The organism is Micromonospora sp. DT68 (genome assembly GCF_049847245.1).
GTDB classification, from domain to species: Bacteria; Actinomycetota; Actinomycetes; order Mycobacteriales; family Micromonosporaceae; genus Micromonospora; species Micromonospora profundi.
On the sequence record NZ_JBNCNZ010000011.1, the window covers coordinates 55752 to 113422 of the forward strand.

Below are 57671 nucleotides of genomic sequence, written 5' to 3' on the forward strand. Positions count from 1 at the left end.
TGTGGCTACGGAACGCAAGCGCCCGGTGATCAGCGACGGCCTACCGAGCCAGCTTCCGGACATCGACCCTGAAGAGACAAGCGAATGGGTCGAGTCGCTTGATGGTGTCATCGACGATCGCGGCGCCAAACGCGCTCGCTACGTCATGCTGCGCCTGCTGGAGCGGGCTCGGGAGCGCCAGGTCGGGGTTCCACCCCTGACCACCACCGACTACATCAACACCATCCCGTCGGAGCGCGAACCGTGGTTCCCGGGTGACGAGCACGTCGAGCGTCGGATCCGGGCGTACGTCCGGTGGAACGCCGCGATGCTTGTGCACCGGGCACAGCGCCCGGAGATCGGCGTCGGCGGGCACATCTCGACGTTCGCCAGCTCGGCGTCGCTCTACGAGGTGGGCTTCAACCACTTCTTCCGGGGCAAGAACCACCCCGGCGGCGGCGACCAGATCTTCTACCAGGGTCACGCCTCCCCCGGCATGTACGCGCGGGCGTTCCTGGAGGGCCGGCTCAGCGAGCACCAGCTCGACGGGTTCCGCCAGGAGCTGTCCCACCCGGGCGGCGGCCTGCCGTCGTACCCGCACCCGCGGCTCATGCCGGACTTCTGGGAGTTCCCCACCGTTTCGATGGGTCTCGGCGGTCTGAACGCGATCTACCAGGCCCGGTTCAACAGGTACCTGCAGCACCGCGGCATCAAGGACACGTCCCAGCAGCACGTGTGGGCGTTCCTCGGCGACGGTGAGATGGACGAACCGGAGACGCTCGGCGCGATCGGTGTGGCCGCCCGCGAGGAGCTGGACAACCTCACCTTCGTGATCAACTGCAACCTACAGCGGCTGGACGGCCCGGTCCGGGGCAACGGCAAGGTCATGCAGGAGCTGGAGTCGTTCTTCCGGGGCGCCGGCTGGAACGTGATCAAGGTCGTCTGGGGTCGTGAGTGGGACCCGCTGCTCGCCGCCGACACCGACGGCGCGCTTGTCAACCTCATGAACACCACGACCGACGGTGACTACCAGACCTACAAGGCGGAGTCCGGCGCGTACGTGCGGGAGCACTTCTTCGGCCGCGACGCGCGGACCCGCAAGATGGTCGAGCCGCTGAGCGACGACGAGATCTGGAACCTCAAGCGGGGTGGGCACGACTACCGGAAGCTCTACGCGGCCTACAAGGCGGCCACCGAGCACACCGGCCAGCCGACTGTCATCCTGGCGAAGACGATCAAGGGCTGGACGCTCGGCTCGCACTTCGAGGGCCGCAACGCGACCCACCAGATGAAGAAGCTGACGCTTGAGGATCTGAAGACCTTCCGCGACCGGCTCTACCTGGACATCCCGGACTCGGCACTGGAGGAGAACCCCTACCTGCCGCCGTACTACCACCCGGGTGAGAAGTCCGAGGAGCTGGCGTACCTCAAGGAGCGGCGCGAGCAGCTCGGCGGCTACCTGCCGTCCCGGCGGACCAGCACCAAGCGGCTGGCCATTCCCGGGCCGGAGCGGTTCGCCGACGTCAAGCGCGGCTCGGGCAAGCAGAAGGTGGCCACCACGATGGCCTTCGTCCGCCTGCTCAAGGACATCATGAAGGACAAGGAGTTCGGCAAGCGCTGGGTGCCGATCATCCCGGACGAGGCGCGTACCTTCGGCCTCGACTCGATCTTCCCGACCGCGAAGATCTACTCGCCGCACGGTCAGCGCTACACCTCGGTCGACAGGGAGCTGTTCCTGTCGTACAAGGAGTCGACGACCGGGCAGATCCTGCACGAGGGCATCAACGAGGCCGGATCGGTCGCCTCGTTCACCGCCGCGGGCTCGGCGTACGCCACCCACGACGAGCCAATGATCCCGATGTACATCTTCTACTCGATGTTCGGGTTCCAGCGGACCGCCGACGGGCTGTGGGCGGCTGCCGACCAGATGACGCGGGGCTTCCTGCTGGGCGCGACCGCGGGGCGGACCACGCTCAACGGCGAGGGCCTCCAGCACGAGGACGGGCACTCGCTGCTGCTGGCCGCCACCAACCCGGCGGTCGTCGCGTACGACCCGGCGTTCTCCTTCGAGATCGCGCACATCATGGAGAACGGCCTGCACCGGATGTACGGGGACGCGCAGGAGAACGTCTTCTACTACCTGACGGTCTACAACGAGCCGATCCTTCAGCCGGCCGAGCCGGAGGGGGTGGACGTGGAGGGCCTGCTCAAGGGCATCTACCGCTACTCCCCCGCGCCGCAGGTCGACGGTCCGAAGGCAAACGTGCTCGCCTCCGGCACGGGCATGCAGTGGGCGCTCAAGGCCCAGCAGTTGCTCGCCCAGGACTGGGGGGTGGCTGCCGAGGTGTGGTCGGTGACCTCCTGGACGGAGCTGCGCCGCGACGCGGTGCAGGTCGAGGAGTACAACCTGCTCAACCCGGGTGCGGAGGCGAAGGTCCCGTACATCGCGCAGAAGCTTGCCGACGCCGAGGGGCCGAAGGTCGCGGTGAGCGACTGGATGCGGGCCGTACCGGACCTGATCTCCCGCTGGGTACCGGGCGACTACACGTCGCTCGGCACCGACGGGTTCGGCATGTCGGACACCCGGCACGCGCTGCGCCGGCACTTCCACGTCGACGCGGAGTCGATCGTGGTCGCCACGCTGCGGCAGCTCGCCCGCAGTGGCGCGGTGCCGGCCACGGTGCCGGCCGAGGCCGCCAAGAAGTACGCGATCGACGACGTCAACGCCGCCCCGGTCGGGGAGACCGGCGGGGACAGCTGATCAAGCGGTAACGAGAAGGGCCCGGCGCACCCGCGCCGGGCCCTTTTTGGTGCACCCGCGCCCTCGCCCCGTACTCCCCGATCGACCGGGCGGACGGCGGGTGAGGTGGGGCGACGGCGGTCCGGAGTCCCTGGCGGGGATCCCGGGCCACCGCCGGGGCGGGTGACGCCAGGAGGTGCGGCGTCAGCCGACTGCGGCCAGGTCGGTGAGCCGGGCCAGCGACTCCTCCAGGTCGGCGCCCACCCGGCGCAGGCCAAGGCGCAGCAGGGCCGCCTTGACCGGGCCGGCCGGCCAGCGGACCACTATGAGTCGCACGATGGTCCCGCCCTCCTCCTCGTCCGCGGTGAGCTGGACGTAGATCTCGGTGCGCGCCTCCGCACGAGCACCGGCACCCTTGGCCCGCTCTCGCCAGCCGATCAACGTCGGCTCCTGGTAGGCGATCACCTCGGCCTCATGCGCCGAACCGCGCCCTGCCTGGACCAGTTGCCGCCGGCCGAAGCCCTCTCCGGAGAGCACTTCGGCCGCGCGGACTCCCGCCAGCCAGGCCGGCAACTGCTCGGCCCGCTGTACGACGTCCCAGACCACTTCCATCGGCGCCGCCACGTGCGCACTACGTTCCACGAGGATCATTTCCGTCTTTCCTCCAGTGAGGACATCCCACGATATCGGCACTCTATGCGTTAAATCGGACTTACCTGGACGGGTTCGGAAAAAGACACGCCGATCAACCATTGCGGATTGCGCCAGGCCGGCCTATGGCGCATTCATCGACAGCGCCCTAAAGTCCCGAGCACGTTTCACGTTGACCGGGAGGGCGCGCATGTCGACAGCACCGATGCCCCAGTTCCCCACCGGCTTCCGCTGGGGTGCCTCGACCTCGGCGCACCAGATCGAAGGCGCCGCCACCGCCGACGGTCGCGGACCGTCCATCTGGGACACCTTCGCGCAGACCCCCGGCCGGATCGGCGACGGCAGCACCGGCGAGGTGGCCTGCGACCACTACCACCGGTACGCCGAGGACGTCGCGCTGCTGGCAGGGCTGGGCGTCTCCGCGTACCGGTTCTCGATCGCCTGGCCCCGGGTGCAGCCCACCGGCACCGGTGACTTCAACCCCGCCGGCCTGGACTTCTACGACCGACTCGTTGACGAGCTGCTGTCCGCCGGCATCGATCCGGTCGCCACCCTCTACCACTGGGACCTGCCCCAACCCCTTGAGGACGCCGGCGGTTGGCTGCACCGCGACACCGCCGCCCGGTTCGCCGACTACGCCGAGAAGACCGCCGCACGCCTCGGCGACCGCGTCCGACTGTGGATCACCCTCAACGAGCCGTTCATCCACATGAGCCTCGGCTACGGCATGGGTGAACACGCCCCCGGCCGGATGCTGCTCTTCGACGCGTTTCCCGTCGCCCACCACCAACTGCTCGGCCACGGGCTCGCCGTCGCCGCGCTGCGCAGCCGGAGCAGCAGCCCGGTGGCGATCGCCAACAACTACTCGCCGGTGCGGGTGCTCGGCGACACCGACGCCGACCGCGCCGCCGCAGCCGCGTACGAGGCGCTGCACAACCGCCTCTTCACCGACCCGCTGCTCGGCCGGGGCTACCCGGACCTGCCCGGCTTCGACCCCGACCTCATCCACCCGGGCGACCTCGACACCATCGCCGCCCCGATCGACGTACTGGGGGTCAACTACTACAACCCCACAGGTGTACGGGCTGCGCAGGAAGGTTCGCCCCTGCCGTTCGACCTCGTCCCGCTCGACGGCTACCCGCATACCGCCTTCGACTGGCCGGTGGCCCCCGACGGGCTGCACGAGTTGCTCGGCTGGCTGCGCGACACCTACGGCGACGGGCTGCCGCCCATCGAGATCACCGAGAGCGGCTGCGCGTACGACGACGTACCCGACGCGGACGGGCGGGTGGACGACCGGGAGCGGATCGCGTACCTCGACGGGCACCTGCGTGCCGTACGGGCCGCCCTCGACGACGGCGTGGACGTACGCGGGTACTTCGTCTGGTCGCTGCTTGACAACTGGGAGTGGGCCGAGGGGTTCACCAAGCGCTTCGGGCTTGTGCACGTCGACTACGCCACCCAGACGCGTACGCCGAAGTCGTCGTACACCTGGCTGCGGGACGTGATCGCGGCCAGCCGGGAGGGGTCGGCGCGGTGACCACCGTCGACCCGACACCGGCGGCGCTGCCGGCCGCGCTCGCCGAGCCGACCGCGCCGGTGCGGCGAGGCTGGATCGGGTTGATCTTCGCGGCGAACCTCGGGGTGTGGATGGCGTTCTTCACACCCATCCAGGTGCTGCTGCCGCAGCAGATCGAGCAGATCGCGCCCGGCGACAAGGAGAACATGCTGGCCGTGGTCACCGGCCTCGGTGCGCTGGCAGCGGTGCTCGCCAACCCCCTCGCGGGCGCGCTGTCGGACCGGACCTGCCTGCGGATCGCCGGGCGGGAGTTCGGCCGCCGGCACGTCTGGACCGCCGGCGGGGCGCTGCTCGGCGCGGCGGCCCTGGTGCTGCTGGCCCAGCAGCGGACCATCCTCGGGGTCGCGCTCGGCTGGGTCGCCGCGCAGGTCTGCTTCAACGCGATGCTGGCAAGCCTCACCGCAGCCATCCCGGACCGGGTACCGGTGACGCAGCGCGGCGGCGTGTCCGGCTGGGTGGGTATTCCGCAGGCGCTCGGACTGGTGCTCGGAGCGGTGCTGGTCACCGCACTGGTCACCGGAAACGCCGCCGGCTACCTGGCCATCGCCGTGGCCATCCTGCTGCTGTCGCTGCCGTTCGCGCTGCTCACACCCGACGAGCCACTGCCGCGTACGCACCGGCCAGCGCTGCGGATGCGGGCGCTGCTCGCCTCGATGTGGGTCAGCCCGCGCCAGCACCCGGACTTCGCCTGGGCGTGGATCACCCGGTTCCTGGTCCAGCTCGGCAACGCGCTGGGCACCCTCTACCTGCTGTACTTCCTCACCGACGGCGTGCGTTACCCCGACCCCGAGGGCGGGCTGCTGATGCTGATCCTGCTCTACACGCTCGGCATGATGCTGACCGCCGTGGTCGCCGGCCGGCTGTCGGACCGTTCCGGTCGGCGCAAGATCTACGTGATCGCCTCCGGGCTGATCATGGCGGTGGCGGCGCTGCTGCTCGCGGTCGCGCCGATCTGGCCGATGGCGATCGTCGCCGCCCTGCTGCTCGGCGCCGGATACGGCGTCTACCTCTCGGTGGACGCCGCGCTGATCACGCAGGTGCTGCCCCGGGCCACCGACCGGGCCAAAGACCTCGGCGTCATCAACATCGCCAACTCGGCGCCACAGGTGCTCGGGCCGGCGCTCTCCGCCCCGCTCGTGGTCTACCTGGGCGGCTACCCCACGCTCTACGCGGTCACCGCCGTTGTGACCCTGATCGGCAGCGCACTGGTCGTCAAGATCCGCTCGGTCCCCTGAGCTGTTAGGAAGGGCCCCCTGTACAACACCAGGCGATAAGAAGGGGCCCTTCCTTACTCGGTTGTCCGTCGCCGTAGGCTGGGGGACGTGACGGTACGTGTGCGCTTCGCCCCCTCCCCGACCGGTATGTTCCACGTCGGCGGTGCCCGCTCAGCCCTGCAGAACTGGATCTTCGCCAAGCAGCAGGGCGGCGTGTTCGTGCTCCGCATCGAGGACACCGACGCGGCGCGCAACAAGCCCGAGTGGACCGAGGGCATCCTCACCGCGCTGGAGTGGATCGGCATCTCCCGGGACAGCTACGAGGGGCCGTACTTCCAGTCGACGAACGCCGGTGAGCACCGCGCCGCCGCCGCCCGGCTCTACGAGTCCGGCCGCGCCTACTACTGCGACTGCACCCGCGAGGACGTGCAGGCCCGCACCGGCTCGCAGTACCAGGGCTACGACGGCTACCACCGTGACCTGGGCCTCGCCCCGGGTGAGGGTCGGGCGCTGCGCTTCCGTACGCCGGACGAGGGCGCGACTGTGGTGGTGGACCTGATCCGCGGCGAGCCCACCTTCGAGAACAAGCTCATCGAGGACTTCGTGATCGCCCGGGGCGACGGGTCTCCGGTCTTCCTGCTGGCCAACGTGGTCGACGACATGACCATGGGAATCACCCACGTGATCCGGGCCGAGGAGCACCTGCCCAACACGCCCAAGCAGCAGTTGCTCTGGGAGGCCCTCGGCGTCAAGCCGCCGGTCTGGGCGCACGTACCGGTGGTGGTCAACGAGAAGCGGCAGAAGCTGTCCAAGCGCCGCGACAAGGTGGCACTTGAGGCGTACCGCGAGGAGGGCTACCTCGCCAGCGCGATGCGCAACTATCTGATGCTGCTCGGCTGGGCGCCCTCGGGCGACCGGGAGATCGTGCCCTGGTCCGTGATCGAGGACGAGTTCCGGCTGGACGAGGTCAACCCCTCCCCGGCGTTCTTCGACGAGAAGAAGCTGCGCGCCTTCAACGGCGAGTACATTCGGGCGCTGCCGGTGGACGAGTTCATCGACGCCTGCCAGCCGTGGCTGACCGGCACGGGGACGATCGCGCCGCCGCCGTGGCAGCCCGAGGAGTACGAAGCCGCCGCGTTCGCCGCCGTCGCCCCGCTGGCCCAGACCCGGATCGCTGTGCTCAGCGAGATCGTGCCGAACGTCGACTTCCTCTTCCTGGCCTCGCCGCTCATCGACGAGGCGGCCTGGACCAAGACCATGAAGGACGGCTCCGCCGACCTGCTGGACGCCGCCGTCGCCGCGTTCGAGGCGCTGGAGTCCTGGGACGCCGAGTCGCTGAAGTCGACGTTGGAGGCCGTCGGCGCCGAGCGTGGCCTCAAGCTCGGCAAGACGCAGGCACCCGTCCGGGTCGCTGTCACCGGCCGTACCGTGGGCCTGCCGCTGTTCGAGTCACTTGAGGTGCTCGGTCGGGAGCGCGCCCTGACCCGGATGCGCGCCGCACGCCTCCGCCTCGTCTGACGGCCCTCCGGTCGGCGTCACCTGCGCCGGCCCGGGTTCGTCCCCTCGCCCCGCGCGTCCTTTGCTCTGCTTCACTCCACGCACCACTGAGCAGCATTTCTGTTGCGTCCGTTGAAGCAGAGCAAAGGACGTGAACTGGGGCCACCCGGCTGGCCGAGGCCGGGCAGCGCGAGCCCCAGAAGTTTCAGCGTCGCGCGGCGCGTCGGCGCCAGAGGAGTCCCGCCACGAGAGACCCCAGCACCACGACCGCCGCGATCGTCCACAGCCACCAGCTCCGCCCGTCCGGGTTGTTGCTCTCCTGCGCGGCAGGCACGGGCGTGCTCGAAGCGGCAGCCGCCCCCTCGGTCGCGACGGCGGTCGGCGACGCCGACGGCACCGCCGACGCGACGGTGGGACCGGCCGCCGAGGCATCCGGACTGGCAGCCGGGGACGGCGGCTGGGCGGCTGTGCCGGTGGTGAGGGTGAACCGCACCTCGCCCTTCACCGGATGACCGTCGTTGGAGGCCACCTGGTAGCCGACGGTGTAGAGCCCGGCGGCACCCGGCGTGAACGGCACTCGCACCTTGCTGCCGTCGAAGACGGGCTGCCCGCCAGCGACCACATTGTCCGGACCGGTTATTGTGATCTTCGTCGTAGCCGGAGCGGGTCGGGCCAGAAACCGCAACTCGATCCGGGCCGGCGCGGTCGCCACTCGGGCTCCGTCGCGCGGGTCGCTGCCTGTCAGCGAGTTGTGCGCGGCGGCCGGTGCCGGGGCCAGCAACGACACACCGAACGCCACGCCGAGCACCACTGGCACGATCCGCGCCACACGTGTAACCCTGCCCCCCATGAACCCCTCCCTAAGGGTACGATCCGCCCGCTGATCAACGGCTCATCATTTAGTCGAGCAGAGATCGCAAATAGTTCCAATTACTGTTCCACAAGCTGCAATTCATCGACGTTCTGCGGAGTCTGTGAGAGTGGGCCCGACCGCACGGCCGGTGGCATCACCGGCCGACCGATCCGGACGTCACAACGAAGCCATCCATCGAACGGGGCGAGGAGGCGGGATGGTCCGACAGATGAGGCGGGCACTCGCCGTGCTGGCGGGAACGCTGGCCGCGGCAGTGCTGACGCTCGGCACCACCGGCCCGGCCACCGCAGCGCCGAAGGCCGCGGGTTCGAAGGCCGCGCCCTTGCAGGCCACAGCTTCGAAGGCCCCAGCGCCGAAGTCGCCGCCCGCCGGGGTGGACGTCACCGGCGAAGGACTGGCCGAGCCGCTGCGGCTGCGCTCGGACACCCAGCCCGCACACGTGGTGGCGGTCATCGACCAGGTCAACTTCCTCGGTCGCACCGGCCAGCCGAACGGGCCGAAGGCTGCCAATCTCGGGCCGAAGTACACGGTCGTGGTGCTCGCCGGGGACACCCCGAAGCAGACGTACGACCTCTATCCCAAGGCTGTGGGCGGGCCGCGCGTCTACCGGCCGGCCAAGCAGCCGGACGGCCGCAAGACCAGCGCCGGTTGGTTCCTCGGCCGGCTCAGCATGTCCGAGACGCTGCGCACCGCCGGAGTGCCGCTGGAGCGGCAGTTCGACACGGTCAGCGGCGGCGTGGGTGGCGGTGAGCGGGTGCTCCCGGAGGAGGCCCTCGACCCCGCCAGGGACATCGACGAGGCACTTGGCGAGTTGCAGCGGCTGCTGCTGCTCAACGTCGCGGTGATGCTCACCATCACGATCGGCCTGGCCGGCATCGCCCTGCTGATCCGTCGCCGCACCCGCTGACCAGCCCCACGGCCGTGGACAGCACGGCCGTGGACAGCACGGCCGTGGACAGCACGGCCGTGGACAGCAGAGCCGTGGACAGCAGAGCCGTGGACAGCAGAGCCGTGGACAGCACGGCCACGTCGTCAGCAGGGCCGTGGACAGCAGAGCCGCTTCGTCAGCACCAGCGGCGCGGCGGGCGCTCCCGTCGGGTGGCGCGCTGACGTGGCCGGACGGGTCCGTGCCGGTGGGCCCCCGCCCACCCGGGTAGGCCGCTGCGGCAGCCCGCGTCGTCGTCGGGCTCGGCGGGCAGCGCCTGCTCACCGGCCCGCTGACGCGGCACCGGCACGTCGTCGGCCCACTCGGCAGGGCGGCAACCGGCCGGCTCCGCCGGGTGCGCCGGGTGCGCCGGCAACCCACCGACCGGCCGACGAGGTTTGCCTGCCCCCTGGTGGTCGTGGTGACCCGGCCGGCAGGGCTCGCCCTGGGCGCAGCCGTTCTCGGCCTCCCCGTGCGCCATCCCGGTCTCCTCACGCTCGCACTCACACGCGGGTGCTCCCCCCGAACGTGCCCTGTCACCGTACTGGCCGGGGCCGACGGGTCGTGCACGCGTACCCGGGGGTCAGTGCTTCGGACGGCGCGGGAAGAGGGTCTCCCACACCGGGAAGGCCACCAACCAGACCACGATCGCGACGGTGAGGCCACGGATCCAGCCGCCCAGTTCACTGGTTCTATCCGCGTCGTTCACCCAGAGGATCGCAGCGCCGAGCAGAGCGCACGCGACGGCCCAGCCGAGCAGTGCCTTGCCCCACTCCCGCCACTCGTAGCGGGTGCGGGCCCAGCCGTGGCGGGGCGGCCGGACCGGCGGCGGGCCACCGGCGAAGCGGTGGGCGAAACGCTGGTCCGCCCAGCGCACCACCGAGTGGCCGAAGGCCACCGAGAAGCCGAGATAGACGGCGGCGAGGCCGTGGCCGACGCTCGCGGTCGCACCTCGGCGCAGGTCGATCACCGACGCGACGAGGAGCACCAGGTCCACGAGCGGTACGCAGATCAGCAGCGCCGCTCCGAGCCGTGGCCGGCGCAGTGGGTAGCGGGCCACGAGTCCGGCGGCGAGCACCACCCAGAATGCGATCTCACAGCCGATGATCAAGGCGACCAGCATGTCGACTCCCCTTCGTCGCGACCCAGCGTCGCTGATCAACAGGGCGTTGACCTCGGCACGAGAGACGACATCGCGTCCTCCCTTCGACGGACTCGTCCGCCCGCGAGCGCTCGACGTACCCCTTTCGGCGCATGTCGGGGACGGCGAGGTCCTCCCCCGGTCGGAGCCGGCGGGCCGACGGTTGTGGTGGGATCGGGGCATGCGACGGTGGCTCGGCTCCGGCACCCCCGGCCGGGATCTGATGCTGGCCGGCGCGTCGCTGGCCGGCGGTCTGATCCTGTACGGCCTCGGTTGGCAACCACAGGTCCGTCCGCACCCGGACGTGCCGCAGGTGCTGTTCCTGCCGCCGCTGCTCGCGGTTTGCGTGGCAGTGGGCCTGCGCCGCGTCGCCCCGCGCGCGAGCCTGGCCGTCGGCACCGGGGCGCTGGTCGTGGACACCGCGCTCGGCTCCTCGCTGGGGACGATCCTGATCTACACCCAGGTGCTCTACGACGCCTGCGTGTACGGCCCGCCACGCCTGTGGCGGTGGTTGCTGCGGGTGACCGTCGGGCTGAGCCTGCTCGGCGCGGTGGTCGGCGTGGTCGGGTTCGGGCAGTGGCGCGGCGTCGCCGTCGGGGTGCCTGTGGTGCTCGCCGGGGTGCTGCCGGTGCTGACCGGGATCAGCGTGCGGCAGTACCGCGACCAGGCTGCCGCCGAGCGGGCGCGCGCCGAGCAGACCGCCCGGCTGGTCGAGTTGGACCGCCGGCAGGCGGTGAGCGCCGAGCGCGCCCGGATGGCCCGGGAGTTGCACGACGTCGTCGCCAACCACCTCAGCGCGGTGGCCATCCACGCCACCGCCGCGCTGTCCGTGCCAGGGTTGGCTCGCGGCCAGGTCGAGTCGGCGTTGCGGGTGATCCGGGAGAGCAGCGTGCAGGGACTGGCGGAGATGCGGCAGATGATCGACGTGCTCCGCGAGCCCGGGGCCGGCGACGGACAGCCCTCGGCGGGTGGCGATCCTGCCCTGCCGGATGCGGTCACCGCGCGCCTTGCCGAGGCGGACGGGTTGGTCGAGCGGATCCGGGCCGCCGGCCTCGCCGTGCGGATGCGCACCGACGGCACGCCCGGCCCGCTGCCCGTGGGGGTGGACCTCGCCGCGTACCGGATCGTGCAGGAGTCGCTCACCAACGCGCTCAAGCACGGCACGGGCGAGGCGGAGCTGACAATCGCGTACCGGCCGGCGGAGGTGGTGCTGACCGTGGAGAACCCGGTGCGCCCGGGCGGGACGGACCTGGAGGGCGCCGGGGCCGGGCTGATCGGAATGCGGGAGCGGGCCACGCTCCTGGCCGGCCAGTTCGCCGCCGGACCGCACGACGGCCACTGGCAGGTCCGGGCCGCGCTGCCCACCGGGGTGGGCGGATGACCGGGCCGGCGCGCGACCCGGGCGACGCGGCACCGCCGGTGCGGGTGGTGCTCGCCGACGACCAACCGGCGGTACGCGCGGGGCTGGCCCTGATCCTGGCCGGCTCGCCGGGCATCGAGGTGGTAGGCGAGGCGGGCGATGGCGACGAGGCGGTTCGCCTGTGCCGCGAGCTGCACCCCGACGTGGCGGTGCTGGACATCCGGATGCCCCGCCTGGACGGGATCGCCGCGACCCGGACGATCGTCGCCGACGGGCTCGCCGACGTGCTGGTCCTCACCACATTCGACCTCGACGAGTACGTCTTCGGCGCGCTCCGCGCCGGTGCGGCGGGTTTCCTGCTGAAGGACACCGACGCCGCCGGGCTGGTCGCGGCGGTGCACACCGTCGCGCGGGGCGACGGGTTCATCGCACCCGCGGTGACCCGCCGGTTGATCACCGCCTTCGCGGCCACCGCGCCGTCCGCGTCGGCCGACAGCCGGGCCGCGCTGGACACGCTCACCCCACGGGAGCGTGACGTGCTTGCCTGCCTCGGGCTCGGGCTGTCCAACCAGCAGATCGCCGACCGGCTGGCGCTTGCGGAGAGCACCGCCAAGACGCACGTGAGCCGGATCCTGGCGAAGCTGGACCTGCGCAGCCGGGTGCAGGCCGCGATCCTGGCCCAGGAGTTGGGCCCGCCCACTCCCCCGCAGCCCTGAACCGGGGGTGGTCCCAACGGGACACCGACGGGTGCCCCGGCTGCCGTACGCTGCGCGCCATCGATGCCGATGGCGGCTGCCCCGAAATGGAGACGACGTGCGACGGTGGTGGGGGACGACGGTCCTTGTGGCGCTGACCGTGGGGGCAGGCGGTTGCGACAGCCTTCTATCCGAGGAGAAGCTCTCAACCTTCGCTCCCGAGGCGGGGGTGTGCCACGCCACCGCGTCCAACGAGCGCAGCCTAAAGTCGTACACACCGATCCCCTGCTCTTCGAAGCACGAGGTGGAGACATTCCTGGTCGGCCGGTTCGACGGCGCGGACGCCGCCGCCAAGGCGCCGCCGGCAGCCGACACCGAGGCGATCTGGCGGGTGTACGAATCCTGCGACGCCGAGGCTGCCCGTTTCCTGGGCGGCGAGTGGCGCGAGTCGCGGCTGGCCATGCGGGCGCTGACCCCGTCGGCGGCGCGGTGGAAGGCCGGCGAGCGGTGGTACCGCTGCGACCTGCTGGAGATGCATGCGGTGGACCGGTGGTTCCCGAACCCCCGGGCGAACAGCCTGCGCAACGGACTGACCGGCGATTCGCCACTGCGGTACACCTGTTTCACCGAACCGGCCGAGTCCGGCGACACCGTCGACCTACCGCCCGCCTCCTGCTCCGGGCCACACGCCACCGAGTTCGCCGGGATCTGGTGGGCCGAACCGGAGGTCGAGGAGATCACCGACGAGGTCCTGGACGCGGGGTGCCTGTCGACCGTCTCCGAGTACGTCGGGGCACCAGCGGGAGACCTGGACGGCCGGCTCGACGTGTTCGCGTTGCTGCCGGAGGGCGAGCCCGAGTGGCTGGCGGGCACGCCCGGCGTCTGGTGCTTCCTCTACAGCCCTGATCGGCCGCTCAACACGTCGCTGAAGGGTGTCGGCCGTACCGGCCTCGCGGAGGCCCGTTGACCGGTGCCGGCGTGGATGGCCTGCTCACGACATGTCAGGCTAGGGCGGTGAGTGCGCCCGGCGGTGGAGAGCTGTCGGCCACGCTGCGCCGGATCGAGCGTTCGGCGGGAGCGTTGGCCACTGCCAGCGTGGCCCGGATGGACGAGACGCTGCCGTGGTTCCGCGCCCTGCCGGCCGACCAGCGCTCCTGGGTGATGCTGGTCGCGCAGGCCGGTGCCCGGTCGCTGGTGGAGTGGCTGCGCGACGGCGGCGGCACGGCGGACAGCACGCAGGAGGTCTCCGACGAGGTCTTCGCCACCGCGCCGCTGGCGCTGGCCCGGTCGATCACCCTTCAACAGACCGTGGCGCTGATCAAGGTGACCATCGACGTGGTCGAGGAACAGGTGTCGCAACTGGCCGTCGAGGGTGAGGAGCAGCAGCTGCGCGAGGCGGTGCTGCGCTTCTCCCGGGAGATCGCCTTCTCGGCCGCCCGGGTGTACGCGCGGGCCGCCGAGTCGCGGGGGGCGTGGGACGCGAGGTTGCAGGCGCTGCTTGTCGACGCCCTGCTGCGCGGTGACTCGCCGGACGTCCTGGCCAGCCGGGCGGCCGCGCTGGGCTGGGCGGACGCGCCGCCGGTCGCGGTTGCGGTCGGTCGTTCCCCGGGCGGGGAGGTCTCCGCCGTGCTGCACGTCGTCTACCGGTTGGCCCGGCGGATCGACGTCGAGGTGATCGGCGGGGTGCACGGCGACCGGCTGGTGATCGTGCTGGGCGGCGCGGCTGATCCGCTGAGCGCGGCGGGCAAGTTGCTCGACGCGTTCGGGGAGGGCCCGGTGGTGGTCGGTCCGGCCGTACCCAGTCTGGACGAGGCCACGGAATCGGCGCGGGCCGCGCTGTCCGGTTTCCGGGCCGCGCCGGCGTGGCCGACGGCCCCGCGGCCGGTGCCAGCCGACGACCTGTTGCCGGAGCGCGCCCTAGCCGGCGACGCGGAGGCACGTCGACGGCTGCGGCACGACGTGTACGCGACGCTTGTCCGCGCCGGTGGCGAGCTGCTGGAGACCCTTGACGCCTTCCTGGCCGCCGGTGGCACGTTGGAGAGCGCGGCGCGGGCGCTGTTCGTGCACCCGAACACGGTGCGCTACCGGCTGCGCCGCATCGCCGAGGTGACAGGCTTTTCGCCGCTGTCGCCCCGGGACTCGTTCGCGCTCCAGGTGGCGTTGACCGTCGGCCGGCTGGATCCGGTGGCGCCTGTCACATCGTCAGTCCCGACCCAGACATTGACCCCGGCAACCCGGAAATCCGCTCAAATCAGCGACGATACTGGCCGATCTTTGTAGGAACCCTCCAAAGGTCCTAGTGTGGTTTGGTCCGGGCCGGCACAGCGTTCCGTAGCGGCATCCGGAAGAGTCATAGGCGTGCTCGCCGTACTTAGTCCCGGCCAGGGTTCTCAGAAGCCCGGCTTCCTGACCCCCTGGCTCGACCTGACCGGCACCGAGGCACGGCTGCGGTCGTGGTCCGAGCTGGCAGGGGTCGACCTGGTGCACCTGGGCACCGAGGCTGACGCCGACGAGATCAAGGACACCGCCCGCACCCAGCCGCTGCTCGTCGCCGCGGCGCTGCTCGCCGCCGAGCACCTGCCGCTGCACGACGTGTCGGTCACCGCCGGGCACAGCGTCGGCGAACTGGGCGCCGCTGCGCTCGCCGGGGTGCTGTCGCCCGAGGCGGCGATCACGCTCGCCGGTGTGCGGGGCCGGGAAATGGCCGCCGCGTGTGCGCTGGAGCCGACCGGGATGGCCGCCGTGCTCGGTGGGGACCCGGACGAGGTGCTCGCCGCGATCGAGGGGCACGGTCTGTATCCGGCCAACCGCAACGGCGCCGGGCAGATCGTCGCCGCCGGCGCGCTGGACGGCCTGGACAAGCTCGCCGCCGAGCGACCGTCGAAGGCCCGCGTCATCCGACTTCAGGTGGCGGGCGCGTTCCACACCCCGTACATGGCTCCGGCCGAGACCGCGCTGGCCACGGAGGCCGCCGGGATCACCTCCGCCGACCCGGCGCGGATCCTGCTGTCGAACCTCGACGGCACCTCCGTCACCGACGGCCAGGAGCTGGTGCGACGCCTGGTCCGTCAGGTCACCGCCCCGGTCCGCTGGGACCTGTGCATGCGCACGCTGGCCGACCTGGGCGTGACCGGGGTGATCGAGCTGCCCCCGGCCGGCACCCTCTCCGGCCTTGTGAAGCGCGAGCTCAAGGGCGACGGCGCGCCCGAGATCGTCACCCTCAACACGCCGGACGACCTGCCGGCCGCGCGGGATCTCATCGCCCGTCACGGCACACCGGGCCAACCGCTCGCCCCCATCGGAGGACACTCATGACCGGCAGTCGCATCGTCTCGATGGGGCACTACCAGCCCTCCCGGGTGGTGACGAACGACGACATCGCCCAGCTCGTCGACACCAACGACGAGTGGATCCGGGACCGCGTCGGCATCGCCACCCGGCGCATCGCCGACAGCGAGACGGTTGCCGACATGGCCGCCGCCGCAGCCGGCAAGGCGCTTGCCAACTCCGGTTTGAGCGCCGCCGACATCGACCTCGTCGTTGTCGCCACCTGCTCGTCGATCGACCGCAGCCCCAACGTGGCCTGCCGGGTCGCCGCCAAGCTTGGCATCACCGCGCCGGGCGCGTTCGACGTCAACACCGCCTGCTCGGGCTTCGCCTACGCGCTCGGCATCGTCGACCACGCCGTCCGGGCCGGGGCGTCCCGCAACGCCCTCGTCATCGGTGCGGAGAAGCTCTCCGACTTCACCGACTGGACCGACCGCTCCACCTGCATCATCTTCGCTGACGGCGCCGGCGCCGCGGTGGTCACCGCCACCGCCGACGACGAGCCCGCCGGCATCGGCCCGGTGGTCTGGGGCTCGGTGCCGGAGAAGAGCGACGCGGTACGCATCGAGGGCTGGCGCCCGTACATCCAGCAGGAGGGGCAGTCGGTGTTCCGCTGGGCCACCACGGCGCTCGCGCCGCTGGCCCTGCAGGCATGCGAGCGCGCCGGGGTCGACCCGTCGGAGCTTGCCGCGTTCGTGCCGCACCAGGCCAACGGGCGGATCATCGACGGCATCGCCAAGCGGCTCAACATCCCGAATGCGATCATCGCCAAGGACATCGTGGAGTCGGGCAACACGTCGGCGGCGAGCGTACCGCTGGCTCTGTCCAAGCTTGTCGAGCGGCGCGAGGTGCCCTCGGGCGCCCCGGTGCTGCTGTTCGGCTTCGGCGGTGGCCTGACCTACGCCGGTCAGGTCGTCCGCTGCCCCTGATGAACCCCCTCGGGCGCGTACGCGTCGAGGAGCGGCGGTCGGCGACGCCGGCCGCCGGAGATCCCCCTATGAGAGGAACCAACCGCAATGACCCGTGACGAGATCACCACCGGCCTCGCCGAGATCCTCGAAGAGGTTGCCGGGGTGAACCCGGACGACGTGGCCGAGGGGAAGTCCTTCACCGACGACCTCGATGTCGACTCGCTCTCCATGGTCGAGGTAGTGGTGGCGGCCGAGGAGAAGTTCGGCGTCAAGATCCCGGACAACGAGGTGCAGAACCTCAAGACCGTCGGGGACGCCGTCAGCTACATCGAGGCGCAGTCCTGATCATGAGTCGTCCTGACGTCGTCGTCACCGGGCTCGGCGCGACGACCCCGCTCGGCGGGGACGTCGCGTCGACCTGGGACGCAATGCTCGCCGGCCGCTCCGGGGTGAGTGCCCTCACCCAGGAGTGGGCCGCGCAACTGCCCGTCCGGATCGCCGCGCAGCTGGCCGTGGAGCCGTCGGAGGTCCTCGACCGCGTTCGGCTGCGTCGGCTGGACCGCTCCGAGGCGATCGCCATCATCGCCGCGCAGCAGGCGTGGGCGGACGCCGGCCTGGCCGACTCCGGCCTCGACGGGGAGCGGCTCGCCGTCAGCATCGGCTCGGGCATCGGCGGCGCCACCACCCTGCTCGCCCAGGACGACATCCTGGAGGCGTCCGGGCCGCGGCGGGTCTCCCCGCACACCATCCCGATGCTGATGCCGAACGGTCCGGCCGCCTGGGTCGGGCTGGAGCTGGGCGCCAAGGCCGGCGTGCACACGGTGGCCAGCGCCTGCGCCACCGGCGCCGAGGCCATCGCGCTCGGTCTGGACATCATCCGCGCCGGCCGGGCCGACGTGGTGGTGGCCGGCGGCACCGAGGCGGTCATCCACGCGCTGCCGATCGCCGGGTTCAGCTCGATGCGGGCCATGTCGACACGTAACGACGAGCCGGAGCGGGCCTCCCGTCCGTGGGACAAGGGCCGTGACGGCTTCGTCCTCGGCGAGGGCGCGGGCGTCGTGGTGCTGGAACGCGCCGACCACGCCGCCGCCCGGGGCGCCCGGGTGTACGCGCGTCTCGCCGGAGCGGGTATCACCTCCGACGCGTACGACATGGTGCAGCCGCACGCCGAAGGCGAGGGCGCCATCCGGGCCATCGGCAAGGCGATCGCGGACGCGGACGTCGCCAAGCAGGACATCGTGCACGTCAACGCGCATGCCACGTCGACCCCGGTCGGCGACATGTTGGAGATCGGTGCGCTGCACAAGGCGCTCGGCGATCACCCGGTGCTGGCGGCGACCAAGTCGATGACCGGTCACCTGCTCGGTGCGGCCGGCGCGCTGGAGTCGATCGCCACGATCCTCGCCATCCGCGACAGTGTCGTCCCTCCGACGGTCAACCTGGAGGACCCGGACGACGGCCTCACCCTGGACGTGGCAGCCCAGAAGGCACGGCCCATGGAGATCCCGGCCGCGTTGAACAACGCGTTCGGCTTCGGCGGCCACAACGTGGCTCTGGTCTTCACGCGAGCCTGACACCACCGCCCGCGGCAGCGGGTGAGCAGTGGCCCTGTCCCGTCGCCTGGCGACGGGAGAGGGCCCGGTGTCGTTTCAGGCCCGGTTGCGGGGGTGCCGCTTGGCGGTGCGCTCGTTGCCCCGGCGGTAGTTGCCCGTCCAGCGGGCCATCACCAGCTGCGGGTCGTCGTCGACCTCGGCGAGGAACTCCGCCGCCCGGCCGCCGCGCAGTGTGCTCGCCACCTGCCCGTGATGGGTGATCACCACGGTGCCGTCGGCCCGCTGGTCGTACCGGAATCCCTCAGGTGCTGGCATGCGGCAGAGGCTTCCAGATCACCTGGCCTGCCGCGACACGATTTTCCGGGCCGCCGAACGGCGCCGCGGCGTCGTCGGGCGGCCCTGTTCAACGTCGCTGCGCCGGCCGGCGTCGGGGTCAGGTGCCGCAGGTCGTGGCGGGCAGGCCCGACACGGCGACCGGGGACCGGCCGCCCGGCCGGGCCTTGCCGGCCAGCACGGCCGCCAGCGCTGTCATCGACGCCCGGCTGGAGGAGTACGTCGCCAGCAGCGTGGGCGACGCCGCCCCGGCCAGCACGTACGGGGTGTCCATGGCGACGGTGACCGCAGCGTCGGCGCGTAGATCGTCGGCGCCGTCGCCGTAGCCGACGAGGTGCACCACGGTGCCGCCACTCGGCTTCACTGTCACGCCGGCAGCGGTGAGCGCGGCGGTAAGCGCCGCCCGGGTGCCGTCCCGGCCGCCCGAGGAGGTGACGGTGACCGGCCCGCGTACCGCCTTGCCGCACTCGCCTCGCAGCACTGTGACGGCACCGGCGGCCAGCGCCTCCGCCGCCGCCCGGTGCGCCGGGGAGTTGAGCGTGGACATCTGCGCGGCCGGGGCGTCCGCGAGCCGGAACTTCATCGTCAGCACCCGGGTCACCGCCTCGACCAGCCGGGTGCGGGGCAGCGACCCGCCGCGCAGCGCGGCGAGCAGTCCGTCGTACGCCTGGCCGACGTTCGGGGTCATGAGGATCAGGTCGTTGCCGGCGTTCAACGCCCGGACGGCGGCCTCGCCGGGCGCCCAGCGCTTCGCCGGCGGCATGTTCATCCCGTCGGTGATCACCACACCCTTGAAGCCGAGCTGGCCGCGCAGCACGTCGGTGAGCAGCTTGCGCGAGAAGGTCGCCGCGGTGCCCGGGTCGATGGCCCGCACGTCCAGGTGAGCCGACATCACTGCCATGGCCCCGGCGTCGATGCCCGCGGTGAACGGCGGCCACGCGCCGGTGCGCAGCGCCTCGGCGGACTGGGTGAGCACTGGCAGGTCCTGGTGCGAGTCGTCGGCGCTGTGACCGTGCCCCGGGAAGTGCTTCAGGGTGGCCGCGACGCCACTTGCCTGCAGGCCCCGGACGGCACCGCCGACCTGCGCGGCGGCGACCTTCGGGTCGGAGCCGTACGAGCGGGAGCCGATGACCTTGCTGCGGGTGGCCAGTACGTCGGCGACCGGGGCGAAGTCGACGTTGATGCCCATCGCGGCGAGTTCGGTGCCGGCGGCCCGCCAGGCGTTCTCGGTCAGTTTGGGGTCGCCCGCCGCACCGGCCGCGAGGGCGCTGGGCAGCAGCGTGACGCCGTCGGTGACGCGGGTGACGACGCCGTACTCCTGGTCGGTGCCGATCAGGAAGGGCGCCGGGCCTGCGGCCAGCCGCCCGGCGGCCTCGCGCAGCCCACCGGTCAGCTCGTGGACCTGCTTGGGGTTGTCGACGTTCGTGGTCTCCTGGTTGCCCTTTGTCGGGTCGTCGGCGCTGAAGCCGACCAGGATCAGCCCGCCGAGCCGGTACTTGGCGATCATCTGGGCGGGGGTGTCGACGCCGGCGAGTGCCTGGTTGCCGGCCGCCGAGCCGGGTGAGACCTTCGTCGCCGAGTCGCCGTAGGCGTACGGCATCAGCACCTGACCGACCAGGTCCTCGTCGGAGAGCGTGGCGACGAGCGCGGCGGCGCGGGCGGCCGGGTCGGCGGCGGCCGGCGTCGCGGCGGCGGTGCTCGGCGCGGCCGAGGTCGCCGCAGGGCTGGGGCTCGGGTCGGGGCGTTCCGGGGTACCCGAGCAGCCGGAGACGAGCAGGGCGGTCAGGGCGGCGACGGCGATGCCGGCGCGTCGCGGGCGAATCGGCACGCCGCCCATCCCACCAGGTCCCCCCTTATCGGGGCAACTTGACCTTACCGGTCGGCGTCGGCATGCCCGCGCCGCCGGCCTGCCCGACCCCGGTGAGCACCGGGGCGACGGGCCCGGTCAGCCGACCCGGGTGAGCAACGTCACCGGAGCCCCGTCACCTGCGTACCGGTAGGGCTCCAGGTCGTCGTCCCAGGCCGTGCCGAGCGCCTTGTCGAGGGCGTGCGACAGCGCCTCCGGGGCCCGGGCGGACGCCATGAGCGCCCGCAACCGGTCCTCGCCGAGCTGAATGTCCCCCGCCGCGCCGACGGTGGCCCGGAACAGGCCGCGGGCCGGCACGTACATGTAGCGCTCACCGTCGGCGCCGGAACTCGGCTCCTCGGTGACCTCGAAACGGATCATGGGCCACTGTCTGAGGGCAGCAGCCAGCTCGGCGCCCGTCCCGGGACGGCCGGTCCACCCGCACTCGGCCCGGCGTGCGCCGGGGTCGACGGGCTGAGCCGTCCACTGCAGGTTGACCGGCGCGGCTAGGACGCGCGCGATCGCCCACTCGACGTGCGAGCACACGGCGAGCGGGGTCGAGTGGACGTATACGACGCCACGCGTTGGCACGGTGACCTCCCGGAGAGCGAGGTGCGTCTTCCCCTACGACCTCGGCCACCCAGGTGGTTGCTGCAACACATGATGACTCCTGTGACGGATGGTGCGCCAGGGAATCGGAAAATTCGCTGGCCGGAATAGCCGGACGGGTGGTCTCGGTTGGCTCAGAGGACACCGCGACGAGCAGCTTGATGTCGTGGTCCTGTACAGTTCCATCGGCGGCTTATGCCGCGTTACACCTCGCGGGCCGACTCACGTGTCGTCCGCACACAGCCCCCGGACGTCCAGTCCTCCCGTACGTCTTGCAAGGAGTACCTCCGTGGCGAGCAACACCTCTAAGACCGCGCGCGCGTCCGTCCGGGCCGGCCAGGCTGGCCAGGGTGGCGCCCTCAGCGTGCTGGGCGAGTTCAAGTACCTCATCCCGCTCAACGGCGGCAAGCACGCCTACGTGCGTAACCTGACCAACGGCAAGACCGCGCACCTGCGCACCGACTCCGACGCCTTCGTCGAGGAGATCCGGGTGCTGGCCGCCGCCGGCCACGCCGCCAAGATCCGGGCGGAGATCAACAACCTGGCTGCCACCCACCCGGGTGACGGCTGGGAGGCCACCGAGAAGCGCCTTGTCGCGGCCGGTGTCTTCGAGGGCTGAGCCCCTCCCCCACCGCATCATCAGCGAAACCGCCCGTCGGGACTTCCCGGCGGGCGGTTTCGCGTCCGCGTCCGGGCGCTCGGGCCCCGGGTTTCAGGGCGGGTCGAGCAGGGCGACCTCACCGGTGGCCAGGTCGTAGAGACCGCCGACCACTGCCACCCGGCCAGCGGCGACCGGCCCGGCCAGCAGGTCGTCGTGGCGCAGCGCGCGCACCGTACGCCCGACGTGCCGGCGGATCGCCAGCGGTTGCACCGCCGGATCGTCGAGCCCCGCCTCGACGACCGCAGGGGCGATCTCGTCGACGAGGTGGGCAAGCGATCCGTCCGGCCGCTGACCGGTGCGCAGCACCTCCACCGCTGCCCCCACCGCCCCGCACCGCTCGTGGCCCAGCACCATGACCAGCGGTACGCCGAGCTGGCCCACGGCGAACTCGATGGAGCCGCGTACCGCGCGGTCGAGCACGTGCCCGCCGGTGCGGATCACGCACATCGCGCCGAAGGTCTGGTCGAAGATCGCCTCCAGCGGCACCCGCGAGTCGATGCAGCCGAGCACCACCGCGTACGGCTGCTGGTCGCCGGAGGCTGCCGCGGCGGCCGTCACGTCGTGTCCGTGCATGGGCTGACCGCTGATGAAGCGCCGGTTGCCGGCGAGCAGTTCCGCGAGCGCGACCCGTGGCGTACCCCCGGCCTGTCGCTCGTGAGCTGCCGGTCCGCCGGCTGGCGGGCCGGGCGTCGCCTGCGTCGACCCCATGCCGTCCAGCTTGGCCCGGTCGGTGGCGGACAGGTGGGCGCTCGGGAATGTTCCCTCGACGCGATTGGCGTGGTGTGCTGGCGGGTAGCCGGTGTTACCGCCGGGTATCCCCGGTGCCGGTGGTGGTGCCTGGGCGACCCTGGGAGGTGGCGATGCCGGAGCGGTTCGAGGTCGGTCTGCCCGACGGCGTGCGGCTGCACGTCGAGACCACGGGGCCGGCGGACGCCCCGGTAACAGCCGTCCTGCTGCATGGCTGGACGCTTGACGGGCGCGCCTGGCACCGGCAGCTCGACGCGCTCACCGGGCTGTCGGAGGGCGCGGTGCGGGTGGTCACCTTCGACGCGCGGGGCCACGGCCGGTCCAGTTGCATGGCGTTGCCCACGGCCACCCTGGCCCAGCTCGGCGACGATCTTGCGGCGGTCATCGACGCGGTCGCGCCGGCCGGCCGGGTGGTACTTGTCGGGCACTCGCTGGGCGGCATGACGATCATGGAGTACGCGCACCGCCACCCCGCGCACTTCACCGCCCGCACGGCAGGCCTGGTCTTCGTCTCGACCACCGCCGAGGGGCACACGCACACCGCCTACGGGCTCTCGCCGCGGATCACCCGGCTGATCCGGCTCGCCGAGACCACCGGGGCCGGTGTGCTGGCCCGGTGCGGCTCGTGGCGGCCGCCCCGCCCGCTGCTGCGCGCGCTGCAACCGAGCATCCGCTGGATGCTCTTCGGCGACCGCTGCGATCCGGCCGACATCCGGCTGGTGACCTCGGCGGTGGCCCGCGCCTCACTGCGCTCGATCGGCGGGTTCCGCGCCTCGATCGGCGCCCAGCACCGATTGGACACCCTCAGCGCGCTCGCCCACCTGCCGGCCGCCGCACTGGTCGGCGATCGGGACCGGCTGACACCGCCGCCGTGCGCCGAGTCGATCGCCGCGGCGCTGCCGGCCACCGAACTGACCGTCTGCCCGGGTGCCGGGCACATGCTGATGATGGAACGTCCCGACGAGGTGAACGCCGCGCTGACCGGCGTCCTGCGTCGGGTGCTCGCCGCACCGCCGGCCGACGCCGTGCCGCCGCGCCCCGGCGACGCGAGCGCCGTCAGGACGGGTGCCTGAGCACGTTCGCGCACCTCGGGCGCGGCGGATCCGGACGGGGGCCGTACCCTTCTGCGGTTGGCCCGCGCGGTTCGCGCCGCTTGCCGGCGACATCGAAGGAGCGTGCGTTGACCGACCAGACCGCCCTGGAGCAGGAGATCGCCGTCGAGCAGCGGCACCTCGACCGGGTGTACGCCCGACTGGCCGAGCTGCGCCAGTCCGCGGTCCGCGCCGAGCGCGACGGCTACCGGATGGCGCGGGTGGGCACGTTCGGCGCGCTCGTCGAACGTGACGCGATGGTCTTCCACGCCGCGCAGCGGCGGCACACCCTCGACGCCGAGCACGAGGGGCTGGTCTTCGGCCGGCTGGACCTGCGGGACCGTCAGGTGCTGCACGTCGGGCGGCTCGGCATCCGCGACGAGGACGCCACAACGCTCGTCGTCGACTGGCGGGCGCCGGCCGCCGCCGCGTTCTACCAGGCCACCCCGGCGCAGCCGCTGGGCGTGGTGCGTCGACGGACCATCCAGTCCCGGCGGGAACGGGTCACCCGCATCGAGGACGACCTGCTGGACCCCACCGCCACGCCGGAGGGGATGACAGTCGTCGGCGACGGCGCGCTGCTGGCCACCCTGTCCCAGGCCACCGGGCGGGGCATGCGGGACATCGTGGCGACGATCCAGCGGGAGCAGGACGAGGCGATCAGGTCGCCCGGTTCCGGGGTGACGATCGTCGCCGGCGGCCCGGGCACCGGCAAGACCGCTGTCGCCCTGCATCGGGCCGCCTACCTGCTGTATTCCGACCGCAGCCGGTATGCCGGCGGTGGCATCCTGGTGGTCGGCCCGTCCACGGTCTTCGTCGAGTACATCGCCTCGGTGCTGCCGTCGCTCGGCGAGGACACGGCGACCCTGCACTCGCTCGGCACCCTCTTTCCGGGGATGACAGCCACCCGCACCGATCCGCCGGACGTGGCGGCGGTGAAGGGTTCGCTGCGGATGCGCCGGGTGCTGGAGCGCGCCGTCCGGGACGCGGTGCCGGGCGGGCCTGGTGAGTTGCGACTGCTCTACCGGGGCACGCTGCTGCGGCTGGACCGCGCCGAACTCGACGCGATCCGGGACCGCGCGCTGAACCGGGGCGCCCGCCGCAACGAGGTCCGTCGGGCCGGCTTCGACGGGGTTTTCGCCGCGCTCTGGGCGCAGGCCCGTCGCCTGGGCATCGGCCGGCTGCCGGAGCAGCGGGCCTTCGAGGACGAGGTCGCCGAGCGGGCGGAGTTCCGGGAGTTCCTCAAGGCGTGGTGGCCCCGGCTGCATCCCCGGCACGTGCTCGGTTGGCTGGCCCGTCCCGACCGTCTGCGCAGGTACGCCGGAGGAATCCTCTCCGGCTCGGAGATCCGGCTGCTCGGTGCGGCGTACCGGACTCTGGAGACCGACGGCCTGACCATCGCGGACGTGGCGCTGCTCGACGAGTTGGACGCGCTGCTGGGCAAGCCCGTGCAGCCGGCCCGCGCCCGGCGTGACCCGTTCCAGCTCGCCGGCGGGGTCCGGGAGCTGAGCACGCTTGGCGACCGCCAGCGGGCGGCCCGTGCGGCGGCGCGGGAGCGTCCGGCGGACTACCGGGACTACGCGCACGTCGTGGTGGACGAGGCGCAGGACGTTTCACCGATGCAGTGGCGGATGATCGGCCGGCGCGGTCGGCTGGCCTCGTGGACCATCGTGGGCGATCCGGCGCAGACCGCGTGGACCGGTGACCCGGAGGAGCTGACCCGGGCCCGTGACCAGGCGCTGGGTCGGCGCAAGCGGCTGGACTTCACGCTCACCACCAACTACCGCAACTCGGCGGAGATCTTCGCGGTGGCGGCGGCCGAGATCCGCAGGCTCTATCCGGATCTGCCGCTGCCCAGGGCCGTCCGCTCCACCGGGGTCGATCCGGTCGAGCACGTCGTACCGGCGGCCGGGTTGGAGGCCGCGACGGTTGAGGCGGCCACCGGCCTGCTGGCCGAGGTGGACGGCACGGTCGGGGTGATCACGCCGGTCCCCCGCCGCGACGAGGTCGCGGGCTGGCTCGGCGCGCTCGGCGGGTCACGGTTGCAGGTGGTGACAAGCCTGGAGGCCAAGGGCATGGAGTACGACGGGGTGGTGCTCGTCGCGCCGATTGAGATCCGGGCGGATCCGGGTGCGGGTGTACGCACGCTCTACGTCGCGCTGTCCCGGGCCACCCAGCGACTGACCACCATCGACCCGATCGGCTGAATCCGTGTTGGCGGGGCCGAGGGTCCACCAGCGCCCTACAGTTGCATACATAGCGATGTGAACATACATTTGACCCCGTCCCGGCCGGCACAGGAAGGTGGGTTTCGTGGGCTCAGGTCATGACCACCACCACGCGTCGGTCAGCAACGCCGCACAGCAGCACCGGGGCCGGCTCTGGGTAGCGTTCGGGCTGCTCGCCACCCTGATGGTGGTCGAGGCGGTGGCCGCACTGCACACCGGCTCGCTGGCCCTGCTCTCCGACGCCGGGCACATGTTCACCGACGTACTCGGCATCGGGATGGCCCTCGCCGCGATCACCGCAACCCAACGGGCCGCCCGCGACCCGCAGCGCACCTTCGGGCTCTACCGCCTCGAGGTGCTCGCCGCCCTCGCCAACGCCGTCCTGCTCTCCGGCGTCGCGATCTACGTGGTGATCGAGGCGATCGGCCGGTTCGGCGACCCGCACGAGGTGGTGGTCGGCCCGATGCTCGTGGTCGCCGTGCTCGGCCTGCTCGCGAACGTGATCGCGTTCGCCCTGCTCCGCACCGGCGCCCGGGACAGCATCAACCTCCAGGGCGCCTACCTGGAGGTGCTCGGCGACCTGCTCGGCTCGGTCGGCGTGATCGGCGCGGCACTGCTCATCGCGGTCACCGACTGGTGGTGGGCCGACCCACTGGTAGCGGTCGCCATCGGCGTGTTCATCCTGCCGCGCACCTGGCGGCTCGGCCGCGCCGCGGTCCGCATCCTCGTGCAGGCCGCTCCGGAACACCTCCAGGTCACCGCCGTGCACGACCGGCTCGCCGCCGTACCCGGCGTGGTCGAGGTGCACGACCTGCACGTCTGGACGCTCACCTCGGGCATGGAGGTGGCCTCCGCACACCTGACGATGGCGCCCGACGCGGAGGTCGGCACCGTGCTCACGGCGGCGCGCACCGCCCTGCAGGAGGACTTCCGGATCGAGCACGCCACGCTCCAGATCGAGCCCGGTGCGGCCCCGGGGGCCTGCGGTGCCGTCACTTGGTGAGCGGGTTGTCAGCTTTTATACCTTTTGTCGGTGTTTTGGGTAGCGCTTCGCGCACCGTCAGTCACAATCGCTGCACCAGCCCCATGAGCACCGGTAGGCTGGCTCCCGGCCACCACCCGGCGGCGCCCTCCCGGCGCCGGTGGCGGCCGCCGCCTAATCACCCGAGAGGGCGAACCGGGGAACCATGTTCCTGGGGTGCATCCGCGTCAGCGGTAGGGATCTTCCGTCCCGAACCCGTCAGCTAACCCGGTCGGCGGCTGACGGAAGGACATGCGCAGTGGCACCAGCACGACCCCCCGCCGCCCGATTGGCGGCGCTGATCGTCATGATGTTCACCCTCGGCGTCGCCATCCCCGCCGGCGCCGCCTCGGCCGCTCCCCCGGCCACCCAACGGGCCGCGGCACCCGACAACGACGAAGAGGGTGGCACCCCCGCCCTGCGCGCCGCACTCGACGCGGCCAGCAAGGGCTACCTGGACGCGAAGCGCGCCCTGGACACCTCGATCCAGCGGCAGCAGCAACTCGCCGCCAAGCTCAAGACCACCGAAGCCGAGATGGACGAACGCAGCGGCAAGGTCGGCGAGATCGCCGGCGTCGCGTACCGCACCGGCCGGCTCAGCACCGTCTCGGCGCTGCTCAACACCAACAGCCCCGAGGGCTTCATGGACCGCGCCGCCGCGCTGGACGTGGTCGCCGCCAACGAGGACCGGGTGCTGCGCGACCTCATCGCCACGAAGGACGAGGCCAACCGCACCCGCGTCGCCCTCGACGGCGAGATCCGCGAGCAGCGCAAGCAGGTCGAGGTGATGGCCAAGCGCAAGGAGCAGGCCGAACGCGCCCTGGCCGTTGCCAACACCAGGCAGCAGACCACCGCCTCCGACTCCGGCTCCAACCGGGGCACCTCCACCGCCAACGCCAAGCCCGCGCCGCGCAACTCCGACGGCTCCTGGCCGTCCGAGTCCTGCAGCGTCAACGACCCGACCCCGGCCAACGGCTGCATCACCCCACGCACCCTGCACGCCCTCAACCAGGCCAAGGCCGCGGGCTTCACAAGGTACGTCTCCTGCCACCGCTCCGGCGGCTCCGGCGAGCACCCCAAGGGTCGCGCCTGCGACTTCGCCGCGCAGAAGAACGGCTTCGGCGGGGACGCCACCGGCGGCGACAAGACGTACGGCAACAACCTGGCCGCGTACTTCATCCGCAACGCCGACCGGCTCGCCGTGCTGTACGTGATCTGGTACAGGCAGATCTGGCTGCCCAGCAGCGGGTGGAAGTCGTACAGCGGGGCGAACGGCGACCCGTCCAGCGACCACACCAACCACGTACACCTGTCCGTGTACTAGCCCGACCCGACCCGGCCGGCGCTCCCCCACGCGGGGACGCCGGCCGGTGTACGTCTGCGCGACCGCACTCGAACCAGGATGTAGTGGCCTCCCAACGGCCCGACACCACGACATCCTGGATCGAGCACGATCATGACAAGGTCCGCGCGCCAAGCGGCGGCTGGTCAGGTCGACGGTGGGGGGTTGTCGCTGCGGTCCAGGGCCGCTCCCAGCCGGGCCGCCAGGGCCAGGTGGGCGACTCGGGCCTGGCTGAAGGCGTACCGGAAGAGGGGTTTCGGTGCCCGCAGGGTGATCTCGACGTCGATCCGGACCAGGCCGTCGGGCTCGGCGCGTAGGCGTGTGTGGTTACGCACCGTGGTGGCCGGCCACTGGCGTGCGACAGTGACGATCTCGTCGTCGTCGAGGGTCAGCACGTCCGCGTGATAGGTGGTTCGGAAGCGGAGCGGGCCGGCGACCAGACGGTCGTTGATCGTGTAGCTGGCCACGGCTCCGGGCCGGGGCGGGACTCGCCGCACCCGGATGATCAGTGGGTGCAGCTCGCCCTGGCGGCTCAGGTCGCCAAGCAGGGCCGCCGCGTCGGCGAGCGAACAGCGGGCCTGCACGGTGTAGCTGAACGTGTCGCTGCTGAGCACGCCGTCTCCCGCCGTCGATGGGTCGCACGATCGTCCCGTACACCGGTGGGGCTGGCAACGTCCGGACGGACACCGGCCGTTGCCCGGGCATTGGCGACGCGTTATCACTACCGTCAGCTGTTGAGGTATCACCGGTCGTGATGAAGGGCGGACGCATGAACGGGGATGACCGGTGAGCGGGCACGTGATGGTCTTCGCGCCCACACCGCAACTGACGGTAACTGTGGATCAGCCGAACGACCACCCCGAGCTGCACCTGCACCCCGGCGGGCAGGGCGTCTGGCAGGCCCGCATGGTGCTGTCGCTCGGTGTCGACGTGGTGCTGTGCGCCGCGCTCGGCGGCGAGATCGGCCAGGTGCTGGAGCCGCTGCTGGTAAGCGAGGGCGTCGACCTCAAGGTGGTGGTCCGGGACTCCGGCAGCGGCGCCTACGTGCACGACCGTCGGGACGGCTCCCGGCAGGAGATCGTTGACGTGCCGGGGCACCCGCTGAGCCGGCACGAGCTCGACGAGCTCTACAACCTGGCGCTCGGCGAGGGCCTCCGCGCCGAGGTGAGCATCCTGAGCGGGCCCAACGAGCCGTGGCTCGTCCCGGCCGACGTGTACCGGCGCTTCGCCGCCGACCTCGGCGCCAACGGCAGCCGGGTGGTGGTCGACCTCTCCGGGGAGCACCTCGGTGCGGCGCTGGAGAGCGGGGTGTTCTTCCTCAAGGTGAGCCACGAGGAGCTGATCCGCGACGGGCGCGCCCGCAACGACGAGACAGCGGAGCTGACCCGGGCGATGTACGAACTGCACGCGGCCGGCGCCGAGACGGTGGTGGTGAGCCGGGCCGACCAGCCGGCCTTGACGCTCATCGACGGGGAACTCTTCGAGGTGCAGATGCCCCGGCTGGAGGCCGCCGACCCGCGTGGCGCGGGCGACTCGATGACCGCCGGGGTGGCCGCCGTGATCGCCCGCGGTGGGGACATCCGCACCGCCATCCGCACCGGCGCCGCAGCCGGGGCACTGAACGTCACCCGGCACGGCCTGGGCACCGGTCGGCTGGACTCGATCACCGGGCTGGTGGAGCGGGTCCAGCTGGCACCGGCGGACAGCCGGCCCCAGGAGCGGACCACCCCCGACGAACTGGCCGACCGGGTGGTCGACAGATGACCCTGCGGGTGCTGATCACCAACGACGACGGGATCGCCGCGCCGGGCATCCAGGCGCTGGCGTGGGCCGCGGCGCAGCGGGGACTGGACGTGGTGGTCGCGGCGCCGCTGGAGGAGGCAAGCGGTACCAGCGCCGCGATGAGCGCTGTGGAACGGGACGGCCGGGTCGTGGTGCACGATCATCCGCTGGCGGACCTGCCGGGTGTGCCGGCGTACGGGGTGGGCGGCTCGCCCGGCTTCATCACGCTCATCGCGCTGCACGGCGCGTTCGGGCCGCCGCCGTCGGTGGTGCTGTCCGGCATCAACAGGGGCGCGAACGCCGGCCGTGCCGTGCTGCACTCGGGCACTGTCGGTGCCGCGTTCACCGCCGCCACGAACGGCTGTCGGGCGATGGCGGTGTCGCTGGACGTGCTGTCGGCCGGTGAGGCGACGGCCGCCAGCGGTGGCGCGGCGGTGGACGCCGCGGCACGGGTACGCGACGTCGAGCGGCACTGGGGCACCGCCGCCCGGGTAGCCCTGGACCTGCTGCCCCGGCTCACGGCAGGGCCGCCGGAGAGCGTGCTCAACGTCAACGCCCCCGACCTGCCGCACGGGCGGCTGCGCGGGGTGCGCCGTGGTTCGCTGGCCAGCTTCGGCCAGGTGCAGATGACTGTTGCCGAGTCGGGGCACGGCTTCGTGCGTACCTCGTTGGAGGAGCCCGGCCAGGCCGCGCAGCCCGGCACGGACGTCGCGTTGCTTGCCGGCGGGTACGCGTCGGTGACAGCCATCCGGGCGGTTACCGAGGCGGCCGACGTGGACCTGACCGGTCTGGACCAGGAGCCCTGACGGGCCCCGCGCGAGGTGTGGCGACGCTCAGGCGCCGGGGAGCACCTCGGGGGTGGCAGCGCCGGCGAAGTAGGGCTCGGGGGCACCGAAGAGGCCGAGCAGGCCGGTCACCCAGAGCTGCCGGTGCACGAACCGGCTGGGCTCGGTGACGACGAGCTTGACGCCGCTGACCTCGGCGGTCTGGAAGCCGGCGACCATGGCGCTGATGCCGACGGAGTCGATGAAGGTGACGAGCCTCATGTTGAGCTCGATGCGCAGCGGGCGGCCCTTGGCCAGCACCTCCGCGATCGCTTCCCGCACCTCGTATGCGGTGTCGACGTCGATCTCGCCACGCGGGGAGATCTCCACGACACCACCGGACAGAACTGATTGCACGATCGACAGGCTCACGCGAGCACCTCCACCCGCCCGTCCCCCGGGCGTCTCATCAGTACGCGGGCCGCGACCGAGAGTATTCCTCCGACGGCCTCGGTCGCCACCCCTCGGGATGAGCAATTCACGGATCCGGCCACCCAAAGTGGCCCATATCCCTTCTTTTCGGTATCTGATCAGTCAATAGTTTTCGTTATCTGCTCAGTCGGCAATCGGTCGGAACCGACGCGCCGCGGACAAGGGTAGCGGCCCGAACGCGACACGCCCCACAATCCGCCCGCCCCGCGCCTCAGCCCGACTGAGCCCGGCGTGTCGCGTCTACCGGGATGCTGAGCTCGATGGGCGTGATTCCCCCTCGGGCATCCGATACCGAGGTCCAATCATCCGCCCGAGGTTGCCGATGCCCCCTAGCATCAGCCCGGGACACCCACCGTGACGGAGAGGACCTTCGATGATCAAGAGACTGGCCGGGCTGACTGGTGTCGGCCTGCTGCTTGCCCTCGTGTTGGCCTGCGGTTTCGGCGGTGGCGGGGGCGACGATGACGACGATGACGACGACTTCGCCCGGGGCGCTGCCGTGGTGACCCTGCGCTGAACCGTTCGGGAGACCGTGCCGGCCGGGTTTGCGCGCGGGCGGCGCGGGGCACTGCGGGATGAGCGAGCCGTGACGCGCTGGACAGCCGCCGAAGTCCGAGGTAGGTGGCTTCGGCACCCGAGGAGGTAACCACGATGTTCGGAACCAACCTGCTGGACCGCCGCAGCAAGCCGGAGCGGATCGCGGACCAGGCGTGGGAGCACCTGGTCTCCGCCGTCAGCTCCGCCGGGGACAGCGTCCGGGACACCGCCCGCTCGGCCCGCCGCAACAGCGGTGACCTCGCCGACGGCGCTGGTGATCTGGTGGGCTCGGCAGCCGAGGAGGCGCGGCGGCGCGCCTCCCGTGCCTTCGACGCGCTCGCCGGTCGCCAGCCGGCCCTGCCGTGGACGCTGCTGATCGGTGCCGCGCTTGTCGGCGCGGCGGTCGGCTGGGCCGTCGGCTCCGCCGCTCGTGCCGCCGGCAGCCGGGACGACCGCGCGGTGAACGACGTCGAGTTCGTCGACGTGGACCGCCCCAACTCCCCCGTCGGCCTGGACGACTGACAGCCCACCCGCACGACAAGCCCCGCTCGACCTTCCGGTCGGCGGGGCTCGCTCTTGTGTGTGCGCGGCCGGTTTGGTGCTCGACACGGCGTCGGCGCGACCGACGATGGAGGAGCCTGAGCGGGTGTCAGGCCGGTCCGCCGGGGTGCCGGACCCCTCAGACAGCCCCGGCGGACCGGTGTTCCGGGGGTGGTCCGGGGGTTGTCCCCGGACCACCCGAGGTCAGCGACTCGTGCAGGTGACGGTTGCCGGAGGTGCGTTGCTGCCGGTCCACGTGCCCAGGAAGCCGACGGTGGTGCTGGCGCCGGCGCCGAGCGCGCCGTTCCAGCCGCTGTCCTGAACCGAGACGACCGCCCCGCTCTGGGTGTGCGTGCCGCCCCAGAGTTGGCTGATCCGCTGGCCGTTCGGGAAGGTCCAGCCCAACGTCCAGCCGGCGATGGGCGCGCTTCCGGGATTGCTGACGACCAGCTCGGCCTGGAAACCGCCAGACCAGGAGCCCGTCACCCGGTACGTCGCCGCGCACCCGCCACCCGGCGGAGGCGTGGTCGGAGGCGGCGGGGTCGTGGGAGGCGGAGTGGTCGGAGGCGGAGTCGTCGGAGGGGGCGTGGTGGGCGGCGGCGTCGTCGGAGGGGGCGTCGTCGGCGGCGGGGTGGTGGGGCCGCCGGTGCGCTCGCCGACCACGATCCCCCGACCGTTTGTGCCGAGGTAGACCCGGCCGTAGACGCGGGGATCACCGGTCAGCGCCTCGGTCGGGTTGCCGTACTGGTGGCTGTCGTCGTTGACGCGTACCCAGGTCGTGCCGCCGTCGTCGGAGCGGTGCACGCCGGGCTGGCCGTCCACAGCGCCGTACAGGAAGACGGCCGGGTTGGTCCGCCCCGGCGCGGCCTTGCCGAAGCCGACGTTGCCGGAGGCGCTGACTCCGCCCAACTTGGCGAAGCTGGCGCCCGCGTCAGTGGACCGCCACAGCCCGCCGGGACCAGCCAGCCACAGCTCGCCCGACCGGCCGGGCAGGGCCTTGAACCGTACGTCGGAGGTGGGCAGCCCGGTCGCCGCCGTGGCGGTGAAACTCGCACCGCCGTCGGTGCTGAGGTAGACCCGACCGCCGCTGAAGCCGTAGAACCGGTTGGGGTCGACCCGGTCGGACTCGACAGTCGCGTTGGCGGGAATGCCTGTCGACGGTGTCCAGGTGTTGCCGAAGCCGACCGAGTAGACAACCCGCTGACCGGCGTCGCCGGGCGCCCAGACGAACCGGCTGCCGTCGGCCGCGGCGGCGACCGTACCGCCGGTGTTGACCCCGGACGGCTCGGTGCCCTGGAACCAGGTGGCGCCGCCGTCGGTGGAGAAGGCGACGTGGCTGTCGCCGGGCCGGTCGGCGTCGGTGAAGTTGCCGGAGCGGACGACCACGGCCGGCTTGCTCTCGGCGTAGTCCAGGCTTGTGGTGCTCGTGAAGACCGGCTGGGTGAACAGCATGGACGGGATGGCGTCCAGGTCGGTGTGCCGGAAGCCGCCGACGTCGCCGAGCGCGCTGATCAGCGGCGCGCCGCTGGGCGGGCTGATCAGGTCGAGTACGGCGGTCTCCTCCAGGCCGCGCACCATCGGCTTGATGGTGAACTGGCCGCCGGTGTCCCACTTGGTCAGGTCGGTGGTGCCGTAGATGGTGGCGCCGGTGCCGTACATCATCCGGTTGGAGTCGTGCGGGTCGATCTCCACCGACTCGTTCATCCAGCCGAGCTTGGGCGAGGACTCCGGTGGCGCCGGGTTGACGCCGAACGTCAGCCAGGGCACCGAGCTGACGTCCATCGTGTAGCGGCGGGACTGCTCGGGATAGTTGGTGAACTCCCAGATGCGGGTCCAGCTCGCCCCGCCGTCGGTGCTGCGGAAGAAGATCGCGTCCGGCCACCAGGAGACCTGGGTGGCCACCAGCAGCGTGTTCGGGTGCTGCCGGTCGATGGTCAGGCCGCTGTAGCCGAAGTAGGCGTCCGCGCTTGTGGACGGCACCGGGCTGATCCGCGTCCACGCTCCGGTGGACCTTGTGAACTTCCAGACGTCGCCCTTGCCACCGTCGTACGGGCCGCCGGTGTCGCTTGTGGCGATGTAGAGGTGACCGCCGACCGGGTCGACGACGCCCTTGTGGGCCAGGTAGCCGGTGGGCTGGCCGGGGATCCGCGACCAGGTCACGCCCCCGTCGGTGCTGCGGTAGACGGGGTTCTCCTTGTCCGCCACGCCGACGTAGATGGTCTGCGTGGTGGAGCCGGCCGAGCCGGTGCTCTTGTCGAAGCTCACCCAGGTCAGGCCCTGGTTCTGCCCGTTGTAGCCGTTGGGGTCGCTCGGGTCGGCCCGGTAGTTGCCGACGTTCGGAAAGGCGGTGACCTTCGCCCACGTCGCCCCGTGGTCGGTGCTGCGCCACAGCCCGTTGCCACCCTCGGCGCCGTAGTAGACGATGCTGTTCCGGTTGGGGTCGACGGCGAGCCGCTCACCCATTCCCCGGCCCGGCATGTTGCCGCCGTTCTTGAACGGCAACTCGGTGATCTGCCAGGTGGCGCCCTTGTCGGCCGAGCGCAGGATCGCGCCGTTGTTCGGGTCCCACCCGTTTGTGTACATGCCCACCGCCGCGTACACCCGGTTGGTCTGCACCGGGTCGGTGGCGATGCTGACGACCCCGTTGTAGCCCCACCGGTCGGCGCCGACCCAGTCGAGCAGGGGCGTCCACGACTGGCTGGACTGCTCCCAGCGGTACGCCCCACCGATGTCGGTGCGGGCGTAGATCAGGTTTTTTTCGGTGAGGTTGAAGACGATGCCGGGCACGAAGCCGCCGCCACCGACCTGGACGTTGCGCCAGCTGTACGCCTCGGCGGCGGCCGCAGCCGACGCCGAGTCGGCCGCTGGCACCGAGGCGGCGGCGAAGGGGGCCACCACGACTGCCGCGGCGGCGGCCAGCGCGGACACCACCGCACCAGCGAGACTCCTGGACACTGCTTGTTCCTCTCGGCAGGGACGCCCGGGGGACGGGAACGACGAGTGGTCACGCCATGGCCCGGGGGACGGGCACGACGCTGGGACGGGCCGGAGTTGCCCTGACTCCAACCACCCGACGCGACGGCTCTGCGCGATCGAGGAACGCGCTTACCCTATCCGATCCCGCGCCGCCATGGAAGCGCTCCCATCATCGATGTTCGTAGCTTGCGAAGGAGACGCTCACCCGTACCGGATGAGGACGCCTCACCCGTGCCGACGGCAGGATCGGACCCCGGCGGGCCTGCGGCTCCGGCCGCGACCCCGGTCCGCCAGTCAACCCAGCGGAGGAGGGCCGATGGCCGTCGCGACGATCAGCCGCACCGACCAGGACATCCAGTCCGCCGTACTCGACGAATTGACCTGGGAACCCCGGGTGCAGCCGCACGAGATCGGCGTGACAGTCGACGAGGGTGTCGTCACGCTTACCGGGCGGGTGGACAGCTACGCCAAGAAGTGGGCAGCCGAACGGGCCACGCACCGCGTGGCCCAGGTCCGGGCCGTCGCCAACGACGTGGCCGTGCGGCTCCCCGGCAGCGCCGAGCGCGCCGACCCCGACCTGGCCGCCGCAGCCGGTCACGCACTGGAGTGGGACGCGTTCGTGCCCATCGAGAAGCTCCAGGTCACCGTGTCGGCCGGCTGGGTGACGCTGCACGGCGAGGTCGAGTGGGAATACCAGCGCCGGGCCGCCGAACGGGCCGTCTGCCGGCTGACCGGCGTACGCGGGGTCAGCAACGGCATCAGCGTCCGACCGGTCGCCCCGCTGGACAGCGCGAACCTGGCCGAACGGATCGTCGACGCGCTCGCCCGCGCCGAGGCCACCGCAGCCGAACGGATAGGCGTCCGGGTGCACGGCGACACAGTCGTACTCACCGGGCTCGTGCACTCCATGCCCGAACGCGCCGAGGTGGAGCAGGTGGCCTGGTCCGCGCCGGGCATCCGGGAGGTCCAGAACCACATCGCTGTCGCCCCGGTCCTGCGCTGACGAACGCGGAACCACCCCGGGCGGGTGAGCCCACCTCACCCGCCCGGGAAGCAGGCTGGGTACATGAGTGATCCCAACGGGCTGATCCAGCCGGGACGCCCCGCGCCCGGTTTCACACTGGCGAGCACTCCGGACGGGCGCCAGATCGGGCCCGAGCAGTTCCGGGGTCGACCCGTCGTCCTCGCCTTCTATCCCGCCGACTGGAGCCCGGTCTGCGGTGACCAGATGTCGCTCTACCAGGCGGCGGGACCGATGTTCGACCAGTATCAGGCGATGGTGCTCGGCATCTCGGTGGACAGCTTGTGGTCGCACCGGGCGTTCGCCGAGAGCCAGGGCATCACGTTTCCACTGCTCGCCGACTTCGAACCAAAGGGTGAGGTGGCCCGCCGGTACGGCGCGTACACCTCGCGGGGCGTGGCGGCACGGGCGCTCGTGGTGCTGGACCCGACGGGCACCGTCGCCTGGAGCTACCTGTCCTCGCCAGACGTCAACCCGGGCGCCGACGGGATCTTCGACGCGCTGGAGCGGATCGCCGTCGACCGGAAGGTGGTGGCCGGATGACCACGCCGTTTCAGGTGACCGCCCGACTGCGGGAGCCGGTCACCGCCGAGGACCACGTCCGCGGGCCGTCGAACGCCGCGGTGACCATCATCGAGTACGGCGACTTCCAGTGCCCGTTCTGTGGTGCCGCCTACCCGAACCTGCACGAGTTGCTGCGCCAGCGCTCCGACACGGTACGGCTCATCTACCGCTACTTCCCGATCGCCAACGTGCACCCGTACGCCGAGCGTGCCGCCGAGACGGCCGAGGCCGCCGCCAGCCGGGGCAAGTTCTGGGAGATGCACGACTGGCTGTACGAGCACCAGGACCAACTGGACCCGGTGCACCTGTCACTCGGCGTGGAGCAGCTCGGGCTGCCGCCGGACGCCGTGAACGACGAGGTCGAGCGCGGTGCGTACGCCGACCGGGTGCGCCGGGACTTCGTGGGCGGAATCCGCAGCGGCGTGAACGGCACGCCGACCCTGTACATCAACGACGTCCGACACGAGGGCGGGTTCGACCTGCCCGACCTGCTGGCCGCCGTGGACGCCGCAGCCAACGCCTGACCCGTCGCCTGATTCGAGGGGCTCACCGCCGCTCAGATCAGGCGCAGCTCGCGCGCCCGCCGGACCGCCTCACGCCGGCGGGTCGCGCCGAGCTTGCGGTAGATGTTGCGGACGTGGGTCTTCACAGTGTTCACCGACAGCGACAACTCGGCGGCGATCTCCACATTGGACAGGATGCTCTGCAGGTAGCGCAGGATCGTCAGCTCCCGCTCGGTGAGCGGCTCGTCGAGCGATCGGGCCGGCTCTGCCGACGTCGGGGCCGCGCTCTGCTCCACCTGGCGCACCAGGTCGCTGACCAGCGGGAAATGTGCGGTGCCCGCGTCCAGGTGCGCGGCCAGCAGGTCCCGCACCGACGGGTCGGCACGCGTGAAGACCCGACGGCAGCCCTGCGCGCCGGCCAGGTCCAGCACCTGCTCCAGGGTGCGGCCGACCCGGCGTACGTCCCCGCTCCGGTCGGCCAGCATTGCGTCCAGCAGGCCGGCGTCCAGGCGTACCGGCAGGGGCCAGGCGGCGGCGGGCGGCGCCTGCCAGTCCGGCAGGGTCCGCCCGGCGGCGGCGGGGTCACCGGCGCGCAACTGGACCCGGGCCAGCGCCACGGCGAGTGCCGGGGTGGCCGCGTCGGCGGTGGCGTCCGCCAGCAGGACCCGAGCACCGTCCAGGTCGCCCCGCTCAGCGCGGATCTCGGCCTCCGCGGCCCGCAGCAGACCCGACAGTTCGGCGGCGCTCGGCTCGTCAGGCAGCGACTCACGGGCCCGGACGAGCATCCGCTGGCCGGTCGCCGGATCACCGGCGTCACGGTGCAGGTGCGCCCCGCACCACGCCGCGAGGGCCGTCGCCACCGGTTCACCCGCCGCGCTGGACGACCCGGAGCCCGCGTCGACGGCGCCGACCGGGCCGGTCGCCTGCGCGGCGAGCGTGAGGTTCGCGCCGGCTTCCTCGGGCTGGTCACGGTGCAGCGCCACGACCGCCAACGCCAGGTACGCGTAGGCGCAGTCGAGCCGGCAGGACCAGCCCCGGCACGGCGGCATACCGAGGGCGTCGCGGGCCGCCCGCTCCGCCGCGTGCAGATCGCCGCGCACCGCGAGCAGCAGCGCGGAGCGGCTGGCGCCGACCAGTTCGGTGCGGGGTCGACCCGCCTCCCGGGCCGCCTCCCGCGCCCTGACGAACCGCCCGACGGGCAGAGCGCCGCAGGCCAGCTCGACAAGCCCCAACGCGGTACCTGTGAACGCCCGTAGGTCGGCGTCGTCGGTGCTGGGCGGGCGGTCCGCAGGCACGCCCGACACGGGCCCAGCCGGCGCGGACGTGGCCGGCACGGGCCCAGCCGACGCGGACGTGGCCGGCACGGACGTGGCCGACGCGGGCCCGGCCGACGCGATGCCGGTCGGCGTGCTTGCGGCTGGACGCGTGCGCAGCAGCCGGGCGGCGGCGGCGCGGGCCTCGGCCCGGTCACCGGCGAGCCGGGCCACCGTCAGCTCCAGGGCTGTCGCCATCCGCAGGAACCGGTCCCGGCGCGGCACCGGCAGGGCATCGGCGTACGCGGCGGCGTCGCGCAGATGGCCGGTGGCGGCGGGCAGGTCGCCGACGTACGCCCGTTCGGCGGCGCAGGCCAGGGCCACCTCCGGGTCGGCGCGCAGCACGTCCGGTGGCGGGGACGGGGGCGTCGGGCCGCTGACGGGTTCGTCGTCGTACCGGGTCAGCTCCGGCCAGTGCGCGACGAACAAATCCCCGGCCAGGTCCCACCGGCCGGCAGCGAGGGCGTGCCGCAGGCCGTCGGCAGGGCGTCCGTCCCCGGCGTACCAGTCGGCCGCCCGCTCGTGCAGTTCCCGCAGCTCGTCGCCGGGCAGCCGGGCCAGCTCGGCGCGGAGCAGGTCGGCGAGCAGGGGGTCGCAGCGGTACCACGGCGGGCGGCTGTCCTCCCGGCGCAGGAGGCCACCGACCTCGGCCAGGTCGGCAAGCGCCTGCCCGGCGTCGGCGCGACCGGTGAGCGCCTCGGCCAGGTCGGCGCAGACCGTCTCGGCGAGGGCGGTACGGCGCAGCAGGTCCCGGTCGGCCGGGTCGACGGCTGCCAGCACCTCCTCGCGCAGGTAGCCGGCGATCTCCGGCTGGTCGCCGCCGAACTGCCCCACCCAGCGTTCCGGGTCGGGCCTGCCCCGCAACGCCAGCGCGGCGATCCGCAGCGCCGCCGGCCAGCCCCCGGTACGGGTCCGCAGCCGGCGTACGGCAGTGGCGGGCAGCGGTGCGCCGTGCGCGGTGAGCAGGTCGGCCACCTCGTCGTCGGTGAAGGCCAACTCGTCCGGGCCGATCTCGGTCAGCTCACCGGCGAGGCGCAGCCGGTGCACTGCCAGCGGCAGCCCGGCCCGGGCACCGACCACCAGGTGCAGTCGCCCTTCGCAGTGCCGCAGTAGGAACTCCAGCCCGGTAAGCGCCGCCGGATCGGCGACGCGGTGCAGGTCGTCCAGTACCAGCAGCACCGGGCGTTGCAGGGCTGCCAGCCCGGCGGCGAGCAGTTCCAGCTGGTCGGGGCGCGGTGGGCCGGCGGGCAGCGGCGCCACCGGGTTGTCGTCCGCCGCCCCGGTCGCGGTCCGCAGCGCCGCCGCCAGGTACGCCCACAGCCGGTCGCCGTCGTCACCCGCCTCCACCGAGACCCACGCCGGCGCAGGCCCAGGTGCCACCGCCTGCCCGACCTCGACGTCCGGCGCGGAGCCCGCCTCGGGCGCGGCGGCTGCGAGGCGTACCCAGGTTGCCAGCAGTGTGGTCTTGCCCCAGCCGGCCGGTGCGGTGACCAGGGTGACCGGCCCGGCGCTGCCCTCGTCGAGCCGACGCAGCAGGCGGGGCCGGGCCACCACCGGCTCGGGCGGCACGGCCGGGGTCAGCCGGGACGCCAGCAGCGGCGGCTCCCCGGGCAACCCCGGCGCCGTGCCCACCCGCACGCGATCACGCTGTTCCGGCACCCGGCCCCACCCCCACCGACGCGTCCCCACCCCTGGTGGGCTGCGGTTACCCGACCCGGGACGGTTCACCCCTTCCGGGCGAGCCCGCTTCACCCGGTGTCGACGCACGATCGGGGGACGTGGATCCGGCAGGACGGAAGGGACGGATGGGACGCCTGACACGCACGGGATCCGCCCTGACCCGCGCCGCGCTGGCCAGGGCGCGACGGCTTGTGCGCGTACCCCGTCGGCGTGGCCGGCCCGGTGCGGACGGCGACCCCACCACGGCCGCGCGGTGGGAGGTGGTGACGGTGGACCGCCCGCCGGAGCAGGTGCTTCCCGACGGCCGGTGGCCGGAGCCCCTGCGCCGCCTGGACGGCGCTGTCGAGGTGCGGATGCGCCCGGCGCCCGGCGACCGCGGCACCGAGCTGGCGGCCCGCCCGCTGGCCGGCGCCGCCCCGACCGTCGGCTTGGCCGCGCACCTTGTCGGCGACGACCCGCGACTGCTGGTCCGCCGGACGTTGCGCCAGGTCAAACAGCGGGTCGAGGCCGGTGAGGTGCTGCGCCCGGACCGCTCCGCGCTGGACCGCCCCGAGGCCCCCGGGTGAGGGCGCTGTGCTGGGTGGCCGCCGACGAGCTGGCGGTACGCGAGGTGCCCGACCCGGAGCTACGCAACGAGCGGGACGCCATCGTCCGTGTCCGGCGCAGCTGCACAAGTGGTGCCGACCTGCCGCTGCTTGGCGGTCGGGATCCGCTGCTGCGCGCCGGTGACGTGCTCGGGGCCGAGTTCCTGGGCGAGGTCGTCGAGGCCGGTCCGGCAGTCCGGCGACACCGGGTCGGCGATCGGGTCGTGGTCGGTGCGAGCGTTGCCTGCGGCGGCTGCTGGTACTGCCGCCGGGGCCGGCACTCCTGCTGCGACAACGGCAGCACCGACCCGGTGACAGCCGGCCCCGGCTGGGAACGCTCGGACGCCGGCTGCTTCGGTCGGCCCCCGGCGGCGGGTGGCTTCGCTGGTGGTCACGCCGAGTACGTCCGGGTGCCGTACGCCGACGTGGGCGCGTTCCGGGTGCCGGACGCGGTGGGCGACGACCGGGCGCTGTTCGCCGCCGACGCCGCGCCGACAGGCTGGCTGGCCGCCGAGTTGGGCGATGTGCGACCCGGTGACGTGGTGGCGGTCTGGGGCGCCGGTGCCGTCGGCCAGTTGACCGCCCGCGCCGCGATGATGCGTGGGGCCGACCGGGTGGTCGTCGTCGACAGGCACGAGGAACGGCTCCGGATGGCCGAACGGCACTCCGGGGCGGAACCGCTCGACTACCGGCGCACCGACATTCCGTCGGAGTTGCGGGACCGCAGCGGTGGACGCGGCGCGGACGTGTGCGTGCTGGCGGTCGGCGCCCCGCCCGCGCGGTCCGTCGCCGAACGTCTCGCTGGCCGGGGCGCCGACCGCCCGGACGCGCTGCACGAGGCCGTGCACGCCTGCCGCAAGGACGGCGTGGTGGTGGTGCTCGGCGGTGCGGGCGCGTTCGTCGACGCGTTCCCGCTGGGCGCGGTGACCGACAGGCGGCTCACGCTGCGCGGGGCACGCCGGCCGGACCTGCGGGACGTGCCGATGCTGCTGCACCGGATGGCCCGCGACGAGCTGCGGACCGAGCACCTGGCCACCCACCAGCTGCCGCTTGAGGACGGCCCGCACGGGTACGCCCTGTTCCGGGATCGCGCCGACGGCTGCGTCCGGGCCGTGTTCACGCCGTGAACCGCCCTCGTGATCGGCGAGCGCTGTCGACGGGTGGCAGACTCGCAGGATGGATGGGGAGCGGACGTACGACGTGGTGTTGTTCGGCGCTACCGGCTTCACCGGCGGGCTGACCGCCGAATACCTCGCCCGGCACGCGCCGCCCGGGTTGCGCTGGGCGCTTGCCGGGCGCAACCAGGACCGCCTCGCCGCCGTACGCGACCGGCTCGCCGCGATCGACCCCGCACTCGCCGACCTGGCGCTGCTCACCGCCGACGTGACCGACGCCGACTCGCTACGGACGGTCGCCCAGAGCGCCCGCGTGGTCGCCAGCACCGTGGGCCCGTACGTCCACCACGGGGAGCCGCTTGTCGCCGCCTGCGCCCAAGCCGGCACCGACTACCTGGACATCACCGGCGAGCCGGAGTTCGTCGACCTGATGTACGTCCGGCACCACGCCGAGGCGACCCGCACCGGCGCGCGACTGGTGCACGCCTGCGGGTTCGACTCCATCCCGCACGACCTGGGCGTCTGGTTCACAATCAAGCAGTTGCCCGCCGACGTGCCGATCACTGTCGACGGTTACGTACGCGCCGGCGCCCGGTTCTCCGCCGGCACCTACCATTCCGCGCTCACCGCGTTCTCCCGTACCGGGGAGGCGAGCCGGGCGGCCCGCGCCCGCCGGGCCGTGGAGCCACGCCCCGACGACCGCCGGGTCCGGGCGGTGCCGGGCCGGGTGGCCCGTTCGTCGGAGCTGGGCATCTGGGCCGTGCCGCTGCCCACCATCGACCCGCAGGTGGTCCGCCGCTCGGCGGCGGCCCGCCCCGAATACGGTCCGGACTTCCGCTACCGGCACTTCGCTGCAGTGAAGCGGCTGCCGACCGTGCTGGCCGGCGCGGTGGGGCTCGGCGCGCTTGTCGGCCTGGTGAAGCTGCCACCGACCCGACGCTGGCTGCTCGGTCGGCTCGCCTCCGGGCAGGGGCCGACAGCGCAGCAGCGGGCGACGTCCTGGTTCCGGGTCCGGTTCGTGGGCGTCGGCGGTGGCCAGCGGGTGGTCACCGAGGTGGCCGGCGGCGACCCTGGCTACGACGAGACGGCGAAGATGCTCGCCGAGTCCGCGCTCTGCCTGGCCCTCGACGACCTACCGCCGGCCGCCGGCCAGCTCACCCCGGTCAGCGCGATGGGCGACGCGCTGCTCGACCGCCTGATCCGGGCAGGGCTCACCTTCCGCGTGCTGGTGTAAGGAAGGGCACCTTGTTAACGCCTTTTGTATAAAGAGGGGCCCTTCCTAACGGCGGCGGCTTGACTCTCGACCAGGTCGAGGGGGCAGGATGCCGGCGTGGTGAGCGACCTGCACAGCATCGGTGAGCTGGCCCGGGCCAGTGGCCTGACAGTGAGCGCCCTGCGCTTCTACGACTCGGCGAACGTGCTGGAGCCGGCCCTCGTCGACCCGGTGACCGGCTACCGCTGGTACACCGACGAGCAGATCGCCCCGGCCCGGCTGGTGGCCGGGCTGCGCCGGGTCGGCATGCCGGTGCCGGAGATCGCCGCCGCGGTCCGCGCGGAGCCTGCCGAGGTGCACCGGCTGCTCGACGCGCATCTGCGCCGGCTCGCCGACGGGCTCGCCGACGCCCGCCGTGAGATCGACAGGCTCCGGGCCCTGGTCGACCCCGCGCCGGCTCAGGCCACGACGCTGCTGCTCTCCCCCACAGAGCTGGCCGCCGCGCTGGACGCGGTGCGTTTCGCCGTCGGCGCCGACCCGGAGCTGCCGGTGCTCTGCGGGGTGCTACTGGACGTCGAGCCGGACGCCGTGCGGCTTGTCGCCACCGACCGGCACCGGATGGCGCTGGCCCGCGCCGGGGCGACAGTCGACGGTCCGCCGACGCGGATGCTCCTGCCCGTGGACCTCATCGACCGGTTGCGCCGGCTGCTCGACAGCGAAGATCCCGAGCCGGTACGGCTGACAGTGGCCGGCACCGACCTGCGGATCTCGGTGGCGGGCCGGACGCTGACCGGAACCGCCCTGCCGTACGACTTCCCGGACTACCGCCGCCTGCTTCGGGAGGCGGTCGGCGAGCACAAGGCCACGTACCGCGTCCCGGTGGACGTGGCAGCGCTGCGCGCCGCGCTGACGGACCCGGCCGCCCCCACAGTGGCCCGCGAGTACGCAGGCCGGCCCCTGGCGGTGACAGTTCTCGGCCTCGACGACCGGGGCGGCCTACGGGTGCTGGACCCCACCGACGAGCCGGACCAGGCACCTCGGGCCGGCGGGCTGCGGATCGGGGTGAACGGTGACTACCTGCTCGACGCGCTGGACGCTGCCGGTGGGCCGCAGCTGGTGCTGGAGCTGGACGGGCCGATCGCCCCGCTTGCCGTGCGCCGGCCGGGCGACGCCGACACGTTCTCCGTGCTGATGCCCATCCGGCTCTGACAACTCTTGCCCGGCTCTGACAGCTATTGCCGATTCGGCTCTGAAACGGGGCCGTCGCTCCCCGTCCCGGGTCGAAACGGGCGCGACGGTAGCATCTGGTGGTCCACCCGACCCCGGACGGAGGCGTACGGAGCAGCATGCTCGACATGGAGTTGATCCGGAAGGATCGCGAGGCGGTGGCGACCGCGCTGGCGAAGCGTCTGGATCCCGCCGAGGTCGATCAGGCCCTGGACGAGATCCAGCGGCTGGACCAGGAACGGCGCGCCCTCATCACGGAGATCGACGCCGAGCGGCAGCGCCGCAAGGCGGATGCCCGTGCGTACGCGGAGGCGAAGCGCGCCGGCCGGGAGCCGGAGGCCGTCGCCCCCGAGGCCGGTCGCCGGCAGCTCTCGGACCTGGAGTCCGAGCTGGACGGGGTGCAGGCGCGGTTGCGCGATGCGATGAGCGAGCTGCCCAACCTGCCCGCCGACGACATCCTTCCCGGCGGCAAGGAGGCCAACCGGGTCGTCAAGACCTTCGGCGAGCCGCCGGTGATCGAGAAGGTCCGCGACCACGTGGAGCTGTCCCGAGGGCTGGGCCTTGTCGACTACGAGCGCGGGGTGAAGCTCGGCGGCTCCGGCTTCTGGATCTACACGGGGGTCGGCGCACGGCTGGAGTGGGCGCTGCTCAACTACTTCATCGACCAGCACATCAGGGCCGGGTACGAGTTCCTGCTCCCGCCGCACCTGCTGCTGGACTCGGCCGGTTTCGCCGCCGGCCAGTTCCCGAAGTTCTACGACGACGTCTACCACCTGGACGCCGCGTCCGCCCCGCGCGGGCAGTTCCTGCTGCCCACGTCGGAGACGGCGATCCTCGGCGCGTACCAGGACGAGATCCTGGACACCACGAAGCTGCCGTTGAAGGCGTTCGCGTACACGCCGTGCTACCGCCGGGAGTCGGCCGGGTCGCACTCGGACGAGCGCGGCACCGTGCGGGGGCACCAGTTCAACAAGGTGGAGATCTTCCAGTTCACCCTTCCGGAGCAGGCGGACGCCGCACTGGAGGAGATGCTCGCCCACGCCGAGAGCCTGGTCGAGGGGCTGGGCCTGCACTACCAGCGGACGCTGCTCTCGGCGGGTGACGCGAGCGCCTCGATGAAGAAGACCCTCGACATCGAGGTGTGGATGCCGAGCACCGGCAAGTACAAGGAGGTGTCGTCGGTTTCCTGGGCCGGCGACTACCAGGCCCGCCGGGCGGCCATCCGCTACCGGGAGCCGGGCGGCAAGCAGACCCGTTTCGTGCACACGCTCAACGGCTCGGCCCTAGCGACGAGCCGGCTCTTCCCTGCCATCCTGGAGCAGTACCAGCAGGCCGACGGCTCGGTGCTGATCCCCGAGGTGCTGCGCGACCGGATGGGCACCGACCGCCTCACCCCGCGCTAAGCGGTCCGCTCGACGGGGGCTAGGTCCATCCCGGCCCCCGTCGGCGTATCCGCCGGTGCCGTCGGGCGCTCAGCCACCGTGTTAGGAAGGGACCCTTCCTCTACCGCAGGCGTTAGGAAGGGGCCCTTCCTAACAGCCAGGGCCAGCGCCGCGAGCAGGACGAGCACGGCGAGCAGGACCACCGGGCCGAGCGCGTCGAGGCCGTCGGCGAGGGCGTGCTGCACCTGGGCCGCCGCCCGTATCACCGGGTCCGTCAGGGCTTCGCGTCGGCCTGCGACGAGCCGCAGCTCGTACCAGCCGTACCAGGCGACGTAGCCGCCGGTGAGCAGCAGCACCAGGGCACTGAGCCGGGGCACCAGCGCGCCGGCGACCCGCAGCCGGGCCACCAGGCCGTCGCGCACAAGCGCCACACCGAGCGCGGCGACAGCGACCACAAGCCCCATCCCGAGGGCGTACGCGCCGAACAGCGCCAGCCCTTCGCCAGTCGAGCCGGCCTGGAGGCTCGTCACCACGATGGCCAGGAACGGTGCGATGGCGCAGCCGAGCGAGGCCAGCGCGTACGCCGCGCCGAACAGCACCATCGACGGCCAGGAACGGGTCAGTCGGGGCGCTCGGGCCGACCAGCCGGGGGTGGGCAGCCGGCGGCCGGTGAGCAGCCAACAGCCGGCCACCACGAGCAGCAGTCCGAGCGCCACTGTCAGCCACGGCAGCCGGGGTCGCAGCCAGCCGGCGAGCGGCGCGAGGGCCAGGCCGAAGGCGCCGAAGACCACGACGTACCCAAGGGTCAGCCCGGCCGCCGCGGTGAGCGCGCGGCCGACAGCGCCGCGGGTGTCGGTGGTCCCGGCGACCAACAGTGAGAGGTACGCGGGCAGCAGCGCGAAGCCGCACGGGTTGACAGCGCCGAGCATGCCGGCGGTCAGCGCGAGCAGCAACCCGGCGGTCACGCCCGGGCCAGCGCGGCGACGCGGGCGGTGAGCGCCTCACCGTCCAGGAAGCCCTGGTGGACGACAGTGCCGTTCCGATCGATGATCACGAAGATGCTCTGTTCGGTCACCTTGAACCGACGCCAGAGCGCGCCGGCGCGGTCGTCGATCTGTGGCGTGCCGGCGAGGTCGAACTCGGTGACGAAGTCCTTCATGGCGTTGCGCTCGCCGAGGCCGGCGACGCCGACGATCGGCACTGTGTCCCGGTACTGCGGCGCGATCTCGGCAACTGTCCACGCCTGGCTGGCGCAGGTGGCGCACCACGGCGCCCAGAACCAGAGCACCACGGGCCGGCCGGCGAACGTCGTCGCGTCGAGCGGGCTGCCGTCGAGGGTGGTCCCGGTGAATCGCAGGGTGTCCGGGATCGGGGCCGGCGCGGCCGTCGGCGAGCCGGTGGCGGGTACGGTCGGCGCGGCCGGGGAGCTGGCCGGGGCCGGCGTCGCCCCGGCGGCGGCAGCGTCGGGCGGCACCGTGCCGGTGCAGGAGGCCGTGGCGAGCAGAGCGACAACCAGTACGGCTGCGGTACCGCCACGGCGTAGCCACCTCCGTCCGTGCGAGTTGCGCATCCGTGTCTTCCTCCACAGGTTGTTAGGAAGGGGCCCTTCCTATACACGAGGCGTTAAGAAGGTGCCCTTCCTTACTCGGCCTTGGCGAGACGTAGCGCTAGCTCCGGGCAGACCTTGACCGCCTTCAGTGCGCCCTCGCGCAGCCAGGTCGGCACCGGCGTGGCCGGAAACGCGGGATAGCCGTTGCCGTCGAGGCGGATGAAGTCCGGCACCACGTGCGCGCAGAGCCCGTGGCCGTCGCAGCGCGACCAGTCCAGTGTGAGCTTCTGCGGGTTCGCGTCGGGCGCGCCCGGCAACCACATGACGCCCTTGACCCGCCGGCCGCAGCCGTCGCCGGTGCTGTGCATCCTCAGGTCGTCGGCGAAGACCTCGATCGCGGAGAGGGCGAACCGTGCGGTGCCGTCGGGGTGGCTGCACGCGCCCCGGCCCTTCACCTCGCCGGCTGCGGCGCGTACCACGTCGGCCGGTTGGCTGCCGGCGACGGCCAGGTCGACGGCGCGGGCCAGGTCCGGCAGGCCCATCTTGCACGGTCCGCACTGGCCTGCGGACTCACCGGCCAGGTAACGCACCACCTGCGCGGCCTCACCGAGCGGGCAGGTGTCGACGCCGACCGGGACGATGATGCCCGCGCCGAGGGTGCCGCCGACAGCGGCGAGGCCCTTGCGGGAGACCTCTGCCTTCTCCGCCGCCTCCGGGGTGATCCACTTGCCGTGGTAGCCGCCCATCAGGATGCCCTGGACGTCCGGCACCTCGCACAGGTCGAGGATCTCGCGCAGCGGAGTGCCGGCGGCGATCTCCACCACCGCCGGTCGGGCCGCCGCGCCGGTCACCGTGAGCAGCAGGGTGCCCGGCTCGTCGTCGGTGCCGAGTGCCGCGTATTCGTACGGGCCGAGTCGGGCGGCGACGGCCAACTGGGCGTACGTCTCGGCGTTGGACAGCAGCGTGGGCAGTCCACCGACGCCGGAGTCGCTGGAGCGCTTCTTGGTGCCCGGCGGGATGTGCGGCAACCCGTTGATCCCGTTGACGAGCGCGCCGCCCTCGCCGGAGATGAACCGGTGCGGCACCGTGACGATTGTGGCCGGCACCGGCATCCGCCGCTCCGCCAGCGCGTCCATCAGCGACTCCCGGCCGACCCCGTCGTCGGCCACACCGATGACGATCTCCTCGGCGTCGAGCGCGTACGCGGCCAGCGCGGCGCCGTCGAGAATCAGGTGCGGCGCGCGGGTGAGCAGCACCTTGTCCTTCCAGCTCGCCGGCTCGCCCTCGGTGGCGTTCACCACCACCACGGCGGCGAGGTCCTGCCGCTCGCAGGACTCCAGGACCGCGCGCAGCTTGCGGGCGAACGGGAAGCCGGCGCCGCCTTTGCCCTTGAGCTGCATGCCCTCGGCGAGGCGGAGCAGTTGCGCCGGTTCCATCGGGCCGATCGGGCCGTGCACCTCCTCGTGCGCTGCCAGGTCGAGTCGGCCGAACTCGGCGAAGCCGGCGGTCAGTCGGGGTTCGCCGACGCAGGCGACCGGGGGCACGGTCGTCCGCATCACTTGGCCTCACCCCGCAGCCCGGCCCAGTACGCCCCGTCCACGGCATCCGCGCTGGCCTTACGGCGCTTGGCGGAGCGGCTCTCGCCGGCTGCACGGCGGGCTCGCCGGGACGCCAGGTCGACAAGGGTCGGGGTGTCGTCGACGGGCGGCGGTACGTCCTCGGGGACGTACCGGGCCGGCGGGCGCCAGTAGTCCGGCTCCTCCGGCAGGTCGTCCTCGGCGCTGTGACCGCCACTGCCGCTGCGCGGCGCCGCGGAGATCGGACCTGCGGAGATCGGGCTGCTGGAGATCGGCTCGGCGGAGACCGGGCCAGCCGAGATCGGCTCTGCGGCCTGCCAGCGGCGCGGGCTGTCCCACGGCTCCTCGGGCTCGTCGAGCGTCCGCCGGGGCGGCGCCGAGTAGCGGGTGCCGTCGTCCTCGGTCCGGGAGCGTCGGCGGGACCGTTCGGCGGCCGGCTCCTCGACGGGCGTGATGTCACGTCGCCGGCCGGTGGTGGCCGCATCGTCGCGGGTGCGGGTGCGGGTGCGCTCGCCTCGCTGGCGGGCCACGGGCTCCAGCTCCTCCTCGTCGCGCTGGCGGGTGGGCGGCTCCTGCGTGCTGCGGCGGGAGGACCGGCGGGTGGGCTCCGCCTCGTCGCGCCGTCCGCGCGTCCGCCGGTCCACGTCCTGCCGGGCGGCCGGCTCCTCGTCCCGCCGACGCCGGCTGGGCCGGGTCGGCTCGGCGAGGGAGCCGGGTTCGGGGACCACCGGGACGGTGAACCGCTCGGGGTCGCGCCGCCGTGGGCCGGCCGGTGGCGCGGTCCAGGTGGCGGTGGTGGCCTCCGCCCAGGCGGGACGCTTGTCCTCGCTGGTGTCGCGGCGTCGGCTCAGACCGGCCAGCAGGGCGCGGCCACGGCTCTCCGCGCTGGCCCGGCCGGCCATCGCGGCGTTACGCAGGGCGGCCTGGTGCTGCTCGCGGCTGCGCCGGCCGATTGTCACCGAGAGCCGCACCAGCAGTGCCAGCACGACGAGCAGGATGCAGGCGAGGTAGCTGAGCACCACCCAGGAGCTCGCGGCCCGGCCGGCGTTGAGGCCGTGCAGGATGGCGAAAGGCCAGGAGAGGTACGCGGTGGAGTGCATGGCCCGCCACAGCCATTTGGGACCGACACCTGCGAAGCGGGCTCGGATGATGCCGGTCCAGATCACGCTGACCATCAACAGGGCGGCTACCGTGCCGAGGCCGACGTAGAGCCCTCGGCCGCCGACGAACGGGATCAACGAGTCGGTTACCGCAGCCCGACCGGTGGCGATCTTCGTGAGCACGTGGAAGCCCAGCCCGGCCACGCCCAGGACGCCGGTGGCCCGGTGTGCCGACTGCATCAGCACCCGGTGCGGGATGCTCAGCACCAGCCGGTCGGTGGCGAGCAGCCCGAGCATCACGGTGAGGCTCAGTGACACCAGGGCGACCACCCCGGCGAAGAACTCGGTGAAGAAGAAGCCGTACGCGTATGCCGTCTGCCCCGCTCCGGTCAGCATCGTCGCCGCCCAGAGCGCCGCGACCACCGAGGCGATCAGCAGCATGGTCGCCGACCGCGAACGGGTTCGGACCCCCCGACTGCTGGCGCTGGTCCGGACCGTGGTGGCCTTCTCGTTCTGCTTTGCCCGGGCCATCTGCTCCTCGATCGTCTCGCGGCGGCGTACCACCGGCCGACCCCTGCTCCCCCATCCAGTACGGACGGACGGCGCGCGCGGATCATCCGGGGCGGAAATTTTCTGGGGCGGGATCGAACCGGTCGGCGTCGCCGCGCGTGACAGTCAACCCCGCAGAACGGAGGAGGCAGCGACGGATGTGCATGCGTTGACAGCCGTTGCAACGAGCTTGTAATCTTTCGGCAATTTTCAGCACGGGTTGCAAGATTCGAGCAACTGGTGCTCCCTCGCACCACCACCTCACCCCCCGCTCCCGTCAGGAGTCCCGATGCACCGACGTCGACGCGCCTCGGCGATCCTCGCCCTCGGCCTGATCGCCAGCCTGCTCGTCCCCCTCACCGTGACGGCACCCCCGGCCGCCGCGGCGCCCGCAGGCAACAAGAAGGTCATCGTCCAGCTCTTCGAGTGGAACTGGCCGTCGGTCGCCAGCGAGTGCCAGAGCACTCTCGGCCCGAAGGGCTACGGCTACGTCCAGGTCTCGCCCCCGCAGGAACACGTCCGGGGCAACCAGTGGTGGCTGGCGTACCAACCGGTCAGCTACCGCATCGAATCCCGCAAGGGCACCCGCGCCCAGTTCCAGTCGATGGTCAACACCTGCCACGCGGCAGGCGTCAAGGTGCTCGTCGACGCGGTCATCAACCACATGTCCGGGCAGGCCAACGGCGGCACGGGCTGGGCCGGCTCGTCCTACTCGCACTACGACTACCCGGGCATCTACCAGACGCAGGACTTCCACCACTGTGGGCGCAACGGCGGCGACGACATCGTCAACTACAACGACCGGTACGAGGTGCAGAACTGCGAGCTGGTCAACCTGTCGGACCTGAAGACCGAGTCGGACTACGTCCGTACGAAGATCGCGTCGTACCTCAACGACCTGCTCTCGCTCGGCGTGGACGGCTTCCGGCTGGACGCCAGCAAGCACATGCCGGCCGCCGACATCGCCGCGATCCGGGGCAAGCTCTCCCGCTCGGCGTACATCGTGCAGGAGGTCATCTACGGCTCCGGTGAGCCGGTGCAGCCGACCGAGTACACCGGCAACGGTGACGTGCACGAGTTTCGGTACGGCAAGGACCTGGCCCGGGTGTTCCGCTCGGAGCGACTGGCGTACCTGCGCAACTTCGGCGAGGGCTGGGGGCACCTGCCCACCGGAGTCGCCTCGGTGTTCGTCGACAACCACGACACCCAACGCGACGTCGGCGGCGTGCTGACGTATCGGGACCGGGGCATCTACGCGCTCGCGAACGCCTTCATGCTGGCCTGGCCGTACGGCTCGCCGACAGTCATGTCCAGCTACACCTTCAGCAACCGGGACGCCGGCCCGCCCTCGGACGGCGCCAACAAGACGCTGAACACCACCTGCTACTCCGGATGGGAGTGCGAGCACCGCTGGCCGGTGATCGCCAACATGGTCGGCTTCCGCAACGCCACCGAGGGCGCGGGCGTGGCCAACTGGTACGACAACGGCAACAACCACATCGCGTTCAGCCGCAGCGGCAAGGGCTACATCACCGTCAATGACGAGGATTCGGCGGTGAACGGCCGCTCGTACTACACAGGGCTGCCCGCCGGTCGCTACTGCGACGTCATCCACGGCACGTACTCCGGTGGCACGTGCAGCGGACCGGTGATCACCGTGGACGGTAGCGGCTGGTTCGCCGCCAACGTGCCGGCCCACGACGCGATAGCGATCCACATCGGCGCCCGCGTCTGACCCACTGCAAGGAAGGGCCCCTTCTTATCGCTTTTTGTATAAGAAGGGGCCCTTCCTAACGTCGGGTGGTCCGATACAGTCGTTTGGTGCTGTTTGACCGAATGTCTCCGTATCGTCGTCAGGGTTTGTGGGTGGGCGCGGCCGTCTCCGTGGCCGCGCTGGTGATCCTCGCGCTGCTGGTCGGCCAGGCCCTCACTCCACGCTCGACGAACCGCGACCGGCCGGTCGCTGTCGCGACCGCTCCGACGCCGCCGAGCATCGAGCAGAGCCCTGAGGAGTCGGTACCGGCCGCGGCTCCCGCCCCGGACGGGTTGCCAGTGGTCGACTACGACCCCGCACCGAAGGGGTTCCCGGCCGACCCGGCCACCATGGACACCACCCCGCTGACCGAGGGCGTGCATCCGACCCGGCGGATCGCCGCGTACGACGCGCCCGGCGGACGTCCACTTGCCTTCCTCGAACCGACACTCGCCGGTGTGGAGCTGACGGTGCCGATCGCCGAGCAGCGGGCCGGCTGGACGGCTGTCCTGCTGCCGTCGGCCAACAGGCGTCTCGCCTGGCTGCCGCCCGGCGGATTCGACACGGTGCCGTTGCGCGACCAGATCGTTGTGGAACGCAAGGTGCACCGGCTCACCTGGTACCGGGCGGGCAAGGCGATGCGTTCCTGGAAGACGAGCCTCGGTCAGTCCGGCCAGGAAACCCCCCTCGGTCGGACGTTCATCCTGGGCCGCACGCCGCCGCCGGAGGCGGTCTACGGCGGGGTGGACATCTACGCCCTCGGCTCGGTGCCTGACGACCCCGAGACGGTGCCCGCCAGCCTGCGCGGCGCCCACATCGGGGTGCACACCTGGCACAACGACGACGACCTGGGCAGGAACACCACGAACGGCTGCATCCGGGTCACCCGCAGCGGGCAACGCGAGCTGCTCGCCGAGGTTCGCCCCGGCAGCAGCCTGGTAGTGGTCGACCAACTGCCCACGCCACCGCCGACCGCCTGAGCGGCGCACCGCCTCAAGCGCGACTGATGCTCCGGAGGCGCGGACCTGACGTCCGGAGCGGCCGTCACGTTCCCACCATGACATTTGTCAGGGCCCACACGATTCGGCGGGCGGAGGAATCCCGCGCCCGGCAGCGGGTAACCGCCGGGCCGGACACCGCTACACCGGGGGGAACGCGATGGGCGCCACGCCGCAGGGCCGGGTCGACACGGTCGTACTCATCCACGGGCTGTGGATGACCCCGCGCAGCTGGGAGGGGTGGGCCAGGCGGTACACGGCACGCGGCATGAACGTCCTCGCCCCGGCCTGGCCCGGCATGGACCGGGATGTCGAGCAGCTGCGCGACGATCCCAGCCCGATCGCCGAGCAGAGCATCGCCACGATCGTCGCGCACTACGACCGGATCATCCGGGCGCTGCCCCGACCGCCGATCATCATGGGCCACTCGTTCGGCGGGCTGTTCACCCAGATCCTCGTCGACAGGGGCCTCGGCGCGGCCGCTGTGGGCGTGCACTCGTCGGCGCCCAAGGGAGTGCTGAAGGTGCCACTGAGCCAGCTGCGCTCGGCGTTCTCGATCCTGCGCAACCCCGCGAACCGCAACCGGGCCGTCCCGTTCACCCCTGACGACTTCGCCTACGCCTTCGGCAACACGATGAGCCGCGCCGACTCCGACCGGGCCTGGCAGCGCTACGCCGTCCCGGGAGCCGGGCGGGTGCTCTTCGAAAGCGCGTTCGCCAACCTCGACCCGACCTCGCCCGCGAAGATCGACAACGGTCGCAACAACCGCCCGCCGCTGCTGCTGATGGCCGGCGGACAGGACCACGTGGTGCCGGCGACAGTTGTGCAGTCCAACGCGGCGCTCTACCAGAAGTCCCGGGCGCTCACCGCGTACGAGGAGTTCTCCGACCGGTCCCACTTCACCGTCGGGCAGGACGGCTGGGAGCGGATCGCCGACTACGCGCTGGACTGGGCGCTGCGCGCGGCGGCCCTGCCCCGCGAGGCGACCATCGCCAGCGAGGCACCCCGCCGCTGAACATGACGGCGCACCACCGGCCAGTCCTACCTGGCCCGCTGTGCCCGAGCGACGACCTCCTCGTTGCTCAGCGGGCTCTTCGGATGGTGGCTCAGGCAGATTGGCGCCTGCATTTTCACGAACTCGCTCCCCTCGACGGCAGCGTAAAACTGGCCGGTGCTGAGCCGACCCACATCGGTGAGCGCGCTGCCCTTGGCCCGCGCCATCTCCTGCGCCGCGTCGATCTGGGTCATGCTCGTGAGCAGGCCGAAGAACTGGGTCGCGGCGTTGCCGGGGATCCGGTTGTGCAGGCCCTTCGGCGCCTGGGTCGCGAAGACCAGGCCGAGCCCATATTTGCGGGCCTGCGAGGCCAACGCCAAGGTGCTCTGCGTGCACGCCGTCATCGCGCCGGAGGGGGCGAGTGTCTGGGCCTCGTCCATCACGAAGAGTCCACCCAGCGGGCGATCTCCTGCCGGGTTGCGCTTGATCCACGCGAACAGGGCAAGTTGCAACTGGTTGACGAAGGTCTGCCGCTGCTGGTCGTCAGGGAGCCCCAGGAAGCTGATCACCGAGATGCGGGCCCGGTAGCCGGGCGGTGGGGTGAGCAGTTCCCCCGGGTCGACGGCGGTGCCGCTACCGCCGAACAGCGGATCGTTGACCATGGCCGCTGTCAGGAGCTGGGCCATCTTTGCCCCGAGCTTGACGCCGTCTTCGAGCTGGCTGACACCTTCGGGGAGCGCGCCGAGCAGCCCGATGAACTCCCGCAGGTCGCTCGCGCCGGTGCGCGCATAGCTGGTCAACGCCTCACGTAGCACGGCCCGGCTGAGGCGCGCTCGGTCCGTTGGCCCTTCGGCACGGGCGTGCGGCGCGAGCGCCGCCACCGCTGCGTCGACGCCGGCTGCGAAGGCGTCCGAGTCGTTGAGGATGTCGGCGAATTGCGGCAGCGGCTGAAAACTCAGCGGCCGGCCGCCGTGCCAGCGGGGGGTCCACACCACGACGTCGGTCTTGGCGAGGTAGTCGGCGGCCAGCCGCGCATCGTCCTCACCCCACGCCGCCGGTGGGTCAGGCCACGGGTCGCCGAGACGGGCCAGATCGTTGTTGGGATCGAGCACGATGGCCGAGACGCCGCGCAGAGCGCATTCCTCGACAAGCCGCCGGATCAGGACGGTCTTGCCGGAACCGGACCCGGCGAAGATCGCCGTGTGTCGCCTGAGCGCCTCCAGCTCGACCGACACCGGTCGGTCGCCGCCGACCACCACACCGATCGGCACGACGGCATCTGTCGCGTCGACGTCGGCTGTCGCATCGGCTGTCGATCGACCCGGGCCCACTGTCGGACCGGGCTCGGCATCCGACAACGACTCGACCGTACGGTCGGCCTGACCCGCCTCGGCGGTCACGTCGCCGAGCGCCTGTTGGAGCAGCGCGACCTTCTCCGTCGGCCGGCGGCTGGCGAACCACTGCCGCAGCGTCTCCGAACCGTGCCGACCGATCAGCTCCTTTAGTGCCATCAGTGTCGTCACGTCCTGCTCGCTGAAGGCCAGCGTGCTGCCTCCGGCGGCGGTGAACGCGGCCAGGACCTCCTTGGTCCGGGCGCCGGGCGACCAGTCCGGGGTGCGGAGCAGGTAGAGGCGTCGTTTCGACACTCCCTCGGCCAGACCGGCGGTGGTGCTCGCCACGCGGATCCGATTCAGCGCTGCGATGTGATGGCGGGCGCTGACCGCCCGGAACGACCAGTGCTGCTCGTCCTCGATCTCCTCGTCCAGGGTGCGTCGGAGCCGAGCATGCAGTGCCGGCTTGCCGCCGGCCTGCGGGTCGATGCTGAACCCGTCTCCGGCCGGGCCCCGTTCGGCGATCCACGCGGTGAGCCCGGCCTTCAACAGGTCCGGTACGACGGCATCTTCGGTCTCCTGCCGCAGCGCCGCAGTCGGGTCGGCCCGGGCGCACAGATCGGCGAAGTCGGCGTCGAACCGGGCCAACTGCTCTGTCGTCGCGACATCGTCCCCCTGGGCGGCGACCCGCATCTCCGCGACCCGCTCGAACGACGTCGCCGCAACGGCTGTCGACTCCCCGGACAGCAGATGTGCCAGCTCCCGAACCTCTCCGGCGGCGAGGCATCCACGAATGTGCCGGTCGATGACACGGAGCATCTCCCGCGGCGTGAACTGCACCGCCTCCGCGAAGGCGGCCGGCAGCACCGGCCACGTCGGGTACGGCGGGCTGAAGGAGATCTCCTCGAAGCGTGCGGTGAATCGCCGCTCGATGAGCGCCCGGCCCAGTTCGGCGGAGGGAATCTCCTTGAGCCGGACCGCCTCCCGGAACCGGTCCTGGATGGTGTCGGTCGCCTGGGACTTGACCTCCATCCAGGTGTGCGGCAGGCAGGCGACCACCGACAGGGTCCGCCGAGTTTCCTCGCGCAACGCCATCAGCCCGCCAGCGATCTGCTCCAGCAGCAGCGAGGTCCGCCACTGGTCGGACTGGTCCTCCCCGCTGGTGGCCTTGAGCGACTGGGCGATAAGCAGGTCGATCTGGTCGACCGCGATGACCGTCGGCCCGGTCAGGGCGAGCAACCGTGAGATGTCCCGGACGATCTCCTGCGGGGATCGCCTGCCTCGCCGGATCCCCCAGGTGGCGCGCTCACCGGGCTCCTCCTCGTCGTTGGCGCAGAGGAACCCGTATCCCACGTCCTGCAGAGCCGATGACTCCGCCGCTTGGAGCACCAGCGCGCGGGCGGTGCTTTGGCACTCGATGCCGACCTGCCGGTTGTGCTTGCGGATGAGGTCCACGAACGCGTCGAGCGCCGGGCGGGTCAACTCGTACTCGCCGATGATCGCGCGTCGGATCGGCCGCGGTGCGTCGACTGCCTCGGCCAGCCGCCGGAGGAACAAGTGCAGCTGAGGCCGGCCGTCAGCACCTGGCCGGGCGAGGCCGTCCAGGATGGACAGCACCGCGTTGGTCCAGAAGGTACTCGCCTCCAACAGGCTGACCAGGAAGAAGTACCCGCCCATCACCTGCACCCGCTCGCGGACGTAACCGAGCAGGTGGGTCTTGCCGGTGCCCCGCTGCCCGAGCAGAGCGACGCCGATCGGGCTGGAGTCGGCGCTCCGGTCCGCTTCCGCGACCCCGTCCAGGAT

General features: G+C 72.2%; 49 protein-coding genes, 1 pseudogene and 1 riboswitch (1 of these 51 only partly in view). Of the genes and pseudogenes, 33 read left to right on the forward strand and 17 right to left on the reverse strand.

Annotated elements, in window-relative coordinates; translation table 11 throughout:
- Position 1 precedes the first annotated feature (1 nt).
- Positions 2-2740 (forward strand): pyruvate dehydrogenase (acetyl-transferring), homodimeric type, encoded by a 2739-nt coding sequence (aceE, locus tag ACPXB1_RS20405; RefSeq protein WP_355595213.1) that lies wholly within the window; start codon positions 2-4, stop codon positions 2738-2740.
- Between the two features lie 183 nt (positions 2741-2923).
- On the opposite strand, the gene ACPXB1_RS20410 is transcribed toward aceE, so the two are convergent.
- Positions 2924-3370, reverse strand: coding sequence for an SRPBCC family protein (locus ACPXB1_RS20410; RefSeq protein ID WP_053653175.1), 447 nt, complete (start codon positions 3368-3370; stop codon positions 2924-2926).
- 190 nt (positions 3371-3560) lie between these two features.
- On the opposite strand from ACPXB1_RS20410, the gene ACPXB1_RS20415 reads away from it, so the two are divergent.
- The 3 genes from ACPXB1_RS20415 (at position 3561) to gltX (ending at position 7681) form a co-directional block, all read left to right on the forward strand.
- Complete coding sequence (locus tag ACPXB1_RS20415; protein WP_425735661.1) at positions 3561-4910, forward strand: GH1 family beta-glucosidase; 1350 nt, start codon at positions 3561-3563, stop codon at positions 4908-4910.
- Positions 4907-6184 (forward strand): MFS transporter, encoded by a 1278-nt coding sequence (locus ACPXB1_RS20420; protein WP_355595209.1) that lies wholly within the window; start codon positions 4907-4909, stop codon positions 6182-6184. Before ACPXB1_RS20415 ends, ACPXB1_RS20420 begins: the two co-directional genes overlap by 4 nt.
- Positions 6185-6271: 87 nt before the next feature.
- On the forward strand, positions 6272-7681 hold the full coding sequence (gene gltX, locus ACPXB1_RS20425) for a glutamate--tRNA ligase (protein WP_355595207.1): 1410 nt from the start codon (positions 6272-6274) through the stop codon (positions 7679-7681).
- Between the two features lie 184 nt (positions 7682-7865).
- On the opposite strand, the gene ACPXB1_RS20430 is transcribed toward gltX, so the two are convergent.
- Positions 7866-8510, reverse strand: coding sequence for a copper resistance CopC family protein (locus tag ACPXB1_RS20430; RefSeq protein ID WP_355630685.1), 645 nt, complete (start codon positions 8508-8510; stop codon positions 7866-7868).
- 220 nt (positions 8511-8730) lie between these two features.
- Between ACPXB1_RS20430 and ACPXB1_RS20435 the strand changes: the two genes are divergently transcribed.
- A complete protein-coding gene (locus ACPXB1_RS20435; protein WP_355630687.1) occupies positions 8731-9441 on the forward strand; it encodes a hypothetical protein in 711 nt (236 codons plus the stop codon).
- Positions 9442-9598: 157 nt separating this feature from the next.
- Here the strand turns inward: ACPXB1_RS20435 and ACPXB1_RS20440 are convergent, their stop codons facing one another.
- Together ACPXB1_RS20440 and ACPXB1_RS20445 are read right to left on the reverse strand one after the other, a co-directional pair.
- Positions 9599-9940: a hypothetical protein gene (locus ACPXB1_RS20440; protein WP_355630690.1), complete on the reverse strand. Its 342-nt coding sequence runs from the start codon at positions 9938-9940 to the stop codon at positions 9599-9601.
- Positions 9941-10042: 102 nt separating this feature from the next.
- Positions 10043-10582: a hypothetical protein gene (locus tag ACPXB1_RS20445; protein WP_355630693.1), complete on the reverse strand. Its 540-nt coding sequence runs from the start codon at positions 10580-10582 to the stop codon at positions 10043-10045.
- A gap of 199 nt (positions 10583-10781) precedes the next feature.
- On the opposite strand from ACPXB1_RS20445, the gene ACPXB1_RS20450 reads away from it, so the two are divergent.
- From ACPXB1_RS20450 to fabF, 8 genes and pseudogenes are all read left to right on the forward strand, one after another.
- Positions 10782-11981 (forward strand): sensor histidine kinase, encoded by a 1200-nt coding sequence (locus ACPXB1_RS20450; RefSeq protein ID WP_355595197.1) that lies wholly within the window; start codon positions 10782-10784, stop codon positions 11979-11981.
- On the forward strand, positions 11978-12676 hold the full coding sequence (locus tag ACPXB1_RS20455) for a response regulator (RefSeq protein ID WP_425735662.1): 699 nt from the start codon (positions 11978-11980) through the stop codon (positions 12674-12676). The genes ACPXB1_RS20450 and ACPXB1_RS20455 overlap by 4 nt, the downstream gene beginning before the upstream one ends.
- 208 nt (positions 12677-12884) lie before the next feature.
- Positions 12885-13622: a septum formation family protein gene (locus ACPXB1_RS20460; protein WP_425735699.1), complete on the forward strand. Its 738-nt coding sequence runs from the start codon at positions 12885-12887 to the stop codon at positions 13620-13622.
- 23 nt (positions 13623-13645) lie between these two features.
- Positions 13646-14935: pseudogene (locus ACPXB1_RS20465) on the forward strand (PucR family transcriptional regulator); the annotation flags it as partial.
- 78 nt (positions 14936-15013) lie between these two features.
- Positions 15014-15970, forward strand: coding sequence for an ACP S-malonyltransferase (locus ACPXB1_RS20470; protein WP_425735663.1), 957 nt, complete (start codon positions 15014-15016; stop codon positions 15968-15970).
- A complete protein-coding gene (locus ACPXB1_RS20475) occupies positions 15967-16911 on the forward strand; it encodes a beta-ketoacyl-ACP synthase III (protein WP_053653163.1) in 945 nt (314 codons plus the stop codon). The genes ACPXB1_RS20470 and ACPXB1_RS20475 overlap by 4 nt, the downstream gene beginning before the upstream one ends.
- An 87-nt stretch (positions 16912-16998) precedes the next feature.
- Complete coding sequence (locus tag ACPXB1_RS20480) at positions 16999-17238, forward strand: acyl carrier protein (protein WP_053653162.1); 240 nt, start codon at positions 16999-17001, stop codon at positions 17236-17238.
- Between the two features lie 2 nt (positions 17239-17240).
- Positions 17241-18467: a beta-ketoacyl-ACP synthase II gene (fabF, locus tag ACPXB1_RS20485; RefSeq protein WP_355595187.1), complete on the forward strand. Its 1227-nt coding sequence runs from the start codon at positions 17241-17243 to the stop codon at positions 18465-18467.
- A gap of 75 nt (positions 18468-18542) precedes the next feature.
- Here the strand turns inward: fabF and ACPXB1_RS20490 are convergent, their stop codons facing one another.
- The 3 genes from ACPXB1_RS20490 to ACPXB1_RS20500 all read right to left on the reverse strand — a co-directional run bounded on the left by ACPXB1_RS20490 (position 18543) and on the right by ACPXB1_RS20500 (position 21216).
- Positions 18543-18761, reverse strand: a complete 219-nt coding sequence (locus tag ACPXB1_RS20490; protein ID WP_355630700.1) for a hypothetical protein — start codon at positions 18759-18761, stop codon at positions 18543-18545.
- A gap of 118 nt (positions 18762-18879) precedes the next feature.
- A complete protein-coding gene (locus ACPXB1_RS20495) occupies positions 18880-20616 on the reverse strand; it encodes a glycoside hydrolase family 3 protein (protein ID WP_355595183.1) in 1737 nt (578 codons plus the stop codon).
- A 108-nt stretch (positions 20617-20724) separates the two neighbouring features.
- Positions 20725-21216, reverse strand: a complete 492-nt coding sequence (locus ACPXB1_RS20500; RefSeq protein WP_053653158.1) for a DUF3145 domain-containing protein — start codon at positions 21214-21216, stop codon at positions 20725-20727.
- Between the two features lie 307 nt (positions 21217-21523).
- Here ACPXB1_RS20500 and ACPXB1_RS20505 point away from each other — a divergent pair, with 307 nt between their 5' ends.
- On the forward strand, positions 21524-21853 hold the full coding sequence (locus ACPXB1_RS20505; protein WP_030330285.1) for a hypothetical protein: 330 nt from the start codon (positions 21524-21526) through the stop codon (positions 21851-21853).
- 93 nt (positions 21854-21946) lie between these two features.
- Here the strand turns inward: ACPXB1_RS20505 and ACPXB1_RS20510 are convergent, their stop codons facing one another.
- Positions 21947-22603: a carbonic anhydrase gene (locus tag ACPXB1_RS20510; protein WP_355595181.1), complete on the reverse strand. Its 657-nt coding sequence runs from the start codon at positions 22601-22603 to the stop codon at positions 21947-21949.
- A 152-nt stretch (positions 22604-22755) separates the two neighbouring features.
- Here ACPXB1_RS20510 and ACPXB1_RS20515 point away from each other — a divergent pair, with 152 nt between their 5' ends.
- From ACPXB1_RS20515 to ACPXB1_RS20530, 4 genes are all read left to right on the forward strand, one after another.
- A complete protein-coding gene (locus tag ACPXB1_RS20515; protein ID WP_355595179.1) occupies positions 22756-23715 on the forward strand; it encodes an alpha/beta fold hydrolase in 960 nt (319 codons plus the stop codon).
- A 107-nt stretch (positions 23716-23822) separates the two neighbouring features.
- Entirely contained in the window at positions 23823-25940 is a 2118-nt protein-coding gene (locus ACPXB1_RS20520) for a HelD family protein (RefSeq protein WP_355595177.1), read from the forward strand.
- A 106-nt stretch (positions 25941-26046) separates the two neighbouring features.
- Entirely contained in the window at positions 26047-26964 is a 918-nt protein-coding gene (locus tag ACPXB1_RS20525; RefSeq protein WP_355595175.1) for a cation diffusion facilitator family transporter, read from the forward strand.
- 140 nt (positions 26965-27104) lie between these two features.
- Positions 27105-27236: riboswitch (cyclic di-AMP (ydaO/yuaA leader) on the forward strand.
- Positions 27237-27241: 5 nt separating this feature from the next.
- A complete protein-coding gene (locus ACPXB1_RS20530; protein ID WP_425735664.1) occupies positions 27242-28306 on the forward strand; it encodes a coiled-coil domain-containing protein in 1065 nt (354 codons plus the stop codon).
- Positions 28307-28470: 164 nt separating this feature from the next.
- Here ACPXB1_RS20530 and ACPXB1_RS20535 read toward each other — a convergent pair whose 3' ends face one another.
- Positions 28471-28938 carry an SRPBCC family protein gene (locus ACPXB1_RS20535; protein WP_355595173.1) on the reverse strand — a complete coding sequence of 156 codons (468 nt, stop codon included), beginning with the start codon at positions 28936-28938 and terminating at the stop codon, positions 28471-28473.
- A gap of 187 nt (positions 28939-29125) precedes the next feature.
- Here ACPXB1_RS20535 and ACPXB1_RS20540 point away from each other — a divergent pair, with 187 nt between their 5' ends.
- On the forward strand, positions 29126-30088 hold the full coding sequence (locus ACPXB1_RS20540) for a 1-phosphofructokinase family hexose kinase (RefSeq protein ID WP_425735700.1): 963 nt from the start codon (positions 29126-29128) through the stop codon (positions 30086-30088).
- Positions 30085-30912 (forward strand): 5'/3'-nucleotidase SurE, encoded by an 828-nt coding sequence (gene surE, locus ACPXB1_RS20545; RefSeq protein ID WP_355595169.1) that lies wholly within the window; start codon positions 30085-30087, stop codon positions 30910-30912. Before ACPXB1_RS20540 ends, surE begins: the two co-directional genes overlap by 4 nt.
- 27 nt (positions 30913-30939) lie before the next feature.
- On the opposite strand, the gene ACPXB1_RS20550 is transcribed toward surE, so the two are convergent.
- On the reverse strand, positions 30940-31302 hold the full coding sequence (locus ACPXB1_RS20550; protein WP_053653152.1) for an STAS domain-containing protein: 363 nt from the start codon (positions 31300-31302) through the stop codon (positions 30940-30942).
- Positions 31303-31735: 433 nt separating this feature from the next.
- On the opposite strand from ACPXB1_RS20550, the gene ACPXB1_RS20555 reads away from it, so the two are divergent.
- Positions 31736-31879, forward strand: coding sequence for a hypothetical protein (locus ACPXB1_RS20555; protein WP_355595167.1), 144 nt, complete (start codon positions 31736-31738; stop codon positions 31877-31879).
- 134 nt (positions 31880-32013) lie between these two features.
- Positions 32014-32421 carry a hypothetical protein gene (locus ACPXB1_RS20560; protein WP_355630712.1) on the forward strand — a complete coding sequence of 136 codons (408 nt, stop codon included), beginning with the start codon at positions 32014-32016 and terminating at the stop codon, positions 32419-32421.
- A 222-nt stretch (positions 32422-32643) separates the two neighbouring features.
- Here ACPXB1_RS20560 and ACPXB1_RS20565 read toward each other — a convergent pair whose 3' ends face one another.
- Positions 32644-35394: a cellulose binding domain-containing protein gene (locus tag ACPXB1_RS20565; protein ID WP_355630715.1), complete on the reverse strand. Its 2751-nt coding sequence runs from the start codon at positions 35392-35394 to the stop codon at positions 32644-32646.
- A gap of 337 nt (positions 35395-35731) precedes the next feature.
- Between ACPXB1_RS20565 and ACPXB1_RS20570 the strand changes: the two genes are divergently transcribed.
- The 3 genes from ACPXB1_RS20570 (at position 35732) to ACPXB1_RS20580 (ending at position 37524) form a co-directional block, all read left to right on the forward strand.
- The gene (locus ACPXB1_RS20570) at positions 35732-36418 is read left to right on the forward strand and encodes a BON domain-containing protein (protein WP_355630718.1); all 687 of its coding nucleotides are present in this window, start codon (positions 35732-35734) and stop codon (positions 36416-36418) included.
- Positions 36419-36481: 63 nt separating this feature from the next.
- Complete coding sequence (locus ACPXB1_RS20575) at positions 36482-36979, forward strand: redoxin domain-containing protein (RefSeq protein WP_355595159.1); 498 nt, start codon at positions 36482-36484, stop codon at positions 36977-36979.
- Positions 36976-37524, forward strand: a complete 549-nt coding sequence (locus ACPXB1_RS20580) for a DsbA family protein (RefSeq protein ID WP_355595157.1) — start codon at positions 36976-36978, stop codon at positions 37522-37524. Before ACPXB1_RS20575 ends, ACPXB1_RS20580 begins: the two co-directional genes overlap by 4 nt.
- 32 nt (positions 37525-37556) lie before the next feature.
- Here ACPXB1_RS20580 and ACPXB1_RS20585 read toward each other — a convergent pair whose 3' ends face one another.
- A complete protein-coding gene (locus ACPXB1_RS20585; protein ID WP_425735665.1) occupies positions 37557-40544 on the reverse strand; it encodes a LuxR C-terminal-related transcriptional regulator in 2988 nt (995 codons plus the stop codon).
- Between the two features lie 77 nt (positions 40545-40621).
- Here ACPXB1_RS20585 and ACPXB1_RS20590 point away from each other — a divergent pair, with 77 nt between their 5' ends.
- From ACPXB1_RS20590 to serS, 5 genes are all read left to right on the forward strand, one after another.
- Positions 40622-41062, forward strand: coding sequence for a hypothetical protein (locus ACPXB1_RS20590; protein ID WP_355630724.1), 441 nt, complete (start codon positions 40622-40624; stop codon positions 41060-41062).
- Entirely contained in the window at positions 41059-42207 is a 1149-nt protein-coding gene (locus tag ACPXB1_RS20595) for an alcohol dehydrogenase catalytic domain-containing protein (RefSeq protein WP_425735666.1), read from the forward strand. Before ACPXB1_RS20590 ends, ACPXB1_RS20595 begins: the two co-directional genes overlap by 4 nt.
- 49 nt (positions 42208-42256) lie before the next feature.
- Positions 42257-43429, forward strand: coding sequence for a saccharopine dehydrogenase family protein (locus tag ACPXB1_RS20600; RefSeq protein ID WP_425735667.1), 1173 nt, complete (start codon positions 42257-42259; stop codon positions 43427-43429).
- 108 nt (positions 43430-43537) lie between these two features.
- The gene (locus ACPXB1_RS20605) at positions 43538-44617 is read left to right on the forward strand and encodes a MerR family transcriptional regulator (protein ID WP_355630740.1); all 1080 of its coding nucleotides are present in this window, start codon (positions 43538-43540) and stop codon (positions 44615-44617) included.
- A gap of 137 nt (positions 44618-44754) precedes the next feature.
- The gene (gene serS, locus ACPXB1_RS20610) at positions 44755-46038 is read left to right on the forward strand and encodes a serine--tRNA ligase (RefSeq protein WP_355595307.1); all 1284 of its coding nucleotides are present in this window, start codon (positions 44755-44757) and stop codon (positions 46036-46038) included.
- On the opposite strand, the gene ACPXB1_RS20615 is transcribed toward serS, so the two are convergent.
- From ACPXB1_RS20615 to ACPXB1_RS20630, 4 genes are all read right to left on the reverse strand, one after another.
- Entirely contained in the window at positions 46035-46982 is a 948-nt protein-coding gene (locus ACPXB1_RS20615) for a cytochrome c biogenesis CcdA family protein (protein WP_355595149.1), read from the reverse strand. The genes serS and ACPXB1_RS20615 overlap by 4 nt on opposite strands.
- Positions 46979-47587, reverse strand: a complete 609-nt coding sequence (locus ACPXB1_RS20620; RefSeq protein WP_355595148.1) for a TlpA family protein disulfide reductase — start codon at positions 47585-47587, stop codon at positions 46979-46981. The genes ACPXB1_RS20615 and ACPXB1_RS20620 overlap by 4 nt, the downstream gene beginning before the upstream one ends.
- Before the next feature lie 71 nt (positions 47588-47658).
- The gene (locus ACPXB1_RS20625; RefSeq protein WP_355595147.1) at positions 47659-49125 is read right to left on the reverse strand and encodes an NADH-ubiquinone oxidoreductase-F iron-sulfur binding region domain-containing protein; all 1467 of its coding nucleotides are present in this window, start codon (positions 49123-49125) and stop codon (positions 47659-47661) included.
- Positions 49122-50807, reverse strand: coding sequence for a hypothetical protein (locus tag ACPXB1_RS20630; protein ID WP_425735668.1), 1686 nt, complete (start codon positions 50805-50807; stop codon positions 49122-49124). Before ACPXB1_RS20630 ends, ACPXB1_RS20625 begins: the two co-directional genes overlap by 4 nt.
- Before the next feature lie 274 nt (positions 50808-51081).
- Here ACPXB1_RS20630 and ACPXB1_RS20635 point away from each other — a divergent pair, with 274 nt between their 5' ends.
- The 3 genes from ACPXB1_RS20635 (at position 51082) to ACPXB1_RS20645 (ending at position 54558) form a co-directional block, all read left to right on the forward strand.
- A complete protein-coding gene (locus ACPXB1_RS20635; protein WP_355595143.1) occupies positions 51082-52527 on the forward strand; it encodes an alpha-amylase in 1446 nt (481 codons plus the stop codon).
- 131 nt (positions 52528-52658) lie between these two features.
- Positions 52659-53525: a L,D-transpeptidase gene (locus ACPXB1_RS20640; RefSeq protein ID WP_355595141.1), complete on the forward strand. Its 867-nt coding sequence runs from the start codon at positions 52659-52661 to the stop codon at positions 53523-53525.
- Positions 53526-53703: 178 nt separating this feature from the next.
- A complete protein-coding gene (locus tag ACPXB1_RS20645) occupies positions 53704-54558 on the forward strand; it encodes an alpha/beta hydrolase (protein WP_355595139.1) in 855 nt (284 codons plus the stop codon).
- A 26-nt stretch (positions 54559-54584) separates the two neighbouring features.
- Here the strand turns inward: ACPXB1_RS20645 and ACPXB1_RS20650 are convergent, their stop codons facing one another.
- Positions 54585-57671: the 3' portion of an ATP-binding protein gene (locus ACPXB1_RS20650; RefSeq protein ID WP_355595137.1), read on the reverse strand. The gene runs 123 nt beyond the window's last position; only the last 3087 of its 3210 coding nucleotides appear in the window; its start codon lies off the right edge, out of view; the stop codon is at positions 54585-54587.

Coding starts and splice junctions, on each gene's coding strand:
- ACPXB1_RS20410 (WP_053653175.1), bottom strand. CDS start 3,370: ATGATCCTCGTGGAACGTAGTGCGCACGTGGCGGCGCCGATGGAAGTG.
- ACPXB1_RS20415 (WP_425735661.1), top strand. CDS start 3,561: ATGTCGACAGCACCGATGCCCCAGTTCCCCACCGGCTTCCGCTGGGGT.
- ACPXB1_RS20430 (WP_355630685.1), bottom strand. CDS start 8,510: ATGGGGGGCAGGGTTACACGTGTGGCGCGGATCGTGCCAGTGGTGCTC.
- ACPXB1_RS20435 (WP_355630687.1), top strand. CDS start 8,731: ATGGTCCGACAGATGAGGCGGGCACTCGCCGTGCTGGCGGGAACGCTG.
- ACPXB1_RS20440 (WP_355630690.1), bottom strand. CDS start 9,940: ATGGCGCACGGGGAGGCCGAGAACGGCTGCGCCCAGGGCGAGCCCTGC.
- ACPXB1_RS20445 (WP_355630693.1), bottom strand. CDS start 10,582: ATGCTGGTCGCCTTGATCATCGGCTGTGAGATCGCATTCTGGGTGGTG.
- ACPXB1_RS20450 (WP_355595197.1), top strand. CDS start 10,782: ATGCGACGGTGGCTCGGCTCCGGCACCCCCGGCCGGGATCTGATGCTG.
- ACPXB1_RS20455 (WP_425735662.1), top strand. CDS start 11,978: ATGACCGGGCCGGCGCGCGACCCGGGCGACGCGGCACCGCCGGTGCGG.
- ACPXB1_RS20475 (WP_053653163.1), top strand. CDS start 15,967: ATGACCGGCAGTCGCATCGTCTCGATGGGGCACTACCAGCCCTCCCGG.
- ACPXB1_RS20480 (WP_053653162.1), top strand. CDS start 16,999: ATGACCCGTGACGAGATCACCACCGGCCTCGCCGAGATCCTCGAAGAG.
- fabF (WP_355595187.1), top strand. CDS start 17,241: ATGAGTCGTCCTGACGTCGTCGTCACCGGGCTCGGCGCGACGACCCCG.
- ACPXB1_RS20490 (WP_355630700.1), bottom strand. CDS start 18,761: ATGCCAGCACCTGAGGGATTCCGGTACGACCAGCGGGCCGACGGCACC.
- ACPXB1_RS20495 (WP_355595183.1), bottom strand. CDS start 20,616: ATGGGCGGCGTGCCGATTCGCCCGCGACGCGCCGGCATCGCCGTCGCC.
- ACPXB1_RS20510 (WP_355595181.1), bottom strand. CDS start 22,603: ATGGGGTCGACGCAGGCGACGCCCGGCCCGCCAGCCGGCGGACCGGCA.
- ACPXB1_RS20515 (WP_355595179.1), top strand. CDS start 22,756: ATGCCGGAGCGGTTCGAGGTCGGTCTGCCCGACGGCGTGCGGCTGCAC.
- ACPXB1_RS20540 (WP_425735700.1), top strand. CDS start 29,126: ATGGTCTTCGCGCCCACACCGCAACTGACGGTAACTGTGGATCAGCCG.
- surE (WP_355595169.1), top strand. CDS start 30,085: ATGACCCTGCGGGTGCTGATCACCAACGACGACGGGATCGCCGCGCCG.
- ACPXB1_RS20555 (WP_355595167.1), top strand. CDS start 31,736: ATGATCAAGAGACTGGCCGGGCTGACTGGTGTCGGCCTGCTGCTTGCC.
- ACPXB1_RS20560 (WP_355630712.1), top strand. CDS start 32,014: ATGTTCGGAACCAACCTGCTGGACCGCCGCAGCAAGCCGGAGCGGATC.
- ACPXB1_RS20570 (WP_355630718.1), top strand. CDS start 35,732: ATGGCCGTCGCGACGATCAGCCGCACCGACCAGGACATCCAGTCCGCC.
- ACPXB1_RS20575 (WP_355595159.1), top strand. CDS start 36,482: ATGAGTGATCCCAACGGGCTGATCCAGCCGGGACGCCCCGCGCCCGGT.
- ACPXB1_RS20580 (WP_355595157.1), top strand. CDS start 36,976: ATGACCACGCCGTTTCAGGTGACCGCCCGACTGCGGGAGCCGGTCACC.
- ACPXB1_RS20590 (WP_355630724.1), top strand. CDS start 40,622: ATGGGACGCCTGACACGCACGGGATCCGCCCTGACCCGCGCCGCGCTG.
- ACPXB1_RS20600 (WP_425735667.1), top strand. CDS start 42,257: ATGGATGGGGAGCGGACGTACGACGTGGTGTTGTTCGGCGCTACCGGC.
- serS (WP_355595307.1), top strand. CDS start 44,755: ATGCTCGACATGGAGTTGATCCGGAAGGATCGCGAGGCGGTGGCGACC.
- ACPXB1_RS20620 (WP_355595148.1), bottom strand. CDS start 47,587: ATGCGCAACTCGCACGGACGGAGGTGGCTACGCCGTGGCGGTACCGCA.
- ACPXB1_RS20635 (WP_355595143.1), top strand. CDS start 51,082: ATGCACCGACGTCGACGCGCCTCGGCGATCCTCGCCCTCGGCCTGATC.
- ACPXB1_RS20645 (WP_355595139.1), top strand. CDS start 53,704: ATGGGCGCCACGCCGCAGGGCCGGGTCGACACGGTCGTACTCATCCAC.